Source organism: Pseudonocardia alaniniphila, from assembly GCF_022524485.1.
In the GTDB taxonomy this organism is placed as follows: domain Bacteria; phylum Actinomycetota; class Actinomycetes; order Mycobacteriales; family Pseudonocardiaceae; genus Pseudonocardia; species Pseudonocardia alaniniphila.
The window spans coordinates 1-57671 of the sequence record NZ_JAKXMK010000037.1 but is presented as its reverse complement, the minus strand read 5'-3'; the positions used below and the strand labels follow the sequence as shown (position 1 = coordinate 57671).

General features: G+C 69.2%; 48 protein-coding genes, 1 pseudogene and 1 riboswitch. Of the genes and pseudogenes, 25 read left to right on the top strand and 24 right to left on the bottom strand.

Going from position 1 to position 57671, the window contains the following annotated elements; genetic code table 11:
• Nucleotides 1–276 precede the first annotated feature (276 nt).
• A complete protein-coding gene (locus MMF94_RS34645) occupies nucleotides 277–1140 on the top strand; it encodes an alpha/beta fold hydrolase (protein ID WP_241041675.1) in 864 nt (287 codons plus the stop codon).
• 115 nt (nucleotides 1141–1255) lie between these two features.
• Here the strand turns inward: MMF94_RS34645 and MMF94_RS34640 are convergent, their stop codons facing one another.
• The 3 genes from MMF94_RS34640 to MMF94_RS34630 form a co-directional block, all read right to left on the bottom strand.
• Nucleotides 1256–3091: an N-acetylmuramoyl-L-alanine amidase gene (locus MMF94_RS34640; protein WP_241041674.1), complete on the bottom strand. Its 1836-nt coding sequence runs from the start codon at nucleotides 3089–3091 to the stop codon at nucleotides 1256–1258.
• A gap of 487 nt (nucleotides 3092–3578) precedes the next feature.
• Complete coding sequence (locus MMF94_RS34635; RefSeq protein ID WP_241041673.1) at nucleotides 3579–4130, bottom strand: flavin reductase family protein; 552 nt, start codon at nucleotides 4128–4130, stop codon at nucleotides 3579–3581.
• Nucleotides 4127–4951, bottom strand: coding sequence for a DUF1684 domain-containing protein (locus MMF94_RS34630; RefSeq protein WP_241041672.1), 825 nt, complete (start codon nucleotides 4949–4951; stop codon nucleotides 4127–4129). Before MMF94_RS34630 ends, MMF94_RS34635 begins: the two co-directional genes overlap by 4 nt.
• Before the next feature lie 285 nt (nucleotides 4952–5236).
• Nucleotides 5237–5330, bottom strand: a riboswitch (SAM riboswitch).
• Nucleotides 5331–5862: 532 nt separating this feature from the next.
• Here MMF94_RS34630 and MMF94_RS34625 point away from each other — a divergent pair.
• From MMF94_RS34625 to MMF94_RS34615, 3 genes are read left to right on the top strand one after another with little or no spacing between them, the layout of a single operon-like run.
• On the top strand, nucleotides 5863–7362 hold the full coding sequence (locus MMF94_RS34625) for a sodium:solute symporter family protein (protein WP_241041671.1): 1500 nt from the start codon (nucleotides 5863–5865) through the stop codon (nucleotides 7360–7362).
• Nucleotides 7363–7381: 19 nt separating this feature from the next.
• On the top strand, nucleotides 7382–7708 hold the full coding sequence (locus MMF94_RS34620) for a hypothetical protein (RefSeq protein ID WP_241041670.1): 327 nt from the start codon (nucleotides 7382–7384) through the stop codon (nucleotides 7706–7708).
• A 16-nt stretch (nucleotides 7709–7724) separates the two neighbouring features.
• On the top strand, nucleotides 7725–9044 hold the full coding sequence (locus MMF94_RS34615) for an NtaA/DmoA family FMN-dependent monooxygenase (protein WP_241041669.1): 1320 nt from the start codon (nucleotides 7725–7727) through the stop codon (nucleotides 9042–9044).
• A 52-nt stretch (nucleotides 9045–9096) separates the two neighbouring features.
• Here the strand turns inward: MMF94_RS34615 and MMF94_RS34610 are convergent, their stop codons facing one another.
• From MMF94_RS34610 to MMF94_RS34600, 3 genes are all read right to left on the bottom strand, one after another.
• Entirely contained in the window at nucleotides 9097–10083 is a 987-nt protein-coding gene (locus MMF94_RS34610; RefSeq protein WP_241041668.1) for an ABC transporter substrate-binding protein, read from the bottom strand.
• Between the two features lie 80 nt (nucleotides 10084–10163).
• Nucleotides 10164–10943, bottom strand: a complete 780-nt coding sequence (locus MMF94_RS34605; RefSeq protein WP_277398882.1) for an amino acid ABC transporter ATP-binding protein — start codon at nucleotides 10941–10943, stop codon at nucleotides 10164–10166.
• Nucleotides 10940–11155 carry a hypothetical protein gene (locus tag MMF94_RS34600; protein ID WP_338104393.1) on the bottom strand — a complete coding sequence of 72 codons (216 nt, stop codon included), beginning with the start codon at nucleotides 11153–11155 and terminating at the stop codon, nucleotides 10940–10942. Before MMF94_RS34600 ends, MMF94_RS34605 begins: the two co-directional genes overlap by 4 nt.
• A 269-nt stretch (nucleotides 11156–11424) precedes the next feature.
• On the opposite strand from MMF94_RS34600, the gene MMF94_RS34595 reads away from it, so the two are divergent.
• The 3 genes from MMF94_RS34595 to MMF94_RS34585 all read left to right on the top strand — a co-directional run bounded on the left by MMF94_RS34595 (nucleotide 11425) and on the right by MMF94_RS34585 (nucleotide 17497).
• Nucleotides 11425–13839, top strand: coding sequence for a helix-turn-helix transcriptional regulator (locus tag MMF94_RS34595; protein ID WP_241041667.1), 2415 nt, complete (start codon nucleotides 11425–11427; stop codon nucleotides 13837–13839).
• Between the two features lie 231 nt (nucleotides 13840–14070).
• The gene (gene asnB, locus MMF94_RS34590) at nucleotides 14071–15930 is read left to right on the top strand and encodes an asparagine synthase (glutamine-hydrolyzing) (protein WP_241041666.1); all 1860 of its coding nucleotides are present in this window, start codon (nucleotides 14071–14073) and stop codon (nucleotides 15928–15930) included.
• A gap of 256 nt (nucleotides 15931–16186) precedes the next feature.
• Complete coding sequence (locus MMF94_RS34585; protein ID WP_241041665.1) at nucleotides 16187–17497, top strand: MFS transporter; 1311 nt, start codon at nucleotides 16187–16189, stop codon at nucleotides 17495–17497.
• On the opposite strand, the gene MMF94_RS34580 is transcribed toward MMF94_RS34585, so the two are convergent.
• The 5 genes from MMF94_RS34580 to MMF94_RS34560 form a co-directional block, all read right to left on the bottom strand.
• Complete coding sequence (locus MMF94_RS34580) at nucleotides 17489–18313, bottom strand: ATP-binding cassette domain-containing protein (protein ID WP_241041664.1); 825 nt, start codon at nucleotides 18311–18313, stop codon at nucleotides 17489–17491. The genes MMF94_RS34585 and MMF94_RS34580 overlap by 9 nt on opposite strands.
• 150 nt (nucleotides 18314–18463) lie before the next feature.
• Nucleotides 18464–19279 carry an ABC transporter ATP-binding protein gene (locus MMF94_RS34575; RefSeq protein WP_241041663.1) on the bottom strand — a complete coding sequence of 272 codons (816 nt, stop codon included), beginning with the start codon at nucleotides 19277–19279 and terminating at the stop codon, nucleotides 18464–18466.
• A 64-nt stretch (nucleotides 19280–19343) separates the two neighbouring features.
• The gene (locus MMF94_RS34570) at nucleotides 19344–20261 is read right to left on the bottom strand and encodes an ABC transporter permease (protein WP_241041662.1); all 918 of its coding nucleotides are present in this window, start codon (nucleotides 20259–20261) and stop codon (nucleotides 19344–19346) included.
• The gene (locus tag MMF94_RS34565; protein ID WP_241041661.1) at nucleotides 20258–21355 is read right to left on the bottom strand and encodes an ABC transporter permease; all 1098 of its coding nucleotides are present in this window, start codon (nucleotides 21353–21355) and stop codon (nucleotides 20258–20260) included. Before MMF94_RS34565 ends, MMF94_RS34570 begins: the two co-directional genes overlap by 4 nt.
• Nucleotides 21336–22928, bottom strand: a complete 1593-nt coding sequence (locus MMF94_RS34560) for an ABC transporter substrate-binding protein (RefSeq protein ID WP_241041660.1) — start codon at nucleotides 22926–22928, stop codon at nucleotides 21336–21338. Before MMF94_RS34560 ends, MMF94_RS34565 begins: the two co-directional genes overlap by 20 nt.
• Before the next feature lie 173 nt (nucleotides 22929–23101).
• Between MMF94_RS34560 and MMF94_RS34555 the strand changes: the two genes are divergently transcribed.
• Nucleotides 23102–23686, top strand: a complete 585-nt coding sequence (locus MMF94_RS34555) for an Lrp/AsnC family transcriptional regulator (RefSeq protein ID WP_241041659.1) — start codon at nucleotides 23102–23104, stop codon at nucleotides 23684–23686.
• Here MMF94_RS34555 and MMF94_RS34550 read toward each other — a convergent pair.
• The gene (locus MMF94_RS34550; protein WP_241041658.1) at nucleotides 23683–24042 is read right to left on the bottom strand and encodes an avidin-fold protein; all 360 of its coding nucleotides are present in this window, start codon (nucleotides 24040–24042) and stop codon (nucleotides 23683–23685) included. The two genes, MMF94_RS34555 and MMF94_RS34550, sit on opposite strands and share 4 nt — an antisense overlap.
• A 30-nt stretch (nucleotides 24043–24072) precedes the next feature.
• Entirely contained in the window at nucleotides 24073–24744 is a 672-nt protein-coding gene (locus MMF94_RS34545; protein WP_277398881.1) for a helix-turn-helix domain-containing protein, read from the bottom strand.
• A gap of 140 nt (nucleotides 24745–24884) precedes the next feature.
• Between MMF94_RS34545 and MMF94_RS34540 the strand changes: the two genes are divergently transcribed.
• Genes MMF94_RS34540 through atzF form a run of 5 tightly spaced genes read left to right on the top strand, consistent with a single transcriptional unit; the run spans nucleotide 24885 to nucleotide 32986 of the window.
• Nucleotides 24885–26372, top strand: a complete 1488-nt coding sequence (locus MMF94_RS34540) for an amino acid permease (RefSeq protein ID WP_241041657.1) — start codon at nucleotides 24885–24887, stop codon at nucleotides 26370–26372.
• A complete protein-coding gene (locus MMF94_RS34535; RefSeq protein ID WP_241041656.1) occupies nucleotides 26369–27166 on the top strand; it encodes an urea amidolyase associated protein UAAP1 in 798 nt (265 codons plus the stop codon). The genes MMF94_RS34540 and MMF94_RS34535 overlap by 4 nt, the downstream gene beginning before the upstream one ends.
• Nucleotides 27163–27765, top strand: coding sequence for an urea amidolyase associated protein UAAP2 (locus MMF94_RS34530; RefSeq protein ID WP_241041655.1), 603 nt, complete (start codon nucleotides 27163–27165; stop codon nucleotides 27763–27765). Before MMF94_RS34535 ends, MMF94_RS34530 begins: the two co-directional genes overlap by 4 nt.
• Complete coding sequence (uca, locus tag MMF94_RS34525; RefSeq protein WP_241041654.1) at nucleotides 27762–31307, top strand: urea carboxylase; 3546 nt, start codon at nucleotides 27762–27764, stop codon at nucleotides 31305–31307. The genes MMF94_RS34530 and uca overlap by 4 nt, the downstream gene beginning before the upstream one ends.
• Nucleotides 31304–32986: an allophanate hydrolase gene (gene atzF, locus MMF94_RS34520; protein ID WP_241041653.1), complete on the top strand. Its 1683-nt coding sequence runs from the start codon at nucleotides 31304–31306 to the stop codon at nucleotides 32984–32986. The genes uca and atzF overlap by 4 nt, the downstream gene beginning before the upstream one ends.
• 179 nt (nucleotides 32987–33165) lie before the next feature.
• Here the strand turns inward: atzF and MMF94_RS34515 are convergent, their stop codons facing one another.
• The gene (locus MMF94_RS34515) at nucleotides 33166–34320 is read right to left on the bottom strand and encodes a glycosyltransferase family 2 protein (RefSeq protein ID WP_241041652.1); all 1155 of its coding nucleotides are present in this window, start codon (nucleotides 34318–34320) and stop codon (nucleotides 33166–33168) included.
• Between the two features lie 18 nt (nucleotides 34321–34338).
• Nucleotides 34339–34704: a hypothetical protein gene (locus MMF94_RS34510; RefSeq protein WP_241041651.1), complete on the bottom strand. Its 366-nt coding sequence runs from the start codon at nucleotides 34702–34704 to the stop codon at nucleotides 34339–34341.
• A gap of 410 nt (nucleotides 34705–35114) precedes the next feature.
• Here MMF94_RS34510 and MMF94_RS34505 point away from each other — a divergent pair, with 410 nt between their 5' ends.
• Nucleotides 35115–36341, top strand: a complete 1227-nt coding sequence (locus tag MMF94_RS34505; RefSeq protein WP_241041650.1) for a glycosyltransferase — start codon at nucleotides 35115–35117, stop codon at nucleotides 36339–36341.
• 73 nt (nucleotides 36342–36414) lie between these two features.
• Here MMF94_RS34505 and MMF94_RS34500 read toward each other — a convergent pair whose 3' ends face one another.
• The 5 genes from MMF94_RS34500 to MMF94_RS34480 all read right to left on the bottom strand — a co-directional run bounded on the left by MMF94_RS34500 (nucleotide 36415) and on the right by MMF94_RS34480 (nucleotide 41489).
• On the bottom strand, nucleotides 36415–36675 hold the full coding sequence (locus tag MMF94_RS34500) for a PqqD family protein (RefSeq protein ID WP_241041649.1): 261 nt from the start codon (nucleotides 36673–36675) through the stop codon (nucleotides 36415–36417).
• Nucleotides 36676–36878: 203 nt separating this feature from the next.
• Nucleotides 36879–37454 carry a hypothetical protein gene (locus tag MMF94_RS34495; RefSeq protein WP_241041648.1) on the bottom strand — a complete coding sequence of 192 codons (576 nt, stop codon included), beginning with the start codon at nucleotides 37452–37454 and terminating at the stop codon, nucleotides 36879–36881.
• Between the two features lie 14 nt (nucleotides 37455–37468).
• The gene (locus MMF94_RS34490) at nucleotides 37469–38812 is read right to left on the bottom strand and encodes an ABC transporter permease (RefSeq protein WP_241041647.1); all 1344 of its coding nucleotides are present in this window, start codon (nucleotides 38810–38812) and stop codon (nucleotides 37469–37471) included.
• Nucleotides 38809–39570, bottom strand: a complete 762-nt coding sequence (locus MMF94_RS34485; protein ID WP_241041646.1) for an ABC transporter ATP-binding protein — start codon at nucleotides 39568–39570, stop codon at nucleotides 38809–38811. The genes MMF94_RS34490 and MMF94_RS34485 overlap by 4 nt, the downstream gene beginning before the upstream one ends.
• A gap of 5 nt (nucleotides 39571–39575) precedes the next feature.
• Complete coding sequence (locus MMF94_RS34480; RefSeq protein ID WP_465269987.1) at nucleotides 39576–41489, bottom strand: hypothetical protein; 1914 nt, start codon at nucleotides 41487–41489, stop codon at nucleotides 39576–39578.
• 608 nt (nucleotides 41490–42097) lie between these two features.
• Here MMF94_RS34480 and MMF94_RS34475 point away from each other — a divergent pair.
• A complete protein-coding gene (locus MMF94_RS34475; protein WP_241041645.1) occupies nucleotides 42098–42976 on the top strand; it encodes an SMP-30/gluconolactonase/LRE family protein in 879 nt (292 codons plus the stop codon).
• An 80-nt stretch (nucleotides 42977–43056) separates the two neighbouring features.
• Nucleotides 43057–44046 (top strand): LLM class flavin-dependent oxidoreductase, encoded by a 990-nt coding sequence (locus tag MMF94_RS34470; RefSeq protein WP_241041644.1) that lies wholly within the window; start codon nucleotides 43057–43059, stop codon nucleotides 44044–44046.
• Between the two features lie 243 nt (nucleotides 44047–44289).
• Here MMF94_RS34470 and MMF94_RS34465 read toward each other — a convergent pair whose 3' ends face one another.
• The gene (locus MMF94_RS34465; protein ID WP_241041643.1) at nucleotides 44290–45183 is read right to left on the bottom strand and encodes a transporter substrate-binding domain-containing protein; all 894 of its coding nucleotides are present in this window, start codon (nucleotides 45181–45183) and stop codon (nucleotides 44290–44292) included.
• A gap of 259 nt (nucleotides 45184–45442) precedes the next feature.
• Nucleotides 45443–46129: a TetR/AcrR family transcriptional regulator gene (locus MMF94_RS34460; protein WP_241041642.1), complete on the bottom strand. Its 687-nt coding sequence runs from the start codon at nucleotides 46127–46129 to the stop codon at nucleotides 45443–45445.
• Between the two features lie 1150 nt (nucleotides 46130–47279).
• Between MMF94_RS34460 and MMF94_RS34455 the strand changes: the two genes are divergently transcribed.
• From MMF94_RS34455 to MMF94_RS34440, 4 genes are all read left to right on the top strand, one after another.
• Nucleotides 47280–48617, top strand: coding sequence for an FAD-binding oxidoreductase (locus MMF94_RS34455; protein WP_241041641.1), 1338 nt, complete (start codon nucleotides 47280–47282; stop codon nucleotides 48615–48617).
• 252 nt (nucleotides 48618–48869) lie between these two features.
• On the top strand, nucleotides 48870–49697 hold the full coding sequence (locus tag MMF94_RS34450) for an LLM class F420-dependent oxidoreductase (RefSeq protein WP_241041640.1): 828 nt from the start codon (nucleotides 48870–48872) through the stop codon (nucleotides 49695–49697).
• Between the two features lie 138 nt (nucleotides 49698–49835).
• A complete protein-coding gene (locus tag MMF94_RS34445; RefSeq protein ID WP_241041639.1) occupies nucleotides 49836–50633 on the top strand; it encodes a thymidylate synthase in 798 nt (265 codons plus the stop codon).
• Nucleotides 50630–51094 (top strand): dihydrofolate reductase, encoded by a 465-nt coding sequence (locus MMF94_RS34440; protein WP_241041638.1) that lies wholly within the window; start codon nucleotides 50630–50632, stop codon nucleotides 51092–51094. Before MMF94_RS34445 ends, MMF94_RS34440 begins: the two co-directional genes overlap by 4 nt.
• 322 nt (nucleotides 51095–51416) lie before the next feature.
• On the opposite strand, the gene MMF94_RS34435 is transcribed toward MMF94_RS34440, so the two are convergent.
• Both MMF94_RS34435 and MMF94_RS34430 read right to left on the bottom strand, forming a co-directional pair.
• Nucleotides 51417–52586 (bottom strand): cobalamin-independent methionine synthase II family protein, encoded by a 1170-nt coding sequence (locus tag MMF94_RS34435; RefSeq protein ID WP_241041637.1) that lies wholly within the window; start codon nucleotides 52584–52586, stop codon nucleotides 51417–51419.
• Between the two features lie 560 nt (nucleotides 52587–53146).
• A complete protein-coding gene (locus MMF94_RS34430) occupies nucleotides 53147–54304 on the bottom strand; it encodes an FAD-dependent oxidoreductase (RefSeq protein WP_241041636.1) in 1158 nt (385 codons plus the stop codon).
• Between the two features lie 110 nt (nucleotides 54305–54414).
• Between MMF94_RS34430 and MMF94_RS34425 the strand changes: the two genes are divergently transcribed.
• From MMF94_RS34425 to MMF94_RS34405, 5 genes and pseudogenes are all read left to right on the top strand, one after another.
• Entirely contained in the window at nucleotides 54415–55134 is a 720-nt protein-coding gene (locus MMF94_RS34425; protein ID WP_241041635.1) for a TetR/AcrR family transcriptional regulator, read from the top strand.
• Nucleotides 55135–55225: 91 nt separating this feature from the next.
• Nucleotides 55226–55633, top strand: a pseudogene (locus MMF94_RS43620) (helix-turn-helix domain-containing protein); the annotation flags it as partial.
• Between the two features lie 93 nt (nucleotides 55634–55726).
• Nucleotides 55727–56275, top strand: coding sequence for an IclR family transcriptional regulator (locus tag MMF94_RS34415; protein ID WP_241041733.1), 549 nt, complete (start codon nucleotides 55727–55729; stop codon nucleotides 56273–56275).
• A 420-nt stretch (nucleotides 56276–56695) separates the two neighbouring features.
• Nucleotides 56696–56866, top strand: coding sequence for a hypothetical protein (locus tag MMF94_RS34410; RefSeq protein WP_241041634.1), 171 nt, complete (start codon nucleotides 56696–56698; stop codon nucleotides 56864–56866).
• Nucleotides 56853–57323 (top strand): hypothetical protein, encoded by a 471-nt coding sequence (locus MMF94_RS34405; protein ID WP_241041633.1) that lies wholly within the window; start codon nucleotides 56853–56855, stop codon nucleotides 57321–57323. The genes MMF94_RS34410 and MMF94_RS34405 overlap by 14 nt, the downstream gene beginning before the upstream one ends.
• Nucleotides 57324–57671: the final 348 nt, after the last annotated feature.

Genomic DNA, 57671 nt, shown 5'->3' with positions numbered 1-57671 from the left:
TGAATGGCCGCCGAAGTTGATTACGACCAGCGACGAGCACATCCGCTCGAAGTCCGGTGGGCAGAAATTCCCTGCTGATGCTCCAGCGCTGCGAGTTGAAGACGTGTCAAGATCCAATCCCGAATGCCAGGTGTTACAGCATCCTGACGTGCGATGTCGCGAGATGAAGCAACAGGTAGCGTTTCATCCACATGGCGTCCGGATGCGCCGACATCCCAGGACGATCAACTATTCCTGCCGGGTGATTAAGCCTGTTTCCTCAGAGAGGTCCCACTCATGCACATTTCGTCGAGGTGGCGCTCTGCGCTCCTGACCGCCGGACTCTCGGCGGTGCTCACGCTGGGCCTCGCTGCTGTGGCGAGCGCCTCGGCCGAGGCCGCGACGCCCACACCGGCGGCCCCTGCCGCACCGGCCAAGGCCGCCCCCAAACCGACCATCGTGCTCGTGCACGGCGCTTGGGCCGACGCGTCCAGCTGGAGTGGAGAGGTCGACCGCCTCCAGCGCGACGGGTACGTCGTGCGCGCCATCGACAATCCCCTCCGGGGTCTGTCGAGCGATTCCCAGGAGGTCAAGGACTTCCTGTCGACCGTCAAAGGCCCGATCGTTCTGGTCGGCCACTCCTACGGCGGCGCGGTTATCACCAACGCCGCCGCGGGCAACCCCAACGTCAAGGCTCTGGTCTACGTCGACGCCGCCGCGCCCGACGTCGGCGAGACGAACGGACAGCTCAGCGGCAAGACCTCGGCCCTGAGCGCAAACCCGGCCACGCTGTTCGACAGCGGTCCCTACGCCGGAGCCCCTACCGGCGCCGTGCAGTACTACCTGAAGGAGAACATCTTTCTGCACAACTTCGCCCCCGACCTGCCCGCAAGTACAGCGCGGGAACTGTGGGCGACGCAGCGGCCCGCCGCCACGGCTGCGTTCGACACCCCCTCAGCCGCCGCGGCGTGGAAGACGATCCCGTCCTGGTACGTGATCGGGATGAGCGACCAGATCATCACGCCGCAGTCGGAGCTCTTCATGGCACACCGAGCGCACTCCCACATCCTGGAGGTGTCCGGCGGCTCACACCTCACGCTCATCTCGCATCCGGTCCAGGTCACCAACCAGATCCTCGCCGCCGCCAGATCCGTCCACTGACGGCGCGCCTCGACAACGGGCGAGCCCGTGGCGGCCGGTCGTGCGTGGCGGCGGTTGTTCGGCCGAGGCCCCGTCGACGACGGCTACGCGGGCTACGCAGCGGCCCGATATCCGGTCACCGCAATCGGTGAAGGGTGACGTCGGATGCCCGCACGAAGCCGAGCCGCTGGCCGAACTGGATCTCGTAGTACGTCGTGCCCCTGATCCAAGTCTGCTGTGCTGTGTTGTACATCGTGGAGTGGTAGTACTCGCCGGTGACCTTGTCGCCCACGACGTAGCTCTGTCCCGCGGGCAGCCTGTACTGCAGGGTCGTGTCGGCCGGAACGGGAATGCCGGTCGGGAAGATGGAGGCCTTCGGGAAGGCCCCGCCGTAAACGGGGATCGACGCCTGCCCACGCCGCGGTGTTGCGACCATGGCCCGCGCAGGGAGCGTCACCCGACGACGGCGCGGGTCGCGCAGCCAGGCCTTCCGGCCCAGGTACCAGATCGCCGTCCACCCGCCCCTGCGCCCAGCCACCACGTACTGTTGACCGGCGGAAACACGGGCGCCGGTGTCGTTGACGTCAGAGGTGCTCCGTCCGTCCGGGTGGAGTCCGGCGTCCTTCACCAGGGGCGCACTCTCGCTCGGCGCCGTGTGCAGCAGCATGGCACTCGAGCCGTGCGCTGTGCACGGCTCGTCCCTCGATACGCATCCCGTGAGAGCCGGCCCGTTGCGGCTGTAGGACGGGTCGATCGTCACCACGCCCGCTCCGGACCCTGCCGCCGCGTGGAACGGCACACCGAGCAGGCGGAAGTAGTGCGCCCAGTCCCAGTACGGGCCCGGGTCGGTGTGCATTCCCGCCACGGTGTCCGCGGTGAGTCCTGGAACATTGTCGTGGCCGATGATGTGCTGCCGATCCATCGGGATTCGGAAACGGTGCGCCAGATACCGCACGAGACGCGCCGACGAGCGATACATCGCCTCGGTGAACCAGGCATCGGGATCGGCGAGAAAGCCCTCGTGTTCGATGCCGATCGCCTTCGCGTTGATGTACCAGTTCCCGGCGTGCCAGCCGACGTCCTTTGTCGCCAGGTGCTGAGCAACGGCCCCGTCCGAGGATCGCACGGTGTAGTGCCAGCCCAGATAGGTCGGTTCCTTGACCAGCCCGATCGCGGCGTCCCATGTGCTTTCGGTGCTGTGGATGACGATGTAATCGATGGAGGAATCCTTGGGCCGCTCAGCGAGGTCGTGATTGCCGTAGTCCGTCGGCTCCGGCCCGTACTGCTCGTAGGGGGCTGGAATCCACGTGCACCTCAGCGATGACGGGCACTCGGTGTGTCCTGAGTGTCCTGTGGGCAGGCCCGGCGCACGAACCTGTGCGGTAGGCGATGCGACGGCCGGCAGCGCGGCAAGTGCGACGCGCTGCCCGCTGTCCGTCGTACGCACCTCACCGGAGCGGATCACGTCGAACACCTCGTCCGCGAAGTCCGCGGCGGCGGCCTGCGTGCCTGAGCCCGAGTAGCGGGCCACGGCGCCGTACCAGTCTGCGGGATCAGTGGTGAGTGGCTGCCCCAGTGTTTCCTGGTCGGACGCGAGCAGCGCCGCGCCGCCCGTGATGTTGGCAGCGGGGTCGAGACGGATTCGGTCCTCGGGCAGCCCGGTCAGCGACGCGGCCAGGGCGGCAGTGCGGGAGGGATCCGGCGTCCTGGCCGTGTCGTCCCGGCCATCGGCCACCGGGCGGGACTGCGCGAGCGCGGTGCGAAGGTCCGTCAGGTGCATGGGCCCGTATCCGCCGGAGACGCTGGGCCGTCCAGCGTGCGCGTCCCAGCGCGACTCGATGTAGGACACTGCGAGCAGCACGTCAGTGGGGACGTGGTACCGCTGCGCGGCGGCAGTGAACGCCTCCTGCAGCGCACCCGGCATCCCGACGGCGGGAGCCGCCGCACCCGCAGGTCCGACGAGGAGGAACACGGGCAGCAATGCTGACGCAGTTCCAACCGCTAGTGCCGCGCGGAAACTCGCAGCATGAGCCTGCATAGCCGAACTCCGAGGTCAGGGAATGACGATGCGCCCGCCTGACGAAGAACTTCTCTCCACGACGAATACCGAACTCGTCTTCCGAAATCAGCCGCGAGGGGGCGGAGAACGCCTCCTCGAACGCGTCCGACGCCGGCCCGACCAGCACTCACTCGACGAGTACGCACCCGCCTCGCATCTACGCCACGGCGATCGCGCGGCAACTGACTCGCGCGGCCGGCCCGGTCGACGCAGATAGTCGATCGATGTTTCCCCCGCCTGCTCGGAGGCGGATTGCTGAACGATGTCGTCGATATCCAGAGTCGAACAGAGTCGGCCCCACCGTGGGATGTTCGATCACCGACGCCACAACCGCAACATGGCGGCGGTCATATCGAGGATTCAGACCTACCTGCACAACCGGATCTACGACACCGCACGGTCACCGAGACTCCTCGCGCGGCCGGGGAAGGATGAGCTCGTAGGCGCCGCGGTGGTACAGCAGTGGAGTCCGGGAGTGGTCGGCGGCCAGTTCGAGCACACGGCCCAGGACGATCGTGTGGTCGCCGCCGTCGTGCTCACTGTGGAGCCTGCAGTGCACCCAGGCACACGCCCCCTCCAGGACCGGCGCGCCGTATCGGCTGGGCCGCCACCGCACACCGGCGAACTTGTCCACACCGGACCGGGCGAAACCCGCGCTGTGGCGTTCCTGGTCGGCGGCCAGGATGTTCACGCAGAACGTGCCGACCTCGCGGATCCGGGGCCACGTCGACGACGCGCGGGACGGCGCGAAACTCACCAGCGGCGGATCCAGTGACAGTGATGTGAAGGACTGGCAGGTGAAACCGATCGGGCCCGATGGGCCGCGTGCGGTCACCACGACCACGCCGGAGGCGAAATGCCCGAGTACGTCGCGCATCGCGGCCGCGTCGACAGCCGGCTCCATGGCCTCCGCGGTTTCCGTGGCGCGTGCCATCCCCACCGTGCTGCTCATCGGACGTCCGGCCGCGCGGGGTCGCGCTCCCCGGCTTCGACCGCAACCGTCAGGAGGTTCTCCGCGGGAGGCAGCGGGCAGGTCGCGTACGCGGTGAACGCGCACGGCAGGTTGACGGTCCGGTTGAAGTCGATGCGCACCCGGCCCTCCGCATCCGGTTCGAGGGTCGTCAGCACGCGGCCCCCGCCGTATGTGGACTCGCCCGACGTGGCGTCCCGGAAATGCAGCACCAGCCCTCCTGCTTTCCCCCGCAACGCGACCAGCTCGTGGTCACCGTCGTGCACGCTGAAATGCACCACCCCGACGGCGGTCGGGAAGTGCTGCAAGCCGTCGACGACGGCGCCCACGGTGATCCGTCGCGGCTGCGGATAGGCCGCGAACCTGCCGTCGACGACCCATCGTGCGTCGACCGGGAAGGTGGGAACGCCCGTGAACTCCGTGCGGGTGATCGCCTCGGGATCACGTACGCGCAACGCGTAGGAGTCGGTGCGGCGCACGACCTCCACCGTGCGCGGTCCGGCCTCGACGAGCACGCCGGGCACGCCGTCGACCGGCTCGAGCCGCACCGTCGACGTCACCGGCATGCCACCGACCACCAGCCCATCGGCCTCGGCCGCGGACACCTCCACACCGCCGTCGCCGGTGGCGCGCCAGGTGCCGGGCAGCCCCTCGAACGACCGGGGTTCGACGTCGAGCCAGTACAGGCCCGTGAGGCTGAGCCAGCCGTGCGAGGTCCACAGATCCGCCTCGCGCTCGGCATGCCAGCTCGCCCACTCGTCCCGCAGGTGCTGGTTGCTCGATCGGGAATCGGTGATGCTCATGCGCTCTCCTTGCAGGAACTTCGGCGTCGGGAGAATCCACTGTGGACAGGATCTCGGCCGTTCCGGCCGGGATCACCGCTGTGCAGAGCCCTCACGCGACACGTCGGACCGCTCGGTACGCGTCGGCGCGGGGGAACCAGGGTGGCCGAGGGGCCGGGATGGATCAGCGACAAAGAGCGGCTTGCGTGCGGCACAGATCGACGTGCCGACGCTTGGACCACGTGGAGGTCAACCACGAGGACGACCGGGTGGCCGTCCGCTGAGCGTGCGATCGACGCACGACATCTCCCATCGATCCTGGCGTTAGCACCCGGCGCCGTGAGGCACATGGTTGCTGCGGCTTCGACGAGCCAGATCTCTCGGCCGCTCTGGATGGACGACATCGAATGTAGGCGACCACCCGATGGATCTGTCAAGGATGTGACGAGCCGGACGTAGGGGACCAGGCGCCTGGCCCGACCGTCTCCCCGATGAGCCCGCGGGCGGCTGGCCGGGCAGCGTCTGGAAGGTCGCTACGCCGCGACACACACGTGATTATTCGGATGGTCCAGCCGAAGTAAAACGCCTGACGACCAAATGTCCGGTCGATTCGTCACGCCGTCACAACAATTCTCACCATCCAAGAAGTAGATGCGCGCGCGACCACAATAGCGACCGATGCCTTGCTCTGATCTTGTCGTTCACATACAAAGGTGGACGTGTATGGCTGCGTTCGGACCACGGCTGATCGACTGGATCTCGCCCTGCTCGCCGCGAGCCAGCTGTGTGTCGACGACCGGCACTGTCGCCAGGGCTGACCGGTATATCCGCCACACTCCCGGTTCGGGAATTTTGGCGACCGCCTTCTCTTTCCGGCATATCGGCGGTCATCCCCCGATGCCGCGTCCCAGCCATATCCCTGGAGGAATGCGATGGCTTCCACCGATGTACCGCCTGCGCTCGGCCTTGCACTCATGGCCGGGCTGGGCCTGTTCATGCTGGCCATCGCGTTCGCGGTGCGCCGGATGGCACGCAGCACGCACGACTTCGTCATCGCAGGTCGGCGGATCGGGCTCGGCTTCGGGGTCGGGTCGGTCATCGCCGTCTGGACCTGGTCGATGGCGGTGATGCTGTCATCGGCCCAGGCCTACACCTGGGGCACCTCCGGCCTGCTCTGGTTCATCGTGCCGAACGGGCTCGCGGTCGTCGCCATGGTTCCCTTCGCCTTGCGGCTACGTCGTCAAATGCCTCGCGGATACACGATCGTCGAGTTCGTCCGCGTCCGTTTCGCGAGCCGGACCGCGAGCACCGTCATCCTCGTCGCGATGCTTCTCGGACTGCTCGCAGAGATCTTCATCAATCTGTACGGCGTCGTTCTCGTGATGGGCGTGGTGTTCGGTCTCAACACGACGACCGTGCTGCTCGTGACGCTCGCGATCGTCATGGTCTACTCCTATTTCGGCGGTCTCTGGACATCGGCTGTCACGGCCACCGTCACCACCTTGCTCATCACCGTTCCCGCAGCGATCGTCGTGTTGTACGTGCTGGCGAAGGCCGGCGGCGCCGACCTCGTGTTCGCGAGGGTCGGAGAGGCCGGCCCGACCCGGCTGAGCGTGTTCGACCCGGCCGCGGCTGCCGGTTTCGGCATCTCGCTGGCACTCGGGCTGCTCGCCTCGACGATGGCCGACCAGACGTTCTGGCAGAAAGTCTGGGCGATGAAACCGGCGAACCTCAATCGGACGTTCCTGTGGGCGGGCCTGTGGTTCTATCCGATCCCGTTGACGCTGGGCCTGCTCGGGCTCGTCGGCACGTCGATGGGCGTCCCGCTCGAGGCGCTCGGCGACTACGGCGCGGGCGGCATCGGCCCGTACGTCGTGTCGCACCTGGGCCTGCCCCTGGTGCTCATCGCCTTGTACGTGCTGATCATCTGCAACGCCTGCTACTCCTCGATGGACGGAGCGTTCTCCGCCCTGTCCTCGCTCGTCGCCGTCGACATCGTCACGCGGATCCGCCCGGACATCCCCGACCGGCGGCTGATCCGGTGGACGAAGCTGTCGATCCTGGTGGCCGGGGTCGTCGGAGGCGTGATCGTCAGCTCGGGGGTCGACTACGTCGAGTTGGTCAACCTCGTCTTCTTCGTCAAGGCTGCGCTGATCTTCCCGCTGGCGCTGGCCATCTTCTGGTCGCGGATGACCGCCCCCGCCTTCGTCTCCAGCCTCGTGCTGAGCATCGCCGTCGGGCTGCCGCTGCGCGAGCTCGGCCACGAGCTCGGCGGGATCGTCGCGCTGGAGGCCGTCTCGCTCGTCGTGGCCGTGGGTGTGAGCCTGCTGCGCCGCGAGCGCTTCGACTACGCCGCCCTCGACCGCTCCGGCGGCGGGCTCGAGACCGAGCCTGGGGCCGTGCGCCCCGTTGCCGCCGACCAGACCGCCTGACCCACCGAACGGAGCGATCATGACCATCTTCGCCATCGGACTTGCGGCGGGCCTGCTCACCGCGATCGTGTACGTGGTCGTCGCCGGGCGCGCGTTCATGCGGATTCGCAGCGAGATCCTCGCGGGCATCGCCTCGTCCGGCACCGACGCCCCCGACTACGAGCGGCAGGGTCGCAACTTCGGCTGGAAGGCGGCCGGGGGCGTGGTCGTCTCCACGTTGTTGCTGGCGCTGGTCAGCACGGCCGGCTGGACCTGGTACCTGCTGCCGTTCCTGGCGATCGGCACGTCCGTCACCGTGATCGTCGCGTTCCTCCTCGACCGCCTGAGCTCGACCGACGGTTCCTGACAGAGCGGAGGACGTCATGACCAGGAAGAAGGCCCACCTGCTCGGCTTCGTGCAGCACGGTGTGATGAACCACGCCTCGACGATGTGGGCGCATCCCCAGGACAAGATCGGCTACTCGTTCGCGCGACCCGAGTACTGGCGCGACCTCGGCCGCATCATGGAGCGCGGGCTCTTCGACGCGATGTTCATCGCTGACGAGCTCGCTCCCTACACCACTTATCAGGGCTCCAGCGACGCCGTCGTGAGGTACGCGGCGCAGTTCCCGGTGCACGACCCGGCCGCTGTCGTGCCGATCGTCGGGGCGTTCACCAAGCACCTCGGCATCGGCATCACCCTGTCCACCTCCTTCATTCGGCCTTACCAGATGGTCCGCCAACTATCCACATTGGACCACCTGACCGGCGGCCGGGTCGGCTGGAACATCGTCACGTCCTACTCGAAGAGCGAGTTCCAGGCGATGGGCCTGGAGAACCTCACCCCGCGCGACAAGCGCTACGAGGTCGTCGAGGAGTACATGCAGCTGTGCTATCAGCTGTGGGACTCCTGGGACGACGACGCGATCAGCTACGACCGCTCGACCGGTGTGTTCGCCGACCCGTCGAAGGTGCGCGAGGTCGATTTCCAAGGCCGGTACTTTCGTTCCCGGGGCCGCTCGTTCGTCATGCCCTCCCCACAGCGGCGGCCCGTGCTGTGGCAGGCAGGCTCCTCCGAGCAGGGCCGCGACTTCGCCGCCAGACACGCCGAGTCGGTCTTCGGTGTCTTCCCCACGGTCACGACCATGCGCGCCTACGCCGACGACATCCGCGCCCGCGCCGACCGCGCAGGCCGCGACCCGTCGCAGCTCAAGCTGATCTTCGGGTTGCAGACAGTGGTCGACCGCAGCCGCGACCGCGCGGTCGAGAAATACGAGGAGTTCCGCTCACTGATCCGGATCGAGAGCGCGCTCGCGATCATGTCCGGGCACACCGGCGTGGACTTCTCCACACTCGACCTCGACGACGACGTCGCTGACGTCGACGCACAAGGCATCCGCGGGCTGTTCGACGCGATTCTGCAGAAGAACGACGGCAAGCCCGTCACGGTGCGGGAGGCCGCGGAGCTCTACGGCATGGCGATGGGTGCGCCGACCGCGGTCGGCACGCCCGCCGACGTCGCCGACGAGATGGAGCACTATCTCGACGAGGGCGGTTGCGACGGCTTCATGCTGCTCGCCACGAACGTGCCCGGCTGCTTCGTCGACATCGCCGAGCTCGTCGTCCCCGAACTGCAACGTCGCGGCCGGTACCGGCAGCGCTACCCCGGCACCACACTGCGCGAAAGCCTGCAGGAGTACTGACGACAGCCGCCGGTCGGCCGTCCGGAACGGGCCGCGGCTGCCGTCGACCTCGTCAGCCGGCAGGCCGGCGTGGCAGGCCCGGAGGGTTGATCTGGGACGTCGAGACCGCTTCGGCGTCGAGGTTCCAGCGATCGAGGACCTCCTTGTACCTCCCGTCCGTGATCACCTCGTTCAGGGCGGCGCTCAGCGCACCGACCAGTTGGTTGTTCTTCTTCGTCATCGCCGCGATGTCGGCCTGCACGTCGCCACCGCCGTTGATGGTGCCGACGATCGTCGTCTTACCGCCGGTGGCGACGTGGTAGGACGCGGTGGGGTTCGGCCCCAGGTAGAGGTCGAGCCGCCCGGACTCCAACGCGAGGTAGAAGTCGCCCTGGTTCTGGTAGTACTGGATGTTCACCGGCGGCAGGCCCGCCGCGCGGTTCTGCTCGTCCCAGCGCACCAGGATCTGCTCCTGGTTGGTGCCGGGCCCCACCCCGATGGTCAGCCCGGCGACGTCCGAAGGCTTCTCGATCTTCTGCACCTTGCCACCTGTTCGACCCTCGAGGGCGATCGTGTCGACCCGGTACGTCGCGAAGTCGTACTTGTCCTTGCGTTCCTCGGTCACGGTGATGTTCGAGAAGCCGGCGTCGTACTGCCCCGACTCGACCGCGAGGAACAGGTTCTCCCACGACGTGGGCTGCAGCTCGAGCCGGAGCCCCAACACGTCCGCCACGAGCTGCGCGATGTCGGGTTCGACGCCGATCACCGTGGTGTCGTCGTCGGCGCGGAACGACAGGGGCGGGTTCCCGCTGCCGGTGGTGCCGACCACGAGCGTTCCGCGGTCACGGATCGACTGCGGCACCTGCGCGGCGATCGCCTCCACCTTCTCCGCACGCACCCGGTTCTGCTCGGGGCTCGTGTTGACCTTGGCGCCCGACGCGGATGCCGGCGCCGGAGCGGCCCCCTGGTCCGGGTCGGGGCCCGCACAGGCCGCGGCGGCCAGCACCGGGAATGCGAGCAGAACGGCGGCCAGCCGTAGCCGTCTCAGGGACCTCGACACGGTGTTTCCTCCAGATACCCACGCGGCGGACGCCGGCGTGATGGCGCGACCCGGCCGGTGATCCGCGGCCGGAAGTCTGATCAGTGCAGGACCTTGCTCAGGAAGGCGCGGGTGCGCTCCTCGCGCGGGGCGTCGAGCACCTGCGACGGCGGCCCCTGCTCGACGATCCGGCCGCCGTCGAGGAAGACGACGGTGTCGGCGGCCTCCCTGGCGAAGCCGATCTCGTGGGTGACGACGATCATGGTGGTTCCGCTGCGCGCGAGGTCACGCATGACGTCGAGGACCTCGCCGACGAGCTCGGGGTCGAGCGCGGACGTCGGCTCGTCGAAGAGCACCAGCTTCGGGCCCAGCGCGAGAGCGCGGGCGATCGCGACCCGCTGCTGCTGTCCCCCCGACAACCGTCGCGGGTACTCCCCCGCCTTGTCCCGCAGCCCGACCCGGCCCAGCAGCTCCTCGGCCTCTTCTGCCACCTCGGCCCGGGGCCGGCCCTGCGCGGAGATCGGGGCCTCCACGACGTTCTCCAGCACGGTGAGGTGACCGAACAGGTTGAAGCCCTGGAAAACGAACCCGATGTGCGTGCGCTGGCGCAGGATGTGGCGCTCGGAGAGCTCGTGCAGCCGGTTGCCCACCCGCCGGTAGCCCATCAGCTCCCCGTCGACGCGCACGAACCCGCGATCGACCTTCTCCAGGTGGTTGATCGCCCGCAACAGGGTCGACTTGCCCGACCCGGACGGCCCGAGCAGGACCGTCACCTCGCCCGCGCGCACGGTCAGGTCGACGCCGCGCAGCACATCGAGCGTGCCGAAGCTCTTGTGCACGCCACGTAGGTCGACCATCGGAGGAGCAGCCGGGGCCGTCATGCCGCCACCCGCTTGCGCAGGAGGGCGATCCCGGTGCGCGCCGCCGCCCGGAACCGCTGGACGGGCGTAGGTGGCACGGTTCGCAGCGCCCCCCGGGCGTAGTACCGCTCGATGTAGAACTGACCGATCGACATCACCGTGGTGAGCACCAGGTACCAGATCGCCGCCACGAGCAGCAGCGGAATGACCCGCCCGTTACGCGTGTAGATCACCTGAGCTGCTCGGGATCGGCACTCAGCGAGACAGGAGGGCCATCTTCTTGATCACCGTCGGCAAGAGCGTATTCGGCAATTCGGATACCGCGTTACACGCACGGCAGCTGGCAATGCGCCCCATTGCTCCCGAGCGGCTGATAGGTCCATCAGGATCCGGAATGGTCGGATTGCGCCGGATCATCTCGATCTCGGAATCCGCGGTTTCGGGGCATGTCGTTCCATCTGGGAAGTCGCTGTGTCGAGCCAGTCGACCACACGCGGTCGGTGTGCTTCCGCCCCGGCTCGCCGCCCACGCCGTCCTGTGGGTGTTCACCGCGCGGCACACCGACACCTCGCCCATGAGCCGCCGCACCGTCGACCGGCTCTGCGGGGCGGGCGCCGAACAGCTGGTGCTCAGCGCACTCGACGACGCGGCGGTCGTCGAGGTCACACAGGACATGCTGGCCGCCACGCCAGGGGAGGACGTCCTGGACGTCGTCCGACGTGCCCACGGCCAGCCGTTTCTCCTGGTGGAGCTCCTGAGAGGGCTGCGGGACGAAGGCCTTATGAGCTGTGACAACGGCGTGCTCAGCCTGAAAAGCTCGGAGCTGCCCCAGCGGTTTCGCGACTCGATCACCGGGCAGCTCGATCGCCTGAGCGATCCCGCGCGGGACCTCGTGGAGATGGCATCGGTGCTGGGCCACGGCTTCTCCGTCGAACAGCTCGCCGAACTTCTGCAGACCCCCGTCCCCGAGCTCGTTGCGCCGCTCCGTGAGGCGTTGCAGGCAGAGCTGCTGGTCGAAGCCGGTTCGGAGCTCCGGTTCCGGCACGATCTCATCCGGGAGGCCGTCGGCGCGAGTCTCCCGACCACGCTCGGCCACGCGCTGCGACGCCGAGCCGTCAACGCGATGCTCGCGCACGGGGCGCCTCCGGCCGAGGTGGCGGCGTTGGTCTTCATGATCGCCCGCACCGGCGACCTCGCGTCCGCCGACCTGCTGGCCCGGGCGTCGGCAGAGCTCGCGCACGCCGCTCCGGCCGACGCCGCTCGACTGGCGGACCGAGCGCTGACGCTCACGCCTTACGGCAGACCGGAACGACCCGCGAGAATCGTCTCCGCGATGTCGCTCTTCGTGGCGGCCGGAGCGGTACAGGAGGCGCGACACCTCGCCGACACGGTGCTGAACGGTGTCGTCGAGCCGGTCGACGAAGCACGCGCACGCCTCGGCCTCGCGTGGCTGTCGATGCAGTACTCGGGCCCCGACGTCGTCGAGCAGACCCAGCGCGCGCTCACACAGCCGGATCTCCCGACCGCACTACGCATCGAGCTCTCGGCGCTGCAGTCACACGGGTACGCCATGAGCGGGGATCCGCGGGGAGGCAGCGCTCCGGCCGAGCGGGCATTGCACGAGTCCGCACGTTTCCGCGACCCCGACAGCCGAGTCGCTGCTCTGACCGCCGCTACGGGCGACGCTCTGGTGCACGGGCGGTGGGTGGACGCGTTGCGGCTCAGCGAGGAGGCCGTCGCGCTTCGGCCGTTCCAGCGCTCCGCGCGGGGCGTGTGGGTGCCGGACTGCTGGCGTTCGCTGCTCCTGATGTGTCTCGCGCGGATCGACGAGGCGATCGAGCTGTCGGATGCGGGGCTCCGCGAGTCACGGTGCGAAGGACCCGCCATCAACGTGCGGGTCTGGATGATGTGCCGCGCCCGATACCTCTGGGCAGCCGGCAGGCTCGACGAGGCCCAAGCCGAGGCCGAGGCGGTCCTCGAGATGACCGACGACCTGGGGCCCGGCGGGTACGTCACCGCGATAGCCCACTACCTGCTCGGACGCATCGGCCTGCGCACCGGTGATCGGCTCCTGCTCTCGAGGGCTGCGCGTGAGGCCCGCACGATGGCCTTGGAGAAATCGGGGCTCCTGCGCCAGCACGGGCGCTGGCTCTCCGCCCTGGTCACCGATGCCGGCTCGGCAGATTCGGCCGGCTGGCCGGCGGTCGAGCTCGCGGCGGAGGCCTTCGCACCGTTCGGGAGCGACCGGCCACAACTCGTGAGCGCGCGCCAGCACGACGACGTCGTGGCGTTCGCTCGGCTCGCCGTGGCCGCCGGCCGCCCGGAGGCGGCCGAGTCGGTGGTGGGCCGCATGACGCAGCACGCTGCGGACGACCCGGACTTCCCGTACCTTGCCGCAGCCGTGCGGCACTCCCGCGCTCTCCTCGAGGGTGACGTCCCGGGCATGCGCGACGCACTGGCGCTCTACGAGGGCACTCCCTACGTCCTGCCGCAGGCGGACGCGTACGCCGACGCCGCGCGCATGGTCGCGTCCACGCAGCCTGCCGACGCCGTCGAGTACCTGGAACGTGCCCTGTCCGCCTATTCCGCGGCCGGCGCGGAGCGTGACGCCGCCCGCACCCGTAAGTCGCTCGGCGACCTCGGAGTTCGTCGCCGTCGCACCAGTCCGCCACGGCAGGGCTGGTTGGGGCTGACGTCGTCCGAGCTCAAGGTCGTCCGGTTGGTCGCGGCGGGGGCGACCAACCGCGAGGCGGCCGACGAACTCTTCCTGTCGCCGCACACGGTGAGCTCACATCTGCGGCACGCGTTCACCAAGCTGCGAATCCGGTCGCGTGTCGAGCTCGCCCGGGTGGTCGCGGAGCAGGACGGAGCGAATCGGGCCGGCTCACCGGGCCGCTCGGACGCGAGCGTGCTCTGACGCCGCGCTGCGGAGGATCGGACGTCCGGCGCTGCCGTCAGACATCGCGGCCGGCCTTGGGCCTCACATGCCGATGGGGCGCGGACGCTTTCACGACGTCCATCCATGCGATGCGCTCATGAGGTGCGGCGAGACACCATTTTTCCTACGACTGAGACGCAGCGGAGTGAGGCGCACCGACCACACCTGCACGTCGATCAATTCGTACGTTTGCGATCGGGGTTGTCGAGCATGTGTGGAATATGTGGATGGGTGTCCTTCGATCGTGATCTGGGCGAACCGGACGCTCGTCGAGAGCTGGCCGGGATGACCGCGACGATGGCCTGCCGCGGCCCGGACGACGAGGGCATCTGGGTGGACGGTCCGGTCGGGTTGGGGCATCGACGACTGGCGGTCATCGACATCCAGGGCGGCCGTCAGCCGATGACACTGACCGAGGACGGGCGCACCACGCTGACGCTGGTCTACAGCGGCGAGGCCTACAACTACCGCGAACTGCGCGAACGCCTGGCAGCCACGGGCCGGCACTTCCAGACCAACAGCGACACCGAAGTAATACTGCAGGCCCATCGCACGTGGGGCCGGCGCGACCCGCGGGACGCAGTACGCGAGCTGAACGGCATGTTCGCCTACGCACTCTGGGACACCACCACGCAGGAGCTGCTCCTGGTCCGCGACCGGCTGGGGATCAAACCGCTCTACTACTACCCCACCGAACACGGCGTGCTGTTCGGCTCCGAACCCAAAGCGATCCTGGCCAACACCACCGCAGAGCGCGTGGTGGACCTCAACGGGCTCCGACGCACACTCGGGTTCGTCGCCGATCCACACAACGCCGTGTTCCGCGGAATGCGCGAAGTACCACCCGGCCATGTCGTACGCGTGAGCCCCAACGGCATCCAGCAACTGCGCTACTGGCAACTCGCCGACACCGGACACACCGACGACGTGCCCACCACCGTGCGACACGTACGCGAACTACTCGACGACACCATCCAGCGCCAACTGATCTCCGACGTTCCGCTGTGCACGCTCCTGTCGGGCGGGCTGGACTCCTCCGCCCTGACCGCACTGGCCGCCCGGTTCAGCACCGAACGCATCCGCTCCTTCGCGGTGGACTTCGTCGGCTACACCGACAACTTCACACCCGATGCGATGCGTGCGACGCCCGATGGCCCGTACGTGCAGGAGGTGGCGACGTTCGTCGGCACCGAGAACACCAACATCACCCTGTCCACCAGCGAGCTCATGGATCCGGGCGTACGCAAGGCCGTCCGCCACGCCTGTGACCTGCCTATATGCTTCGGAGAGGTCTACAGCTCGCTCTATCTGTTGTTCCGGGCGATCCGGGCGCGCTCGACGGTGGGCCTGTCCGGAGAGTCGGCCGACGAGGTCTTCGGCGGCTACCGCTGGTTCCACGACCCCGCGTCCGTGTACGCCGGCACCTTCCCCTGGCTGCGCGGCCCGCGCATCGAGATGACCGAACGGCTGCTCGACCCGGGGCTGGTCAGCAAGCTCGACCTCAGCGGCTACCTCGACGACCTGTACCGCACCGCGCTGGCCGAGGTGCCCGAACTGACCGGCTCAGCCGCGGCCGATCCACACGAGCGACGGATGCGGGAGATCTGCCACCTGTTCCTGACCCGCTTCCTGCCCAACCTGCTCGACCGCAAGGACCGGATGAGCATGGCCGTCGGACTCGAAGTACGAGTGCCCTTCTGTGACCACCGGCTCGTCGAGTACGTCTTCGGCACACCCTGGTCACACAAGACCTTCGACGGCCGCGAGAAGAGCCTGCTACGCGCCGCCACCGCCGACGTACTGCCCCAATCGGTCGTACAGCGAGTCAAGAGCCCCTACCCGAACACGCAGGACCCCCACTACGACCAGATGCTGCACGCCGAGTTCATCGCACTGCTGCACAACCACGACGCGGCACTGGCACCGCTGCTGGACACCGACGCGGCCGAAGCGGCTCTCGACACGCCCGAGGCCAACAACGGCGGAGTGCTCGGCGGCCGGTGGGCGCTGGAGCAGATCCTCACGCTCGAAGCCTTCCTGACCGACTACGGCGTGAGCATCTCCGGCTGAGCGCGAGAATCCTGCCGCCGGCCCGGGAGAAGCTCTATTCTGACGTGGATACCGCGCTTTCCCGGGCATGGCCGCCGTCACGCGCCATTGTCATCGCACCCGCCGCGTAATTGCTGGACTGCACGCGACAGGCCCCGGCAGGTTTCACCGGTCAATGTCTGAAACCCTGATGCACATCACACAACCGCACCACAATAGCCGGCAGCGCAGCACAGACTGCTGGGTTGTCCTTCACCAGTTCGAGAGAAAGAGAGCCATGACTGCGGCGGACGTGACGACGGACCGGGCGGTCGAGACGGCGGTGCGTACGGCCATGTGGCGGCTGCTGCCGTTGCTGGGCCTGTGTTATCTGCTGAACTACGTGGACCGCGTGAACGTCGGGTTCGCGGCACTGACGATGAACACCGATCTGGGGTTGTCCTCGGCGGCGTACGGGTTCGGGGCCGGGCTGTTCTTCGTGGGGTATTTCTTCTTCGAGGTGCCGAGCAACGTCATCCTGCACCGCGTCGGCGCCCGCATCTGGATCGCGCGGATCATGATCACGTGGGGGCTGATCGCGTCCGCCACGGCGTTCGTGCAGGGCGAGATCAGCTTCTACATCGTGCGCTTCCTGCTCGGCGTCGCCGAGGCCGGCTTCCTCCCGGGCGTCATCCTGTATCTGACCTACTGGTTCCCGCGGGCGCGGCGGGCGAAGGTCACGGCGCTGTTCTTCCTGGCCGTGCCGCTGTCGTCGGTGCTCGGCGCGCCGATCTCCACACTGCTCATCCAGAACGGCGACGGAGCGCTCGGCTTCGGCGCCGGATGGCGGTTCATGTTCTTCGTCGAGGGCATCCCGGCGCTGCTCGTGGGCGTGCTGGTCCTCCTGCTGCTGCCGGAACGGCCGAGCCGCGCGCGCTGGCTCACCGCAACACAGCAGCACGCCCTGGAACAGCGGATCGCGCAGGAGGACGGCGCCCGGGTGCCGCAGCAGACCGGGCTGCGCGCCGGCGTGGGCGACCCGCGGGTCATCGCGCTGTCGGTCATCTACTTCGGCGCCGCGTTCGGGCTGTACGTGCTCGCGTTCTTCCTCCCCCAGGTGGTGTCGGGGCTGCAGGCGCGGTTCGGCGTCCGGTTCTCCCTCGTCGAGATCGGGCTGATCACCGCCGTGCCGTACCTCGTCGCGTCGGTGGTCATGGTGCTGAACGCCCGCCACTCCGACCGCACCGGCGAACGGCGACTGCACATCGCGGTGCCGGCGTCGATCGGGGCGCTGAGCGTCGCGGTGGCGCTCTACCTCGGCTCGCCCTACCTCGTCATGGCCGCGATGACACTCTGCGCAGCGGGGGTCTTCGCGGTGACCCCTGTGATCTGGCAGCTCCCGAGCCAGTTCCTCACCGGTGTCGGCGCGGCGGCCGGGATCGCCCTGATCAACTCGTTCGGCAATCTCAGCGGCTTCGTCGCGCCGTATCTCACCGGATGGCTGCAGGACCTCACCGGCAGCTTCCGGGCGGGCATGTTCGTGGTGGCCGGGTTCATGCTGCTGGCTGTGGTGACCGTCCTGCTGCTACGACCCGAACGATCAGCGTAGGACCGCCTCCTGCGGGTACCTCGCATCGTCGACGGGCGGTGCGGGCATCCGTCCGGAGCCGTCGGGCACCGGAACCGCCGCCAGCAGCGCTTGGGTGTACGGGTGTTGCGGGTCGCTCCAGATCTCCTGGGCAGGGCCCGACTCGACGACCCGCCCCCGGTACATGACCACGAGCCGGTCGGCGATCAGCCGTACCACCGACAGGTCGTGGGAGATGAACAGCAGTCCGGCTCCGCTGTCCACCGCGAGGTCGCGCATCAGCGCCGCCACGACCGCCTGCGTCGACGCGTCGAGCGCCGAGATCGGCTCGTCGCCGATGAGCAGGTCCGGCCGCGCCGCCAGGGCACGGGCGATCGCGATGCGCTGGCGTTGGCCGCCGGAGAACTCGTGGGGGTAGCGCCGGGCGGCGTCGGGGTCCAGCCCGACCCGCCGCAGCCACTCCGCGGGCTCGGAGGGCGCGGCACCTCGGGCGACGGCTGCGCGCACCCCGTCGCCGATCTGCACCCCGATCGCGCGCCGGGGGTGCAGCGAGGCGTACGGGTCCTGGAACACCATCTGGACGCGGGTGAGCGCGGGCGGGCGGCGGCGCAGCCCGAGCGGTGCGACGGGCATGCCGTCGAAGGTCACGGTGCCCCCCGCCGGCTTCACCAGACCGCAGACGGCACGGGCGATGGTGGACTTGCCGCACCCCGACTCCCCCACCAGGCCCACGACCTGGCCGGCCTCCACCGCGAGATCGACGCCGTCGACGGCCCGCACCGGCGGGCGGCCGCGGTAGGTCACGCGCAGCCCCGTCACGTCGAGCAGCCTGCTCACGTCGCCTCCTCGCTGAGGCTCGTCGGCCACGCTCGCGGAGCTGCTGTGCCTAATGGTTCGCTCGCAAGCTCGCTCACATCACCCCCTCGCCGACGCTCGACGGCCACGCTCGCGGAGCTGCTGTGCCTAATGGTTCGCTCGCAAGCTCGCTCACATCGCCTCCAGCGCGCGCACGTCGTCGAGGCTCTGCACGCCGCCTGCGGCGCCGGGCAGGCTCGCCAGCAGCGACGCGGTGTAGGGGTGTGCGGGGGCGGTGAACACCTGATGGCGTTCGCCGTCCTCCACGACCTCGCCGTGCCGCATCACCGCGACCCGGTCGGCCACCGCGCTCATGACGCCCAGGTCGTGCGTCACGAGCAGCACGGCCAGGCCCATCTCCGACGCCAGGTCGCGCAGCAGGTGCAGCACCCCGGCCTGCACGGTGACGTCGAGCGCGGTGGTGGGCTCGTCGGCGATGAGGACCTTGGGCGAGCAGGCCAGTGCGATGGCGATCGCGATCCGCTGACGCTGCCCGCCGGAGAACTGGTGGGGGTAGCGGCGCAGCGCACCCGCCGGATCGGGGATGCGCACCCGGGAAAGCAGCTCGACAGCCCGTTCGCGCGCGGCTGCCCGGCCGAGCCGGAGGTGGTGGCGCAGGTGGTCGGTGGTCTGCGCGCCGATGCTGAGCATCGGATGCAGGCTCGTGGACGGGTCCTGGAACACCATGGCGATCTCGTTGCCACGCAGGGCGTTGCGCCGGCCCGGGGGAAGCCCGAGGAGTTCCTGGTCGCCGTAGGTGATGCGCCCCGTGGCCCGCGCCCCGGAGGGAAGCAGTCCCATGACCGCGAGCCCCGTCATCGTCTTGCCCGACCCGGACTCCCCGGCCAGCCCCTGGATCCGGCCCGCCTCCAGGCGCAGGTCCACGCCGCGCAAGATCTCGTTGCCGCCGATGGAGAGCGTGAGACGGGCGATGTCCAGCACCGTCATCGAGTCGCCGCCGTCATCGAGTCGCCGCCGTCATCGAGTCGCCGCCGTCATCGAGTCGCCGCCGTCATCGAGTCTCGGCCTTTCCGAGGACGCCCGCGGTGCGCGGGTCCAGGGCGTCGCGTAGCGCGTCGCCGAGGAAGTTGAACGCCATCACGACGGTGAGGATGGCCAGGCCGGGGAACACGCCGAGCCACCACGAGTCGAAGTTCTGGACCGCGGTGGAGACCATGGAACCCCACTCGGCGGTGGGCGGCTTCGCCCCGAGACCGAGGAACGACAGGCCCGAGAGCAGCAGTGTCGCGGTGCCGATGTCCAGGGTCGCGAGGATCAGCACCGGCCCCACCACCATCGGGACGATGTCGGTGCGCAGCGACCGCAGGGCGGAGAAGCCGAGCAGCCGGTCGGCCAGCACGTAGTCGGCGGTCCGGACACCCACCACGAGCCCCCGCGTCACGCGGGCGTACGCGGGCCATGACACGACCAGGGCGGCCAGCACCGCGTTGACCAGGCTCGCTCCGAGCGCCGCGGCCACCACCATGGCGAGGATGACGATGGGGAACGCCATCACCAGGTCGGTCAGCCGCATCACGGTCTCATCGACCCAGCGCCCGAAGAAGCCCGCGGCCAGTCCGAGGATGCCGCCGATGACCACCGACAGCCCGACGAGCAGCAGCGCGAGTGGGACGGTCACCTGGGCGCCTGCCAGCACGCGGGTGAACACGTCGCGGCCCAGCTCGTCGGTGCCGAACCAGTGCGCGCCGCTGGGCGCCTCCAGGCGAAGGAAGTCCTGGGCCAGGGGGCCGTAGGGCCACAGGGCGGGCCCGAGGACGGCGACGAGGATCCACAGCACCGCCACCGCCGCGCCGGTGATCCCCAGCGGGGTGCGCCAGGCCTGGGGTATCCGCTTGGTGAACCGCGCCAGCAGGCCGCTCGAGCGCAGCGGTTCCGTGCCGATCGCGGCCGCGTCCGACGACGAGCTCATGTGACCCGCACCCGGGGATCGATCACGCCGTAGAGCAGGTCGACGACCAGGTTGATCACGACGTAGATCACGCCGACGACCAGCCCCACACCCATCACTCCCGGCAGGTCGAGGTGTGACGCCGCCTGGTAGGCGTAGGAGCCCATACCCGGCCACGAGAAGATCTGTTCCACCAGCACCGTGCCCGACAGTAGAGCGCCGAACGCCAGGCCGACCACCGTCAGGATCGGCACCAGCGCCGCGCGCAGGACGTAGCGACCGAGCACCGCGCGTCCCGGCAGACCCTTCGCCCGGGCCGAGCGGACGTAGTCCTGGTCGAGCACCTCCAGCACGGCCGAGCGGGTGAACCGGGTGAGCAGCCCCACTGTGTAGAGCGTCAGCACCAGGGTGGGCAGCATCAGGTGCGCAACGGCGTCGCCGAACGTCACCCACTGCCCGGCGAGAAGCGAGTCCACTGTGTACAGGCCGGTCACGTCCGGCGGCGCGGTGGTGGCCGGGGAGAGCCGGCCCGATCCGGGAGCGATGTCGAGCTGGTAGGAGAAGACGTAGAACGCCACCATCGCCAGCCAGAACGTCGGCACGGAGATGCCCACCAACGACACCAGCCGCAGCGCGCTGTCGGTCAGGTGCCCGCGCCGTACCGCGGCCACCACCCCGAGTCCGACACCGATCAGGATCGACAGCACGATCGCGCCGATCGCGATCTCCAACGTGGCGGGCACCGCGGCCGACAGGTCCGCCACGACCGACCGGTGGGTCTGCTGCGACTCCCCGAGGTCGCCGCGCACCAGGTTCCCGAGGTAGGTCACGTACTGCTCCGGCAGCGGCCTGTCGAGCCCGTAGTGCGCGCGGTAGGCCGCCACGATCGTCGGGTCCTCCGCCGCCTGCTGCCCCAGGTTGGCCGCGACGGTGTCGCCGGGCACGAGGTTCGTCAGCACGAACGTCACCAGCGTGACGCCGACGACGAGCAGCGCCGACACCGCGATGCGGCGCAGCACGTACCGGACCAGCGGGTGCCCGGCCCGGTTCGTATTCGTGGCCGTGCTTGTGCCCGCGCCCGTGCCCTCGGCCGGGCTACTTGGCTCCGATGGCACCGAGATCGACCGTCCAGATCGGGTTGTACGCCGCACCCGTCACCGACGCCGCCGTGACGATGTTGGACGGCGGCTGCACGAGCGGGATGAACGGGCCGGAGGCGTTGAGGCTCTCCTGGAACTGCTGGTAGACAGCATCGCGCTGCGCGGTGTCGACCGTGGTCCCCGCTGTGGTGGCCACCGTGTCGATGTCCGGCGCCGCCGCGGCGAGCCAGTTCGCACGCTTGCCGATCAGGCCGCCGGGAGCGAAGGCGAGGTAGTTGGAAGGGTCCGGGAAGTCCGGGCCCCAGTACCAGAGCCCCATCTGCTCCTTGCCGTTGCGATAGTTGTCCAGCTCGGTGGCCACGGGGGCGGGCGCCAGGTCGACCGCGATGCCTGCGGCGGCGAGCTGGGACTGCAGCCTCTCGGCGAGTGTCTGGAAGCTCAGGCCGCCCAGCGTGAGGTCGCTCGGGTAGGCGAGCTTGGGCTTCTGGCCCGCCATCCCGCTCGCGGCGAGATCGGCCTTGGCCCCCTCCACGTCCTGCTTGAGGGCGTCGGCGGCGGGCAGCGTGCCCGCGATCATCGACGGGATGACGCCCGCGGGCTGCACGGAGCCCGTGCCGGCCACGCCCAGCAACCCGGCGTAGTCGATGGCCTTCTTCACCGCCGAGACGTACTGGGGGTTGCTGGTGGCGGGCGACACCTCGGCGCTCTGGTTGAGCAGCAGGAAGATCGTGTATGCGGACGCGCCGCTGGTGATGGTGACCTTGCTCGTGTCGAGGCCCTTCACCTGGTCGCCGGAGAGGTCGAGCGCGACCTGGGAGTCGCCCTTCTGGACGTTGAGCGCCTGGGTGGCCGCCTTGACGTTGCGGATCACGACGGTGCCGTAAGCGGGCTTGTCCGGGCCGTTGTACGCAGTGTTCCGGGTCAGCACGGCCTGACTGGCCACGTCGAGCGACTTGAGGACGTACGGGCCGGATCCCGCGGATGCGCCGTTGAGATACCCCTCGGCGGCGTCCTTGTCGTCGGTGGTGCCGCCGTGCGCCGTGACGACCTTCGAGTTGACGATCGACAGCGCCGGGTTGGGCAGGATGAACGGCAGGGCCGGGTTCGGCTTCGCGCTGGTGAGCACCACCGTGGTGGCGTCCTTCTTGGCCACGGTGACGCCGTCGAGCAGGAACGACGGGTTGCCCTTCAAGCCGATGAGGCGCTGCAGGGAGAACACCACGTCGTCGGCGGTGATCGGGGTGCCGTCGGAGAAGACGCGCCCCTGCGCCAGCGGCAGGGTCAGCGTCGTCGCGTCCGGCGAGAGCTCATAGGACGTCGCGAGTTCGCCGACCGGCTTGGTCAGGTCGTTGTTCGCGAAGGTCAGCAGCGTCTCGTACATGCCCTTGGTGAGCATCTGGCCGGTCAGTTCGTACTCGCGGCCCGGGTCGATCGTCTTGAGGTCGAAGCTCGCGTCGACGACGAGCGTGCCACCGCCCGCATCGCCGCTGGCGTCGGACGATCCGGACCCGCAGGCGGCAACGGTCACGGCCACGAGCGCGGCGACTGCAGCCAGCGCCATCGAGCGGCCGCGGCCGCGGACGGACATCGGACCGATCATGTGTACCTCCGCGCACACGCTTGTCGCGGCTCGACGGATTGCGCCCGCAGACAGCGTCAACTAGACGATTCGGCAGCATCATGCTGCACTGGTCACAGCTCGTCCAGTAACGATCGATCACGTCGGATGAACGTGATCAGATGCGGCCAGAGAGGGCAAGAATGTCCAGAGGCAAGGATGCCGCCACCCCGTCAACTGGACGATCCGCTGCCCCGCTGGACGAGGTCGACCAGCGGATCCTCGCCGGACTGCGGAGCGACGGCCGGATCTCGATGTCGGCGCTCGCCGATCAGGTAGGGGTCTCCCGCGCCACGGCCTACACACGCGTCGAGAACCTGGTCACCTCCGGCGTGATCAGCGGCTTCAGCGCCAGGGTCGACCCGCGCAAGGTCGGGTTCGGGATCTGCACCCTCGTCTTCGTCACGGTGAGCCCGCAGACGTGGGCCTCGTTCCGGCGCCGGGTGACGGAGATGAGCCAGGTCGAGTACTGCGCCGTCACCACCGGCCAGCACGATGCGATGCTGCTCATCCGCGCCCGGGACGTGGCCGAGGTGCACCATTTCGTCACCGACGTGCTGTCGGTGCTGCCCGAGATCCGCGCGGTGGAGTCGGTGCTCGTGATGGACGAGGTGGTCCGGCGGCCCTATCTGCTGCCACAAGACGTCCCGACCTCTCCGCCCCCGACACAGCAGGTAGGCATGACGCGGTTCATCCGGGCGGGCGAGGACCACGCGGGGCTCGACTAGGACCGGATTTGGGCGCAGACGCTGACCTGATCGCCATCGGCCGTGCGGAAGTCCTCCACCAGTCGCAGGCCCTCGTCGTGCGATTCGATCCGGCTCTCCGCCGCACCGCCCACCACCTCACCCGTGGCATCGACGACGTGCGTGAAGCTGATCGAGATGCGCCGCTCCACACGCGTGCCGACGAAGCGGCCGATACGCACCGTGTCGCCTTCGTACTCTCCCCACACCATGCCGTCGCGCTCGTGGTAGTCGAAGACCGTGGGCGAGGACGGATCGACCTCGCTCGCCGTCGACGACACCATGGCGAAGCGCAGCCCGTCCAGGTCGATGTGGGAGGCGGAGTGACTGATGGCCATATGAGGATCATGGACCATCTGTCGTGTTCCTCATCGCTGCGACAAGTCGGGGACCTCCGCTGCCAGCAGCCGGTCCGCCGCCTCCTCGACGGGCTCCATCGCGCCCGACCATCCCGCGATGCGAACGCCTGCGGCGGCGACCTGCCGGGGCGATTCGGGGACGGCGAGGCCGTCGGCGCGCAGGTTGACGATCGACTCGACGAGCCGGAAGGCCAGGTCACCCGCCGGAGACGGGCCTCCCGTGAGCGCCTCGGCCGCCGTGACGTAGCAGTGGCGCAGCCGCTCGCGGGCGGCCTGGAACGGTAGGAACCGGGGGCGGCGCAGCTCCGGTGCCAGGTACAGGACGCCGACGTTCCACGGCGCGGCGGCGAGCTGCCCGCCGTCGTGCAGCGCCAGTGCGAAGAGCCGGGCCGCGGCCTGTTCGGGTGTCGTGACCTCGTAACGCAGCAGCGCGTCGGCCACGGGCAGCACGGGGATCACGGTGCTCGACAGCAGCGCGTCGAGGATGTCGTCCTTCGTCGCGAAGTGGTGGTACAGCGACGCCTGCCGGATGCCGACGGCCTCGGCGATGGCGCGCGTGGACGTGTAGGCGAAGCCCTGCACCGTGAACAGCTCGGCCGCGGCGTCGAGGATCTGCTCGCGCCCGGTGCTGCCCGGCCGCAACGGCCCGGTGTGCCGGGGACGGCCGGGTCCGGAGGTCACGCGCCGATCCTGCCACGCGTCATCTCCCTGTCACATGACAGTTATCCGGCAACGACGACGTAACCCGTCGGTCATCGGAAGCGGCTGGATCACGTCGAAAACTGTCGTCCAACAGGTATTCGACTCCGACAGGGGTTCCGATGACGGCGACGCTCCCTCAGACCACCCTTACCGACGACGACGATCTCAGCGGGCTGGGCTACCGGCCCACCCTCCACCGCAAGCTCGGCCGGTACGCATCCTTCGCGGCGGGCTTCTCCTTCGTCTCCATCCTCACGACGATCTTCCAGCTGTTCGCCTTCGGCTACTCGTTCGGCGGTCCGGCGTTCTTCTGGACGTGGCCGCTCGTGCTGGGCGGGCAGCTGCTCGTGGCGCTGGTGTTCGCCGAGCTCGCGGCGCAGCTGCCGCTCTCGGGCGCGGTCTACCAGTGGTCGCGGCGCGTCGGCGGGGAGACCGTCGGCTGGTTCGCCGGCTGGTACATGGCGCTTGCGCAGGTCGTGACGGCCGCGGCGGCGGCGATCGCGCTGCAGGTGGTGCTCCCCCAGCTGTGGGACGGCTTCCAGCTGGTCGGCGGTGACCCCGCGCTGACGTCCGTGACCGGTGCGACCAACGCGGTGGTGCTCGGCGCGCTGCTGCTCACCGCCACCACGGTGATCAACTCGATCGGGGTCGGCATCATGTCGAGGATCAACTCGATCGGCGTGACCTGCGAGATCGTCGGCGTCATCGCGGTCGTACTGGCGCTGGCGACAGCTGCCCGTCGCGGACCCGAGGTCGTCACCGACACCTCGGTGCTCACCGCCTCCGATCTCGGCGCGACCGGGGCGTTCCTGGTGTCGGCGCTGATGGCGGCGTACGTGATGGTCGGGTTCAACTCGGCGGGAGAGCTGTCGGAGGAGACCCTCGACCCGCGCCGGACGGCCCCCCGCACGATCCTGTCGGCGCTGCTCGTCTCGGGTATCGGCGGCGCGTTGATGCTGCTCACGGCGTTGATGGCCGCGCCGAGCCTCACCGACGGCCGGCTGGCCACCGAGGGGCTCCCGTACGTCATGACGGCGGTGCTCGGCACGTTCTGGGGCAAGGTGCTGCTGATCGACGTCGCGATCGCGATCGTCGTCTGCACGCTCGCCATCCAGACCGCGGGCTCCCGGCTGGTGTTCTCGATGGCCCGCGACGGGCAGCTCCCCGCGGCGACGCACCTGGCGCACGTGGACCCGCGCCGCGGTACGCCGGTGTGGCCTTCAGTGGTGATCGGGGCGCTGGCGGTCGGGCTGCTCGCGATCAACATCGGCAACGCGGCGCTGTTCACGACGCTGAGCAGCGTCTGCATCGTGATGATCTACCTGGCGTACCTGCTGGTGTCGGTGCCGACGCTGATCGCCCGCCTGCGCGGCCGGTTCACGGCGAACGAACCCGGGCTGTTCTCGCTGGGCCGCTGGGGAGTGCCGATCAACATCGTCGCGGTGCTCTACGGCGCCGCGATGGTCGTCAACCTGTCGTGGCCGCGTTCGGAGGTCTACGACCCGACCGGGGAACACCCGTGGCTGACGTTCTCCGCACCCGCCGTCGTCATCGGTGTCCTGCTGCTGGGCCTGCTCGCGCGGCGGTCGCGGAAGGCGTCGGCATGACCACCGCGACGACGGCGGGCGCCCGGTCCCACGCCCGCGCCCAGCACGGACGGACGGTGCCGACCATGCGGCACGTGCCCCCGCCCAGCGGGCTGACCTGGTCGGAAACCGTAGCGTTCGGCCGCTACACGACGATGGCGCTGGCCCGCGGCACCCGGCTGCGCCTCACCGACACCGCAGGCGGCGCCTGCGTGTCGATGCTGCTGCACCGCACCGGCGCGCTGCACGAGCGGCTCAACGTGGCCGACACGGTGAAGGTGCCGTGGCAGGTCTACCTCGGCGCCGGGCACCCGCTGCTCAGCGACGCCGGCCGGCTCATGGCCACGATCGTCGCCGACAGCTCCGGCCACCACGACGCGCTCACCGGGACCACGACGCGCGCCGGCAACACCGAGCGCTACGGGGCGGGCGCCGCGCAGTCGGCATCGCCGGCAGGCCGCGAACTGCTGCTGCTCGGCGTGCTCAAGCACGGACTCGGACCACGGGACGTGCCGCCGTCGATCTCCTTCTTCCAGGGCGTGCGGGTCGAGCCGGGCGGCGCGCTCACGTTCACCGGTAGCGCCGGGCCGGGCACCGCCGTCGACCTGCTGCTGCAGATGGACCTGGTCGTCACGCTCGCCAACACCGCGCACCCCCTGGACCCGCGCGCCGAGTTCACCGGCAGCACGGTCGACGTCCACGCCTGGTACGCGCCCGACGACCTGGCCGCGCTGGCCACCGGCGAGCTCGGGCCCGAGCACCGGCGGGCACTGGAGAACACCGAACACGACGTGATGGCGAGGAATCCCCGATGACGGTCGTGCTCGAGGAGACGGTGGCCGCTCGCGCACCGTGGTCGGCCGTGGTGGCCGCAGGCGATGTGCTCACGATCGTCGACCTCCACGGCAACCAGGCCGTCGACTGCCTGCTCTACTCCGCAGCCGACACGGCCGTGCGCTACTCCGCTGCCGAGACGATCCGGCGGCAGCGTTCGATCGTGCTCACCACCGGCTCGGTGCTGCGCGCGGACACCGGCGCGGCGCTGATGACCGTGGTGGCCGACGAGGTGGGCGTGCACGACACGCTCGGCGGCGCCTGCTCGCAGGAGTCCAACACCCTGCGCTACGGCGAGCACACCCGCCAGCAGCACGCCTGCGTCGAGAACTTCCTGATCGAGGGCGCGCGGTGGGGGCTGGGCAAGCGCGACCTGGTCAGCAACATCAACTGGTTCATGAACGTGCCGGTCGATCCGGACGGCGCGCTGGGCATCGTCGACGGGCTGTCCGGGCCGGGGAAGCGGGTGTCACTGCGCGCGGAGATCGACACGCTCGTGCTGGTGTCGAACTGCCCGCAGGTGAACAACCCCTGCAACGGCTTCGACCCGACGCCGGTGTCGATGGTGGTGACCCGATGATCGTCCTGGTCGCCAACCGTGGGGAGATCGCCTGCCGGATCCTCCGCTCGGCCCGGGAGCTGGGCATGGGCACCGTGGCGGTGTTCTCCGATGCCGACCGTGGCGCCCCGCACGTCCGCCTGGCCGACATGGCGGTGCGGATCGGACCGGCGCCTGCCCGGGAGTCGTACCTGCGCGCGGACGCGATCCTCGACGCGGCCGCGTCGACCGGGGCAGGCGTGATCCACCCCGGGTACGGCTTCCTGTCCGAGGACGCCGCGTTCGCCACCGCTGTCGAGGCGGCCGGGCTGGTGTTCGCCGGCCCGACACCCGAGCAGCTACGTGTGTTCGGCACCAAGCACACCGCCCGGGCGGCGGCGCGGGCCGCGGGCGTTCCCATGATCGCCGGGTCGGACCTCCTGCCCGATCTGGCTGCCGCTCGCTCTGCCGCGTCCGACATCGGCTTCCCGGTGATGCTCAAGGCGACCGGCGGGGGTGGTGGCATCGGCATGACCGTCTGCCGCACACCCGCCGAGCTGGCCGCGGGCTACGAGCGAGTCGCTCGGCTGGCCGCGTCGAGCTTCGCCACCGCCGGCGTGTTCGCCGAGCGGTACGTGGAGCGCGCGCGCCACGTCGAGGTGCAGGTGTTCGGAGACGGCACCGGCCGGGTCGTCAGCCTGGGCGACCGCGACTGCTCGCTCCAGCGCCGCCACCAGAAGGTCGTGGAGGAGGCACCCGCGCCGGGGCTGCCCGACGAGATGCGCGCGGAGCTTCACCGCAGCTCCCGCGCGCTGTGCGCGGCGGTCGGCTACCGCAGCGCCGGCACGGTCGAGTTCGTCTACGACGCAGAGGGCGGCGCGGCCTCGTTCCTCGAGGTCAACGCGCGGCTGCAGGTGGAGCACCCGGTGACGGAGGCCGTCACCGGCGTCGACCTGGTCGCGTGGATGCTGCGGCTGGCGATGGGCGAACGGGACGTGCTGGCCGGCGTGCCCGACGCCGTCCCCGTTCGTGGATCTGCGGTGGAAGCCCGTGTCTACGCCGAGGACCCGGCGCGCGAGTACCAGCCCAGCGCCGGCACGCTGACGAACGTCCGGTACCCGGGAGGCGTACGCGTCGACGCGTGGGCGGAGACGGGCAGCGAGGTATCGACGGCCTACGACCCGATGCTGGCCAAGATCATCGCCACGGCACCGGACCGTGCCGGCGCGTTCACCCGGCTCGCCACGGCGCTCGCAGACACCCGCATCGACGGCATCGAGACCAACCTCGGCCTGCTGCGCGCGGCCGTCGTCGAGCCGGAGGTGCACGCCGCCCGCCACCACACCGACACCCTCGACGGGATCGGCGACGCCGAGCCGCGGATCACCGTGGAGCGGCCCGGAATGCTCACGACCGTGCAGGACTGGCCAGGCCGCATCGGGTTGTGGCAGGTGGGCGTGCCGCCGAGCGGACCGATGGACGACCTGTCGTTCCGGCTGGGCAACGTCGCACTCGGCAACCCGGAGGGTGCGCCAGGCCTGGAGGCCACGGTGAGCGGGCCCGCCCTGCGGTTCACGCACCCGACGTACGTGTGCGTGACCGGCGCCCCGGTGCGCGTGACGGTGAACGATGCCGACGTGCCGTGCTGGACGCCGGTGCTCGTCCCGGCCGGTGGGCAGCTCGACGTCGGCACCGCCGAAGGGCCCGGACTGCGCACCTACGTGCTGGTCGCAGGCGGGCTGGACGTGCCCGCGTACCTCGGCAGCGCGTCGACGTTCACCCTCGGCCGCTTCGGCGGTCACGCCGGACGGGCCCTGCGCACCGGCGACGTGCTGCGCACGGGGGCGGCCTCGACACCCGTCGGGCCGGTGGAGCACCGCCCGGCGATGAGCCGCGAATGGGAACTGGCGGTCACCGAGGGCCCGCACGGTGCTCCGGAGTTCTTCACCCGCGCCGACATCGACCAGCTGCACGCCACCGCGTACGAGGTGCACTTCAACTCGGCGCGCACCGGCGTGCGGCTGGTCGGGCCGCGACCGGCCTGGGCTCGACCGGACGGCGGCGAGGCCGGGCTGCACCCGTCCAACATCCACGACACGGCGTACTCGGTCGGGGCGCTGGACTTCACCGGGGACACCCCGATCCTGCTCGGCCCCGACGGACCCAGCCTCGGCGGTTTCGTCTGCCCGGTCACGGTGGTGGCCGCGGAGCGCTGGAAGCTCGGCCAGCTGCGACCGGGCGACACGCTCCGGTTCGTACCGGTCCGGGCCGTCGACGCACCGTCGCGAGCAGCGCTCCCGCCGCGCCGCCCGGCCCGCACGGGCGGCGACGGCGACGACGGCGTGCTGCGGCGCGGAGACGGTGTCACCTACCGCCGCTCCGGCGACGACAACGTGCTCGTCGAGTACGGCGAGATGGTGCTCGACCTCGGTCTGCGCGCCCGCGTCCACGCCCTGCACGAGCGGCTCACCGAGCTGGACCTGCCCGGCGTGGTCGACCTGACGCCCGGGATCCGGTCGCTGCAGGTCCACGTCGACCCCGACGTGCTGCCGGCGCCGAAGCTGCTGGATGCGCTGGTGGAGATCGAGGCCGACCTGCCGCCGACGTCGGCGCTGGTGGTCCCGAGCCGGACGGTGCGACTGCCGCTGTCCTGGGACGACCCGGCCACCCGGGAGGCGACTCACCGCTACATGGCAGGCGTGCGTGCCGACGCGCCGTGGTGCCCGTGGAACATCGAGTTCATCCGGCGGGTCAACGGCCTGGAATCGGTCGACGACGTCCACAGGACCGTGTTCGACGCCTCCTACCTGGTGCTCGGCCTCGGCGACGTCTACCTCGGCGCGCCCGTCGCAACGCCGCTCGATCCGCGACACCGGCTGGTCACCACCAAGTACAACCCGGCGCGGACGTGGACACCGGAGAACGCCGTCGGGATCGGCGGCGCCTACCTGTGCATCTACGGGATGGAGGGACCAGGCGGCTACCAATTCGTCGGCCGGACCACCCAGGTGTGGTCCCGGTTCCGCCCGTTCGACGCGGGGCACCCGTGGCTGCTGCGGTTCTTCGACCGGATCCAGTGGTACCCGGTGAGCGCAGCGGAGCTGCTGGACCTGCGGGCGGACATGGCCGCCGGGCGCGGGCACGTCGAGATCACCGACGGCGAGTTCTCGCTGGCCGAGCACGAGGCGTTCCTGGCCCGCGAGGCCGAGCCGATCGCCGCATTCCGGGCACGGCAAGCGGCGGCGTTCGCGACCGAGCGCGCGGCCTGGGCGGCTGCGGGCGAGTTCGACCGCACCGACGTAGCATCGGCACCGGTCGTGGACGCTGCGGCGATCACGGTCCCGCCCGGCGGAACGGTTGTCGAAGCCCCGTTCGTCGCGAACGTGTGGCGCGTCGATGTGCAACCCGGCCAGCACGTGGCGGCCGGGCAGGCGCTGCTCGCACTGGAGTCGATGAAGATGGAGACCGCTGTCGTCGCACCGCGCGCCGGGGTGGTCGACCAGGTGCTGGTCCGCGCCGGTTCTCAGGTGGACGCGGGTGAGGCACTGGTCGTGCTCACCGAAGCGCGGGCGGAGGCGGCATGAACCCCGGGGAACGAGTACGGGCCGCCTACCGCGCGATCGCGGCGGTCGACCGGCCGGAGATCTGGATCTCCCTGCGGCCCGAGGCGGACGCGCTCGCCGACGCCGCAGCCGTCGACCCCGGGTCGCCGCTCGCCGGCACGGTCGTCGCGGTGAAGGACAACGTCGCGGTGCGCGGCCTGCGCACCACCGCGGGCTGCCCCGCCTTCGGCGCGGTCGCGACGGCCGACGCAACCGCGGTTGCCCGGCTGCGGGCGGCAGGGGCGGTGGTCATCGGCACCACGAACCTCGACCAGTTCGCCACCGGGCTGGTCGGCACCCGCAGCCCGCACGGCCCGGTACGCGACGCCCGGCGCCCCGACCGGATCTCCGGCGGCTCCAGCTCCGGTTCCGCCGTCGCGGTCGCACTCGGGCTCGTCGACATCGCGATCGGTACCGACACGGCCGGATCCGGACGGGTCCCGGCCGCGTTGCAAGGGATCGTCGGGATCAAGCCCACACCCGGCGTCGTGCCCACCGAGGGTGTGGTGCCGGCGTGCCGGTCGTGGGACTGCGTGACCGTCCTCGCCAGGGATCTGCCCACAGCCGAAGCAGCGATGGGTGTCATGGCCGGCGGCGCGCGTAGCTGGCCCGCCGACACCCCGCTGGCCGCGCCGCCGGTCCCGCGCGTCGCGGTACCGCAAGGGCTCCCGGGCTTGCCAACCGCATGGGATGACGTGATCGGGTCGCTCGACGCCGCCGGGATCGACGCCGTGCCGATCGACATCGGCCCGTTCCTGGAGGCAGCGCGACTGCTCTACGAAGGCGGCCTCGTCGCCGAGCGGCACGCCGCCGTCGGTGGCTTCGTCGACGCACACCGCCCCGACGTCGACCCGGTTGTGGGCGCGATCATCGGGGCGGCCGGTGGCATACCGGCCTCGCGGTACGTCACCGACATCGCCAGGCTCGCAGAGCTGCGAGCCGTCGCGATGGCGGCCCTCGTCGGCCTCGACGGGCTGCTGCTGCCCACCGTGACCGAGCACCCGACGATCGAGGAGGTCGCCACCGACCCGGTGGGCGTCAACGCGCGGCTGGGCACCTATACGAACTTCTGCAACCTCTTCGACCTCAGCGCCGTGGCCGTGCCGGCGGGAACGATGGGCGACGCGCAGTTCGGGGTGACCGTGCTCGGCCGCCCGTTCTCCGACGCCGTCGTCGCCGACATCGCTCGGCGGATCATGATCCCGGCGACTCCCCCGCCGCTGCAGGCCGGCGGGCTGCCCGAGCCCGTCACGACCGCCGTGCCCTGGCCGATCACCGCCGGCGCGGCTGCCGTACCGCTCGTCGTCGTGGGCGCTCACCGCAGGGGGCAGCCGCTCGCGGCCGAACTGGAGCGCCGCGGCGCACGCTGGGACGGCATGGTCCGCACTGCGCCCACGTACCGGCTGCTCGCGCTCGACACCGTGCCGCCGAAACCGGGACTAGTCCGCGCCCCCGACGGCGCAGCGATCGTCGGGGAGCGTTGGATGATCTCCCCCGCCGGGCTCGGCACGCTGCTCGCCGAACTGCCGCCACCGATGCTTCTCGGGCCCGTGGAACTGGCCGACGGAACATGGAACGTGGGCTTCGGCTGCGCCGCGGACGTCACCGGTGAAGACATCACCTCCACGGGAGACTGGCTGGCGGCGCTGCGCCCGGGTTGATGTCCCGAACTGGGCTCGGCGGCGCCACCGAGCCGTGACGCTGCGCGTCCGACGCTTCGACCAGGCTCGTCGATGAGTCGCCGGACGACGAGCGCTGGGCGTGAGGGCCGGCTGTCTCCGTGCTGCCGTCATGCACGGAATGACCGGCGGCACTTCTCATGCCGCCGGCCGTCCGATCCCTAGCTCCCGTGTTGCGCGCCGACCGCCATGCTCCGAGACGCATCGCCGGCGCGACCTGCGCGAGCGTTTGCAATGGCGATCTTGGCAGGGTAGGCAGGGTTCTCGGGCGCCCACTGCGCCGCGGCCGCGTATTCCTGTGCGGCCTCGGCGTAGCGACCGAGGCGAAACAGACACAGGCCACGAGCATCATGCGAGAACTCGTGTATCAACTGCTCGTCGTAGGAGGGTCCGAGGTCCGGTAGCTCGGCCGGGTCGAACGCGAGAATGCGATCCAGCGGCACAAGAGCCTCGTCGTAAGCGCCACGACGGATCAGCGCGCGGCTGTGCAGCCACAGCAGCACGCAGTTATCGCCGTATAGTTCGAGCCCCTCGGCAAGCAGCGCTTCCCCGTGGTCGCCGTCGTGCTCACGCATCCGCACAAGATCGGCGTAAAGCAGAACTGCCAGAGGATCCCGCCATGGCTTGGCGCGGGCCACCAGCAGGCCGCCCTCCAGCACGCGTTCGGCCTCACCCGCGTCGCCCAGGCCTTCCAGAACACGGGAGAGGTGGTGCCAGACGAACAGGTTGTCGGGCTCCACCTCCAACTGGCGGCGCAGCAACGGCAGGTTGCGCAGGTGCTTGCGGGTCTGGTCACCCTCGTAACCGAAGTGGACGAGTTCCAGGTCGCAGGGCAGGATCCTCCGGCCGTCCGCGTCGGCGACCGCATGGATCGCCGGCACCACCTTCTCGTGGATCATCCCGTCGAACCGGATCCGTGGATCGTTGCGCCACAGCCGGTACTCCCGATACGGCGTAGCTCGAGGCGAAGGACGCAGCAACAGACGAAACGCCAAGGCGTCCGTCCGGCGCAGCAGGGCCTCTAGAGCTGCCCGCTCGACCGGTTGCAGCTGTTCGTCGGCGTCGATGTAGAGGATCCATTCGCCGCTCGCTGCGTCGAGCGCGGCATTACGCGCAGCGGCGAAGTCATCGCACCACTCGTAGTGGTGGACAACCGCGCCATGGGCTGCCGCGATCGCCGGCGTCTCATCGGTTGATCCGGTGTCGACGACGATCACCTCATCGGCGATCGACTGCAACGACCGCAAACAGTCACCAAGGAATTTCGCCTCATTGCGGACGATCATCGCCGCGCTGAGCAGGGGACGGGTTACCACAGTGATGTCCTGGCCCCGCTAGTCGCCGCACCGCTCGTGGGCGACCTTCTTGTGGTCGACCCACTTGTGGTCGCCCTTGTCGTGACCGGCCGGTCGCGTCTGGTTGGGGAACGACTGCTTGGTGATCTGGTTGGGGAACGCCTGGTTGGGAAACGTCTGGTTAGGGAACGTCTGGTTAGGAAACGTCTGGTTAGGGAAGGCCTGATTGGGAAATGTCTGATTGGGACAGGTTTGACTTGGTGCGGCGAGCGCAACAGAGTTCATGCTGAAGGCGCCGACCACCGGCACCATGAAGGCGGCGGCAGCCATCTTCTTGATGAAGGCGCGTCGGTTCTGTGAAACCGACTCCAGAAAGTCAGCGCGAAGCGGATCCTGACCTTGCATGGGGTCCTCCCTGCCATGTCATCCGAACCGGAGATCGCAGTGTTCCGCTCAGGTGGCGGGCTCGTCCATATCGGTCACACGGTGGTGGTGATCGACGAATCGTTCCCCACGCGCTGCCGCGATCACCGGAGTCTCATCGGTTGATCCGTGTCGACGACGATCATTGCCGCCCCAGAACGGGACGGCGGCGATCTTGATAAAGGCGGAAGCGACCAGAGGAGATCAGAACCACGTGGATTCTGATCTCATACAGGAAATCTCCCGGCCATCTCACCCAAACGAGATATGTGGCATCGTTGCGATCCTGTGGTGCGAGGATCATACTTCGCCACTTGTTGGATACGACGCGCCGACCACCTGTAGTGGTCCTGACTCCGATCACCCCCCAACTCACCGGGAATGGGTTGGCGATGCGTGTTGCCCGTGTCGTCGAGTCCGCCGCCGAGGATCGTGAGGTGGTGGTCGTCGTCGTTCCCGTGGCGGGCGAGCCGCTGGGCAATGCGACGATTCCCGGAGTGCAGCGGGTGGTCCGGATAGAGCCCGGGGCCGGGGCCAACCCGCGGCCCGCTCTGATCAGGATGCTCGCCCAACCGGAATGGCGCGATCGGCTGCAAGTGTCAGGCATTCTCCCTCGGGCAGCGCGCGCAGCACCCCCGATGCTTGCCGATGACATCTTCTCAGCGCTCGGCCGTCCGACCGGGTGGGCCGTGCACGTCGCGCGGGCCGGCCTGGCCCCGCTCGGGGTCGCGCTAGCCGAGTTGCTCGACGCCCCTTTCGCGACGTTGGACCTGGATGACGACGACGAGTCGCTGCTTCGACGCCTCGGTGAGCATGCGGAGGCACACGCCCACCGGAGGTTGCTGTCCGCCTTCGCTGGATGCTTCTCCGGGATATGGCTTGCGGCCCCGCAGGAGGCGGCAGCCGTAGCAGCCCGGCACGGGGTCCCGACGGCGGTCCTCCCCAACGCCATTCGCATCCCGGCGAGCCCGCAGCATGTGCCGTCGAGTCCGCCGGACCTGTTGTTCGTCGGAAACCTGTCGTACCAGCCGAACGTCGACGCGGCGACCGCCCTGGTGGAGCAGGTGCAGCCCAGAGTCCGAGAACGCACGGGACTACCGATCACCGTGTCGGTGGTCGGTCATCACGGCGGCGACCCACGAATCCTGTCGCTGAGCCGGCACCCCGGGGTGATGGTTCGAGGATTCGTGAATGACCTGACGGAGCTGTATGCGCGAGCGAGCGTCGTCGTCGCTCCCCTGACGGATGCCGCGGGCACCCGGATCAAGCTCCTCGAGGCCTTCGCGCACACGGTTCCGGTTGTCGCGACACCCGCAGCCGCCGCCGGTCTCGCTGTCCAGGACGGCACCCACCTGTCCGTGGGCCGGACCTTCGCAGAGCTCGCCTCGCACGTCGCCACGTTGCTGGCCGACCCGCAGGCGGGCGCCCGGATGGCCGGCGAGGCTCGGCGGTACGTCGAGGAGAACCACTCCCCGCCGGTCGTCGCCGCGCAGGTGCACAGCCTGCTGCGTATGGCGGCAGAAACGGCGGAAAGGGCCCACCCTGACGGGCCCGCGCGGACCACAGGACGCATTCCGGTCAGCCAGGCGGCCATCACCGAGACCGAATCAGCCGGCTGATACGTCGTGGCGCAAATCGTCAGTACTTCGGGCGCGCCTGGCTACTTCGATCCGAAATGGGGCGCGCTCGGACTCAGCTCACCAGTCCCTGGCGGGTGAGCGCCTCCAAGCAGCCCATCGTCGCTTCCAGCGGCGGGTCGGTCAGCCCGAACGCGGCCGCCACGAACCCGGCGATCGCGTCCGCATCATGTGTGCCGTCACAGAACTGGAGAACTACGGCGGCCGAGTGGTTGAGGTGATGGACCGTGTCCGTGGACTCGGAGAAGACGACCATCCCGTCGTCGAGCTCGTTGAGGTCAAGCCCTTCGACTATCTTGGGCTGGACTGAAAACATGATCACTCCTGACGGCTTCGCCCGTACACCCGGCTCGCTGGAGCGCCGAATATAGCCCATTTCCTTGGCGGCGCGTCGATGCAACCGATCCGTTACACCTAATGCATTACCTTGCCAACGAGTCATGCGGCAATGAACCGACTTTACCGGGGCTGCCCCGAGCTGCTGTTCATGGTGATCCGCCGGTTGTGCGGGGTGGCGAGTCAGCTGCTGGTCCGGTGACTGGTGATGGACGTCGCCGTGACGGTGCCGTCATCGGCGATCGTGCCGGCAACGGACACCGTCACGCCCGCGACGAGCCCACCGAGCCCGTCGGTCGTGATGGTTGCGGTCGGAGGCACCGTCACGGTGACCACCTTCCCCGCGACGTCGGTGAGGGTGAGTGTGGAGCCCGAGATCGACTTCACGGTGCCGATCGCGACCGGCGAGGCAGACCCTCGGGCGCCGCCCGTCGCGCCGGCCGCCGCTGTGCCGTCCGCCGTCGGCCCGCCCGTGGTCCCGGTTCCGCGGCCGCGACTGGCGGCCGATGCGGCCACCAGCCCCTTGTCGTGGGCCTTCTGTACCGCAACTCCCCCGGCGAACGTCAGCGCGGCCACGATCAGCGCGACCAGCACGGCCGTCAGCCGGTTCGTTCGCCTGGGCGTGTCCCAGTTCTCGGCGAACAGGTCGTCGTCGACGGGGTCGAGGTCGTCCGTGGGCTCGGGGCGCAGCGCGACCGTCTCTTCGTGGGGCCATCCGGCCGGCGGCATCGGTGTTCGGTCGTCAGCAGGTGAGGACACCATTCGTTCCTCCGTCACTCGTACTTCAGGGCGTCGATCGGGCGCAGCGACGCGGCGCGGTTCGCGGGATAGATGCCGAAGAACAGCCCGATCGCCACCGAGACGCCGAACGCGAGCACCACCGAGTACGGCGCGACGATCAGATGGAACGTGCCGAAGCTCAGCTGCCCGACACCGACTCCGATGAGCACGCCGATCAGGCCGCCGAACACCGAGAGAAGCACTGCCTCGAGCAGGAACTGCCCGACGATGTCGGCCTTCTGCGCGCCGATGGCCTTGCGGATGCCGATCTCGCGGGTCCGCTCGGTCACGGTCACCAGCATGATGTTCATGACGCCGATGCCGCCCACCAGCAGCGAGATCCCCGCGACCCCGCCGAGCAGGATCGTGAAGATCCCGGTGATCGAGCCCAGCGCCGCGAGGATCGAGCTCGGGTTGAAGACCGAGAAATCCTCGTTGGCCGCCGTCACGTGGTGGCGGGTGTTGAGGATGTCGGTGACCTCGTCCTGCGCAGCACCGACGACGTCGGCCGAAGCGGCTTTCACCGTGATGCTGCTGACCGTGCCGTAGCCGGTCAGGGTGTCCTGCACGGCGGTCAGCGGGGCGATCACGCGGTCGTCCTGGTCCTGCGGGCCGCTGCTGCCTTTTGCCGTCAGGATCCCGACGATCTCATAGGCGCTCCCGTTGAACTGGACGGTCTGCCCGACGATGGACAGGCCGTCGCCGCCCACGAGGTCGGTGGCCACGGTGGTGCCGAGCAGCGCGATGCGGCGCCTGGCCGTGTAGTCGGAGCCGGTGATCGCGACGCCGGCCTGCAGGGTGTCGTTGTTGTTGACCAGGTAGCTGGGCGTCGTGCCGGTGAAGGTGCCGACCGTGTGCGAGGCGCCCTCGAAGGTCGCCGCCACCGACGGGGCGGTCACCACCGGGGCGACCGAGACCACGTCCGGTGCGGGCGTCGGGTCCACAAGGGCCTCCGCATCCTGCAGGGTGAGCTGCGGCTGCTGAACGAGCGCGCCGTTGTCCACTGTGGACGACGCCGCCGCGCCGGGCCTGCCCGCGCCGCCCGCCGCTCCGCCGGCCCGGGCCGCGCCGCCCCCGCCGAACGCACCCAGGCCGCCGCCTCCGCGCGCCCCGCCGCCTCGCCCACCCGCGCTCGTCGACGTGGACGTGATCGTGAGCGTGTTGCTGCCCAGGGAGCTGACCGAACTCTGCACCGACGCGCTCGCGCCCGTCCCTGCCGCGATGAGGATGATCACGGCCGCGACGCCGATGAGGATGCCGGACATCGTCAGCAGCGACCGCAGGTTGTTCGCCATCACCCCGCGGACGGCGAAGCGGGCGCACTGCCGCAGGTTCACGAGGTGCCCCGGGCCGCAGACAGGCGGTCCGCCGACCAGCGCGGGGGTGGGCTCGATACAGGCGCGGAACGCTCGTCGGAGCGCAGCTTCCCATCGCGCATCCGCAGCACCCGCTTGGCGTGCTCGGCCACTTCCTCCTCGTGGGTGATCACCACGAGCGTGCGGCCGGCGACGTTGAGGTCGTCGAAGAGCGCGAGAACCTCGGTGGTGCTGTGGCTGTCGAGCGCTCCGGTCGGCTCGTCGGCGAGCAGGAGGACCGGGTCGGTACAGATGGCCCGCGCGATCGCCACACGCTGCTGCTGCCCGCCCGACAGCTGCGACGGTCGGTGGTTCGCGCGCGTCGCGAGCCCCACCTGGTCGAGCGCGGCCAGCGCCCGGCGGCGACGCTCACCGGGCCGCACCCTGGCGTACGCCAGGGGCAGTTCGACGTTGCTCACCGCTGCCGTCCGCGGGATCAGGTTGAACGACTGGAAGACGAAGCCGATCTTGCGGTTGCGGATGACGGCCTGCTGTCGCTCGTCCAGACGGCGGGTGTCGACGCCATCGAGCAGGTACCGCCCCCGGGTCGGGGTGTCGAGGCAGCCGATGATGTTCATCAGCGTCGACTTGCCGGAGCCCGACGCCCCCATCACCGCGACGTAGTCGCCGCGCTCCACCAGGAGGTCGACGCCGTCCACGGCGCGAACGACGGTGTCGTCGCTGCCGTAGATCTTGGAGACGCCCTGCAGCGCGATGACCGGGCGCGCCGGGCGGGTCACCCGCGTCACCCGCCGGCCCGCGGGAAGCCGGCGCCGGCGCCCGCCGCGGTGGGAGCGGTGGTGCTGGGCAGCACCAGCACGTCACCGGCCTGGACGCCGCTGGTGATCTCGGTCTGGGTGTCGCCGACGAGCCCGATCGTCACCGGGACGACCGTGTCGGTGCCGGTGCGCTGCACCGTCACGGTGTGGCGGTCACCGAGCGAGGTGATCGCCAGATTCGGTGCCTCCAGCACATCGGTGGCGGACCCGGCAGTGATGTTCAGGCTCGCGGTCGAGCCCACGCCGACGCCCGGCGGCGCGGTGTCGAGGGAGACCTGGATCGGGTAGAGCACGACGTTGTTCGTCACCGTGCTCTGCGGCGTGATCTGCGTGACCGATCCCGTGGCCGTGGTGTTGGTGGCCGGGAACGTGATCGTGGCCTTCTGGCCGAGCTTGATCTTGGCGGCATCGGCCTCGGCGATGTTGGCCGTGACCGCCAGCCGGCTGAGGTTGGCGATCGTGATGAACCCGCTGCCCGCCGACGTCGCCGCCGCGGAGGCCGCGCTGCCGGTGGAAGACCCGGTGCTGGTGCCGCTGGTGGTCGACGCGCTCGGCCCTCCGCTCGACGACTCACCCACCTTCCCGTTGACGGCCAGCACGACCCCGGCCTGGGGCGCGAGCAGGCTGGTCTGATCGACGCCGAGCTGGGCGTTGTCCACTGTCACCTGTGCCTCGTCGACGCTGGCGGCGTAGCCGGCGATCTGGTCGTCGGTCATCGGGTGCAGGTCCGCCTGCTGTGCGAGCTGGGCGTTGGTGACCAGGCCCTGGTCGGTGATCACCGTCTGCTTGGCGGTGGCGATCGCCTGGTTGTCCTTGAGGAGGGTGTCGTCCTGGGTCTGCTGGGCCGTGGTGACGGCCTGCTGATCGGCGTCGACGGTCGTGGCCTGGGCCTGCTGGGCCGCGGTGACGGCGACCCGGTCCTTCTGGAGGACGGAATCGCGGGTCCGTTCCGCGTTGTCGAGCGCCTGCTGCTGTGAGTTGCAGTCCGTGCGGGTGAGGGTTGTGAACGCGATCGGGGCGGCCATCGTCGGACGAGGTGTCGCCGTCGGCGGAGGTGCCGTCGTCGGACGAGCCGGAGCCGGCGGAGAAGGTTGCGGCGGAGGAGGCGCCACCGATGAAGAAGTCGCTCCCGTCGTCGTGCCCGCGCTCTGGCAGGTCTTCAGCGCTTGCTGAGCCTGCTCGACGGAGGCCTCCTCATTCGCCTCGTCGACACCGAGCGACGCCTGCGCGCTCTTCACGCTCGTGTCCGTCGAGGCCTGGTCGTCGGAGAGCTTCTGTTGCGCGTTGCTGATCGCCGTGGCGGCAGACGTGGTGTCGAGGCCGAGCTGGTTCTGCGCCGTCGTCACGTTCGCGTTGGCGCCGTCGAGCTCGGCCTGGGCCTGGGTGATCGCCGCCTTGTCCTGCTCGCTCTTCACCGCCGTCGGGCCCGAACGCGCCTGCGCCAGCGCCGCCTGCGCGCTGGCGAGCTGGGCCCGAGCCGTCTCGAGGCTGCCCTTCGCGCTGGTCGGGTCGACCGTCGCCAGCACCTCCCCGAGGGTCACGGTGTCGCCCGCCTTCACCGTGACGGCCGTGACGGTGCCCTGGGCCTGGAAGCCCACCGGCGTGCTCACCGAGGACTCGGTGTTGCCGCTCCCCGTCACGCTCGACGTCACCGCGCCCCGGACGACCGCGGCGGTACGCACGGCCACGGTCGGGGTGCTGGGGTTACCGATGAGGGCGAAGGCGAGCACGATCGCGAGGATCAGCAGCACGATCAGGATCAGGTTGAGCCACTTCGTACGCGGCGTCATGGCGTCGAAGCGGGAGCGCAGCCGGCTCCACCGCGAGGGCGGCGGGCCTGCGGGCTGGGCGGCGATGCGCTCCGTCACCATCTCGCTCACGCAGCGCCTCGACCGAACGTAGATCACAACTCAGCATGACGTCCTCCTCGAACAGGTCTCCCACGATCACCGCGGAGCGACGCGGAGCGTGGCGCCGAAAGATCGGAATCACCTGTGGACCTACTGGGAGAACCCACTGAGTTGATCTCGGGCGAGGGCCGCGGCGGCCCCCGGTGGCCGTAGCTCCAGCCACCCCGCGTGACCCAGGCCGGCCGGCACGATCACAGCCTGCTGCAGCTACTGCTTCCACTCGATGTGGGCGGAGTCCCGGTCGATCTCCTCACCCTTCGGTCAGCGGCCCTTCGAGGTGCTGCGGAGAACCGTCATCGTGGGAGCAGGTCGAGTGCGGCGCGACGGCAGCACCCCGCCAGGTGGGCTGGTTACTTCGAGCGGCCCGGCATCCGGCGGGAGTGCGAACCGGGGTTCGAGACGCCGGCCGGGCGCTATCTGCCGATTTCCCCCGTTGCGAGCCGCCGCCTACTCGAGGCGGGACTGGCAGCGGGCGTAGTTGTTCTGCAAACTACTCCGGCGCGGCACTTCCGATTTGCCAACGACGACAAAACGGATTCGAGGTCACGATGGGACAAGGTGCGCCGTCGACTCGTGAGATGACGGTCGTGCTGGACGGATACTCCTTCCTGGAGTGTCCGCGGTGGCATGACGGCCGGCTGTGGGTCTCCGACTTCTACACCAACCAGGTTGTGGCGACCGACGGTCGCGGTCACGTCGAGGTCGTGGCCGAGGTGCCGGGCCAACCTTCCGGGATCGGCTTCCTTCCCGACGGGCGCGCGCTCATCGTGTCGATGCGTGATCATCGGATCCTGGTGCGCGATGAGTCAGGGTCGCTCGCCGAGCACGCCGATCTGTCCGGCGCGGTCTCGGGGGTGCTCAACGACATGGTCGTCGACGATCGCGGACGTGCCTTCGTGGGCGACTTCGGCTTCGACCTCATGGGCGGGGCCCCGTTGCGCTACACCACGCTCACGCGAGTCGACACGGACGGGACTGTGGTCACCGTGGCCGACGACCTGGGATTTCCGAACGGCATGGTGATCCTCGGCGGGAATGTGCTGGTCGTGGCGGAGACGTTCGCCGGGCGGCTGACCGCGTTCGACATCGCCGAGGACGGCGGACTGAGCAATCGGCGCGTGTGGGCCCAGTTCGGTGAACCGCCGCAGACCGAGGACGTCGGAGAGGCCGTCGAGCAGCTCCAGGTCGGTCCTGATGGCATCTGTGCAGACGCGGAGGGTGCGATCTGGGTGGCTGACGCCCTCAACGCTCGTGTGATCCGGGTGCAGGAGGGCGGCGCGATCCTCGACGAGATCGCGACCGGGCTCGGGGTCTTCGCCTGCATGCTCGGCGGTGACGACGGCTGCACCCTCTTCCTGTGCGCTGCTCCTTCTTTTCCCGAGCACGAGCGCCGGCCAGTTCGTGAGGCACAGCTCATGGCTGTCCGTGTGGACGTTCCCCACGCAGAGTTGCCCTGATCGTCGACCACCGACCATCTTCGGGTGCTCCAGACCGACGGTCCGTAGCACCCTTCCGATCTGTGGAACGGAGGCTCCTCATGGAGGTGTCTTGCGCTTTTCCGACTGCACTGGACTCCCCTGACAACATTGCCCTGGCCGAGCAACTGGGATACGCGCGAGCGTGGGTCTACGACACGCCCCAGCAGAGCCCGGACGTGTGGATGACCCTGGCGCTGGCCGCCGAACGAACCGAGCGGATCGGTCTCGGTCCGGGTGTGCTGGTTCCCAGCTTGCGACACCCGATGGTCAACGCTGCGGCCACCGCCACCCTCGCCGCGCTCGCTCCGGGTCGTGTCTCGATCGCCTTCGGCACGGGGTTCACCGGCCGCCGCGCGATGGGATACCGCGCAATCACATGGGCGTACATGGAGTCGTACATCCGCGCGTACCGCGGGCTGTTGCAGGGCGAGGTCGTGGAGTGGGAGGGGGCGCAGATGCAGATGCTGCATCCCGATGGGCATGCGCCCGCACGCCCGGTCGACGTCCCCATCCTGGTCGGCGCGCTGGGTCCCAAGGGCCACAAGGTGGCCAAGGAACTCGGCGACGGGCTGTACGTGACTCTTCAGCTGCCCCCGTTCGTCAACGAGTACTCGTGGGTGCCCAACCTCGTGTGGGGGACGGTGCTCGACGAGGGAGAGGCCACCGACTCCGAACACGCCCGGCTCGCCGCCGGCCCGGGGTGGGCGTTGGCCTATCACGGGGCCTACGAGTTCGGGGGGCCCGCCGCCGTGCAAGGCCTGCCGGGCGGTGCGGAGTCGATGGACGTGGTGAACAGGACTCCCGACGATCGACGCCACCTCGCGGTTCACGCGGGTCACTGCGTCGAGATCGGTGAAGCCGATCAAGCGGCATGGGACGCCGGCGGTCACGCGATCCTTCGGGACGTGACGATCAGCGGCACTCGTGATCAGGTCCGGCATCGCCTCGACGAGTTCGCCTCGAAGGGCGTCACCGAGATCGTGTTCCAACCATGCGGGCCCGACCCCCGGGCCGAGCTCGAGAGGTTCCTCGACGCCGCGACCGGCTGATCGCGACCTTCGCTCCGAAGTTGCCGTGGTCGTCACGGCCGGCCCGTCGGAACACCCAGGCCCCGTGATCGGCGTGGATCACTGTCCCGGCCACGCTCAGCGCGTTCGTCGCCGGTGCGGCGATCTGACTCGAGTCGATCGACCGGCCGGGTCAGGCCACGCCGCGCTCGGCGAGCCGTTGCTCGACCTGCGCGGCGGACGTGGGAACGGCCGTGCCGATCCCGGAGCCGGCGAAGTGGGCGGTCAACCGGGTGGGGCGACGGTCGCGTCCGGCTGATTCGCGCGCCGGAGCGCATCAGCGATGAATCCGCTCGCTTTCAGATCCTCGATGAAAGCCCGGAGGAACTGCACGGTCTCCGGGCCGCGGGTCCTGGTCGTACCCAACGCCTGCCGGATCTCCATGAACCGACCCTCGATCAGACGAAACTCGGGATGGCTGCTGACGTACTCGATCATCGGCTGCTTGATGCCGGCGGCGACCTCCAGACCCAGGTCACGGAACACGTCGACCCCGTCGTCAACGGGCACCGTTCGCGCGTGCTGAAGGGTGCGGGACAGAAACAGGTCGTAGGCAGACCCCTCGTTGACACCGATACGCACCCCGTCACGATCGACGTCCGCCCTCGTCGAGATGACCGAGTCCCGGGGCACGACGAACACCCCCTCGATCACGACGTACGGCGCGGTGAAAGCGACCTCTGCCGCCCGCACAGGCTCGATGGCCAGGAAGCAGATGTCAGCCCGCCCCGCTGCCATCGCCTCGAACGACTTCCGCGCCGCATCGAAGCAGACGAGCTCTACCGGGAGCCCCAGCCTCGAGCCCAACTCACGCGTGATGTCGACCGTCACGCCGGTCGGCGCCGTCGGCGTCCCCTGGACCAACACCGGATTACCCAGATTGATCGCGGCCCGCAGGGTGCCTGTGGGCGCAAGATCCTCGGCGATGGCCGCAGGCACGATACTCATGGAGACGATCCTATGGACGATCCCCGAGGAGCGAGGAGCGAGGAGCGCAGGCGCGGTCTGAGACCTCCCCCACCGCTGCGCCGCGACAGCGGCCGGGAACGGCTGTTCTCGCGCTGCTCGCACGACCATGTGACTCCGATCGCCACCGACCTCGCGGGCGCGCACGGTCATGTTCCCCGGGCGACGTTCGCGACTGTCGCGCTCGTGAGGTCTCTGCGGAGAATCTCCGCCGAGTGGACGCTCTCGCCCGCTGGTTCGCGGTCTTCCCGCACCGGACAGACGGGCGCCGTGTTGCTCCGGATGCGGCTCTCGCAGACCCCTCGAACTGCGAGGGCCGCATCCGTCGTCGGAGTGCGGAAGGCGGGCACCTTCCGCGTCCTCGGCCGCCGCTCGCACGGCACGTACCCGGGCACCGCAGTGTCGGGGGCCCTCACGCCGGCGGGCATTCCGAAAAGAAGACGGGCCGAGTCGTCAGATAGATGCTGCGGATCCACACTCTCAATAGAGCCTCGGTTAGTTCCGATGCATCGTGTCGCGGGCCCGAGTTCGCACAGACGGCCAAGGTTGCGCGTTCGTTCATCAGATTGAGAGACATTGCCAGCTCCTCGGGGGATATATCCGACGGGGCCGCTCCCCGCTGCTGCTCGGCGCGAATACGCCGGGCGGCTCGATCAACCCAGTACTCGATCATTCCGTCCCACACCCGCCGGATCTCGGGACTCGCTTCTCGCATCTGGTTGGCGGCAAGAAAGACATTTCGATTACGCAGGATCGTCGCCAGTGGCACTCCGATCGAGTTGCGCCACACCACTACCGGATCGTCGGATTCCAGCTGGTCGATACGCGCCTTGTAGTCTTCGACAACTTCATCGAGCACCTGACCGAAGAGTGAGACGAGCGCGGCTTCTTTCGAGGCGAAGTAGAAGTAGAAGCCTTGCCGAGTGATTCCTGCGGCCTGGACCAGGTCACCTATCGAGATATCATAGATATTCTTATGGTCAAGGAGTGCCCTCAGGGTGGAGACTATTGCTTTCTCACGGTCGGCGCCCGACGGACGCGGGGCGCGCGATCGACGCCGTTGTGCACCTCGACCTATCATGTTCATCAGGGTCTCCATGGGCGCGCTCCGCGTTGCGAGAAAGAGCGCAAACTACGACTGGCGCTCACATATTGGCCACTGACTGTCGCCACGGCCCGAACTCTGAGGCAAACATGAAGAGATGCTCGACGAGCATCCGAAGATTAGCCTGATACGACGCTCAACCCTCCGGGCAGATCGCCGGCGTCGGCCCCGTCGCCATTGACAGTGTGTCAACCCGGTTTGCGGGATGTCAAGTATGGACGCGGCAGTTCTCGGCCATCGGCGAAAAGTGGGTCACACTCAGCCAGGATACTTTTGGAGCCGTTCCTGCTCCTGGCTTACGCATTGTACGCGGTGGGCGATTTGCTCGTAGCGCATAGACAAATGTCGAGCCAATGCCACCTCCCGCGCAAACCATCCCACGGATGATCTTCCACGCAAGACGTAGGACTACCCGAGCTCCGGCGCCCGATCGAGATACGTCACCACCAGCCGCTGCTCACACCGTCACTGAGACACCAGCCGGCGACGCCAAGATACGTTACACTCAAGTACTGTAATATACGTCCGAGACGCCCGACGACTCCAGAGAGGAACATCATGACTACACAGCGGCCCCCACTCGTTCTCGTTCCGGGCGCCTGACGGGTCCCGCCCACCTGGGATCTCCCACGCGGGGAGCTCGACACCCCCGGCCATGCCGGCCGCACGGTGCAGCTGCCCACCACCAGCTCCCGACCCGCGTGGCAGCCTGCGATTACCGACCAGCGCACGCAGGGGGCCGGACCGTCAGCCGGGCGTGGCGCCCGACATGATCCGGCCAGATTTCGCCGACGAAATCGCGCGAGGGACTTCAGGATTTCTTCGGCGGCCGTGGTCCGGCCTCGAGAGCGGACGCTCCTCTTCTGGTCGACCAGCAAGCCGACCACATGCGGTATCCCCGCTCCGATCTGTCTGATTGCCACTCATCAGAGAAGTGTGACCCGGCCCTCTTGGTCATTCTCCGGACGGCAGTTCGGTCGCTCGTCGGACCTGCGTAACCACGTGGAGTCGGAAGTCTTCCGGGCCTGCCCGGTTGTCTTCGCTCCGAGATATCCGCATCAGCAACAGGAGGTATGTCATGACTTTTGATGATTCATCCTTGCCGCCGGTCCTTCGGGAGGATGCCGCGACTCTCGTTGCCGCGGTGGCAGGTTCGGTTCTGCTGCCGGGCGACGCGGGATACGACGACGAACGCGCCGTCTTCAACCTGAATCACGAGTTGGTGCCCGCGGCGATCGTGGTGGCGCAGAGCGCGGCCGACGTCCAGGCCGCCGTCGCTTTCGCGGCGGGGCAGCATCGGCCCCTCCTGGTGAAGACGACCGGCCACCAGATGGTCGGCAAAGCGCACGGCGCCGTCGTGATCGCGACCCATCGGATGAATGACGTGGTCATCGACGCGGTCAGCCGCACGGCCCGGGTCGGAGCTGGCGTGATGTGGTCCGAGGTCATCCCGAAGGCGGCGAAGGCCGGGCTGGCTCCGCTGAACGGGTCGAATCCCACGGTAGGAGTCGCCGGCTACATCCTGGGCGGCGGTCTCAGCCCGACCCTCGGCCGTTCCCAGGGCTACGCCGCCGACCATGTGCGCTCGCTCGAGGTGGTGACCGCGGACGGCGAACTGCGCCACGTCGACGCTCAGTCCGAGCCCGAGCTGTTCTGGGCACTGCGCGGCGGCAAGGGCAACTTCGGTGTGGTCACGGCTCTGGAATTCGACTTGTTCCCGGTGTCCCGCCTCTACGGCGGTGGCATCTACTTCCCCGGTGAGCGGATGGCCGACGTGCTGCGCGCATGGACCACCTGGCACCCGGGCACACCGGAGACCATGGTCTCCTCGTTCGCCGTGATGCGCCAGCCACCGGTGCCCGAAGTGCCCGAACCGCTGCGCGGGGCGTTCGTCGTGTCATTGCGGTTCGCCTACACCGGCACGGCCGAGGACGGCGAGCGGTTGATAGCGCCACTGCGGGCGGTGGCTCCGGCAGTCCTGGACACCGTGCGAGACATGCCGTACACCGAGGTGGCGTCGATCCACAACGAACCGACCGACCCGGTGCCCTACTACGAACGGGGCGTCATGCTGCGGGAGTTCCCCGCGGAAGCGCAGGACAAGCTGGTGGAGCTCGTCGGCCCGAACTCCGACACCACCCTGGCGATCGCCGAACTGCGTGCCCTGGGCGGGGCGTGGGACCGGGAGCCGGCGGTGCCCAACGCCGTGGCGACCAGGGGCCTGCCGTACAGCCTGTTGGGCGTTGCGGCAGGTCCGCTGCCGGAGGAGCACCAGCTCAAGAAGGCGGTCGCCGCACTGCTCGACGGCATGGAGCCCTGGAGGGGCGACCGGCGGCTGGTGAACAACCTCGCGCCGGACGAGGCGAGCGACGCCGCCGCGATCTACGGCCCGGAGCGCTACGAGCGCCTGGCGGCCATCAAGAAGACCTACGACCCGGCCAACACGTTCCGGATCAACCACAACGTGGTGCCGGCCGCCTGATCAGTCTTCGGCCGGCCGGGCGGGGCCGGATGTGATCGATTCTCCGATCGTGTCCGGCACCACCGTTCTCGAGGAGAACCAGTCCTGCCCCTGGCAGCCGGATCGGCTGGTCAGCCGTCTCCACGCATTCCCGCCCAGCCGGGGTGAGACGGCAGAGCCGCGGACGCGGTAAATCGGGAGAGTCACGGCGAGGCAGCCAACGGCTTCCCGCGCGTCGAGACGGGTCATCGAGGCACCGGCAAGGAGGGCAGCATGAAGTACGGGGTCTTGAGCTTCGTCACCGATCAGGGGATCGGACCGGCGGTTCTGGGCCGGGCGCTGGAAGAACGCGGGTTCGAGTCGCTCTTCGTGCCGGAGCACACGCACGTCCCCGCCTCCCGCCGAACGCCGTTCCCTGGGGGCGGCGAGCTGGAGACCGTGCACTACCGGGTGCTGGACCCGTTCGTCGCGCTGACCGCCGCGGCAACGGTCACCTCCCGGCTCGTCGTGGGGACGGGGATCGCGCTCGTGACGGAGCGCGACCCGATCAGTACCGCCAAGGAGGTCGCATCTCTCGACCTTGTCTCCGGCGGTCGGGTCGCCTTCGGCGTCGGCGTGGGCTGGAACCGTGAGGAGATGGAGAACCACGGCACCGATCCCCGAACCCGCGGCCGCCTCATGGACGAACGCATCGAGGCCATGCGCCGGATCTGGACCGAGGAACAGGCTGAGTTCCACGGTGAGTTCGTGAACTTCGACCCGATCTTCTCCTGGCCCAAGCCCGTCCAACAGCCACATCCGCCGATCTACTTCGGCGGTGGTGAGGCCACATTTCCTCGCATCGCTCGCTTCGGCGCCGGATGGCTCCCCAACGTGGAATCGCCCGACGCTCTCGCGCCGCAGCTCGCGAAACTCCGTGACGCGGCTGGTGCCGACGTCCCCGTCCGGGTGGGGCACATCGGCCCCAAGGAGCCGGCGAGCATCGCGGGCTACGAGGCGCTGGGCGTGGAACAGGTGACGATCGGCCTTCCGACGGCACCCGAGCGGGAGACTCTGGAGTCCTTGGACCGGCTGGCCGAGATCGTCGCGAAGGTCGGGTAGGACACCGGCGGGACGTCGCCGCTGCACCGTCATCGCGCTGATCGGCGGGCCCGCCGCCGTTGCGTCGCAGAATAATCAACCCCGCCGGGGGTCCGGGAGGTGTCGAGTCCGGTGGACCGGCTCCCTAGGCTCGCGGGCATGCCGGACACCCAGTACGAAGACCTGCTCCGCCGCGTGCTGGACACGGGCGCCCGCAAGGAGGACCGCACCGGCACAGGTACGCGGTCGGTCTTCGGTCACCAGCTGCGCTACCGGCTGTCCGACGGCTTCCCGCTGATCACGACGAAGAAGGTCCACTTCCGCTCGATCGCTTACGAGCTGCTGTGGTTCCTACGCGGCGACGCGAACGTCAGGTGGCTGCAGGAGAACGGCGTCACGATCTGGGACGAGTGGGCGGCGCCGGACGGTGATCTCGGCCCGATCTACGGCGTGCAGTGGCGGTCGTGGCCGACTCCGGGCGGCGGGCACGTCGACCAGATCAGCGAGGTCCTACGAACGCTGCGCGAGAACCCCGACTCTCGGCGGATCATCGTGTCCGCGTGGAACGTCGCCGATATCCCGCGGATGGCGCTGCCCCCGTGCCACGCGTTCTTCCAGTTCTACGTCGCCGACGGCGAGCTCTCCTGCCAGCTGTACCAGCGCAGCGCGGACCTGTTCCTCGGCGTGCCGTTCAACGTCGCGAGCTACGCGCTTCTGACGCACATGGTCGCCGAGCAGGTGGGCCTCGGCCTCGGTGACTTCGTCTGGACCGGAGGCGACTGCCATATCTACGACAACCACGAGGAGCAGGTCCGCACGCAGCTCGCACGCCGGGCGCGACCGTTCCCCACGCTGAGCCTCAAGCCGGCGGACAGCCTGTTCGCCTACACCTACGAGCACATCGCACTCGACGGGTACGACCCTCACCCCGCCATCAAGGCTCCGGTGGCGGTGTGATCGGGCTCGTCTGGGCGCAGTCGGCGAACGGCGTGATCGGCCGCGACGGCGCGCTGCCGTGGCACCTGCCCGAGGACCTGAAGCACTTCCGCTCCCTGACCGCCGGCTCGACAGTGCTCATGGGCCGCCGTACATGGGAGTCGCTGCCGCCGCGGTTCCGGCCGCTGCCGGGCAGGCGCAATCTTGTGCTGTCGCGCACGCCGCAGAAGGGCGTGGAGACGTTCCCCGACCCGCCGCAGGCACTCGCTGCGGTGTCCGGGGACGCCTGGGTGATCGGCGGCGCGGCGGTGTATCGGGCGGCGCTGCCGTTCGCGGACCGGATCGTGGTCACCGAGATCCGAGAGTTCTTCGAAGGTGACACGCACGCACCGGACGTCGGCCGCTCGCCGGACTCCGTCGGATCATGGCAGGAGTCGTCGACCGGGCTGCACTATCGGTTCCTGACCTGGGACCGGGCTTGAGATCGGCGCCCTCGCTGCTGGACTGCGACATCGATCTCGCCTGACCGGTTTCGCCATGCATCAGATGCGGTGTTCGGTGAACGCGTCGACGCTGAGTTGCTGGGCCGTTCGCGACCGGTCGAGGCGGTGACGGTGAGGTGGATGACGTCGAGAGGGTCGTCCAGAATCGTCTGACCGATGCGGCGCCCGCGTGTGGTGAGCGCAGGCATGCGGGCTCGGCTGTGTGCGACGACGGAGCCGGCGGGCGAGTCGCCGCCGGCTGTGGTCACGGGCCGGATGATGTCGCGACCGATCGCTGGTGACGGCGGCGATGCGGTGCTCCTCAGACCTTCACTGCGGTGCCCCACAGGGCCGCGGTGGCGAGTTCGGTCCCCTGCACGAGGCTGCTGAGCTTGGCCCAGGCGAGCTGTGGTGACACGGCGAGGAAGGTGGCGAAGGACGCGAAGCCGCAGTCCGTGCCGGCGAGGATGCGTTCGCGGCCGACGACGGAGGCGTAGCGGGTGATGCGTTCTGCGACCAGCTCGGGGTGCTCGACGTAGTTGCTGGAGGTGTCGATCAGGCCCGGGATGATGACCTTGTCCTCGGGCAGCTGCACGTCGTGGAGGACCTTCCACTCGTGGGAGTGGCGGTGGTTGGCCGACTCGAACGCCAGCCCGTTGGGGCGCAGCCGCAGGACGGTGTCGATGATGTTGTGGAGCTCGATGTCGCGGTGGTGGGGCCCTTGGTAGTTGCCGTAGCAGAGATGGACGCGCACCCGATCGGGATCGATGTCGCGGACCGCGTGGTTGATCGCGTCGACGTGCACGGCGGCGCGCTGCTGGAAAGCGGCGACGTCGAGGTGGGTGTACTTGATGTGACGGCCCATCGCGAGATCGGGCGCGTCGATCTGCAGGATGAACCCGGCGTCGGTGATGGCCTGGTACTCCTCGCGCATCGCCTCGGCGAGGGCGAAAAGGTAGGCGTCGTCTGTGTCGTAGTGCGCGTTCGGCAGGTAGACAGAGATGACGCCGGGTGATGCCGCGTTCATGAACGGTTCGACTCCCGTCTCCTCCCCCAGCGCGGCGCGGAAGTTGTCCAGGTCGGTGCGAAGGTCCGCGTGCCCGATGTACGTCACCGCGCCGGTACAGGTGGGGACGGCAGTAGGAAGGCCGGCGAGTGAGGTCTCGGCCATTCCGGGGTAGTCGTCGAGGTCTGCGATGCTCAGGCCGCCGCCCTCGGGGACCTCGACGTCCTCGAAGCCCGAGAGCCGCTGGTTGACGTAGGTCACGTAGCCGCTCTTGCTCATCTCCCCGTCACTCACCACATCGAGGCCTGCGTCGGTCTGGGTGCGAACCACGTCCGCGACTGCGGCGCGGATCGTCGCGGGCAGGCGATGCATCGCGTCCGAGTCGAGGGTGCCGTCATCGCGGGCCAGGATTGTTTCGGCGAGGTCGGCAGGCCGGGGAAGGCTGCCGACGTGAGTGGCCAGGATGCGCTCTGTGCTGCGTCTCATCGGATGCCTCCACGGCGGGGATGGAGATGTCGAAGTTAGGGAACCGGCGAAACTTGTCACCGAACACGGCGTGAACACCGGAATGAAACTTCATTTCATCGTTTGTTGCTCCTCCCTTGAAGACGTCATTCAACCTATTTGACGTCCCTGGCCATGACGACCGGCTCGGTTTCACCGACCCCGCGCATTCGCCGCGAAACTGCGGGGAGAGGACATCTCGGCGCTGCCCCCGTTCGGGCTGGCGACCGGCCCGCTTGCACCGGGCGCCGTCGCCATCCACCTCGACGTGGCCGACTCCACTCGAGCCATCACACGAATCCAGTAAACCTCGCGCCTCGCTCGGCGTCAGCACAGAAGGTACCGTTGATCGCCTGCTGTCTCGGGCGGCCCTCACCGACCGCGCAGCACGCCTCCCGGACGAGCGCCGCATCGACAGATCGGGCAAATCCGCATCAGTGGGCAATTCTCCGATTTGCGGTCGACCTCGCGCGGGATCTGGTCGCACACGCGCGGTGGCTCTGACCGGCCGCTGACGCCAGGCCGCCGCGCGCCGTGCGCCATCAGTGCGAGGTGACGGGGACGCCCATCCTGCCGAAGAACTCGACCATTCCCCGGGGAGCGTCGTCGGCGAAACACAGGTCGAGCCCGCGGGCGGACTGCCGGGCGGCGGCCGCGGCGCGTGGGAACATCGCCGTCTCGTACTGGTGGAGCGCGCCCTCGACGTCGTCACCGTGCTCGATCAGTGCCAGCGCCATCTCACGGGCGTCGTGCATCGCGGCGTTCGCGCCCTCACCGGCGAACGGCGACATCAGGTGGGCGGCGTCGCCGACCAGGGTCACGCCCGGGATGCGCGGCCACGAGTGGCCGGTGGGCAGGGCGTAGATCCGGCGGGCCGTGATCTCGTCGTCGCAGTGGCGGATCAGGTCGGTCAGCGCCGGGGTCCAGTCGGCGAACTCCGCCAGCAAGGCGGTGCGGGTGGCGGCCGCGTCCGACCAGTCGACGCCGCGTGTCTCGAGCCAGTCCTCGGTCGTCCGCAGCATGGCTCCCAGGTGCAGGTCGCGGCCTCCGTGACCGCCGATGTTCTTGTTGTCCGACAGGGCGAACAGGCTCCCGGTGCCGACCAGGGCTGCCGAAGCAGGGACCTTGGCCGGGGCATCGGTGACGTGGAACTCGACGTAGCTGATCCCGGCGTACTCCGGGGAGGCGCTCGAGAGCAGAGGGCGGACTCGCGACCAGGCGCCGTCGGCCCCGATCAGCAGATCGGCGGTCCGGCGCGAGCCGTTGGCGAAGACGAGTTCGAACCCTCCGTCGTCCAGGCGGCGGGCCCGGCTGAGCTTGTGGTCCCAGACGACCCGTCCCGGGTGGAGCGAATCCAGCAGCAGGGCGCGCAGTTCCGTCCGGTCGATCTCGGGTCTGCCCGAATTGCCGTCGGGGGCCTGGTCGATGTAGACGGTGCCCGCCTTGTCCATCACCCGCATGGCCTCTGCCTGCGGCCGGGTCAGCCGGCGGAACTTCTCGTGCAGTCCCGCTTCGCGCAGGGCCAACTGGCCGGACTCGACGTGCAGGTCGAGCAGGCCGCCCTGCCGCCGAGCGTCGGCGGTGGCGTCGAGTTCGTAGACGGTGCTGGCGATGTCGTGCTGCTGCAGGATGCGGGCCAGCACCAGCCCGCTGAGGCCGCCGCCGACGACGGCTATGGACAGGGCGGACGAAGAGGTCATGTCGATACCTCGAAATACGTAGCCAGTAAGACGTGTACAGCGTATGCGACTAGACGTGTACACCGTAAGCGTCCCGTAGGATTCCCGCAATCCACGCGAGGAGCGCTGCCGTGACCGACGAACCGCCGCCCGTCATCTGGGCACGTCTCTCCAGCCAGGGGCGGGGGCCGGCGCGCACCCTCGACCACAGGGCCATCACCGCGGTCGCGATCGCCCTGGCCGACGAGGAGGGGGTCGACGCGGTCTCGATGCGCAAGGTCGCGGGACGGATGGGCCACAGCCCGATGGCGCTCTACCGGCACGTCGGCAACAAGGACGACCTGACCGAGCTGATGTACGACACGGTGCTGGGCGAGTTGGACCTGACCGGGATCCCGTCCGGGAACTGGCGAGCCGACGTCACCCGGCTCGCCCGGGAGACGCGCCGGCTGCACCACGCCCACCCCTGGATCGCCCGGTTCGGGCACCGGCCGACCCTCGGGCCCAACGCCCGGCGGTTCCTCGAAAGCGGTCTGGCGTGCGTGGACGGGCTCGGCCTCGACATCGACGCGATGATGGACCTGCTGTCCACCGCCCTGCAGTTCACCAGGGGCTTCGTCGTGCAGGAGCTGGGAGAGGTCGAAGCGCAACGGCGCACCGGCCTGGACTTCGCGGGCTACCAGCGCCAGACCGGGCCGTTCATCTCGCAGTTGCTGCAGGAGGGCAAGCTCCCGTACCTGCGGCGGCTGATCATCGAGGCCGAGGACCTCCCCGATCCGGACGTGGTGTTCGAGCGCCGTCTGGCGATGGTGCTCGACGGCCTGGCGGCCAGGATCGGCCGCCAGGGCTGACGACCGGGTTTCACCTCCCGACCAATAGCGGAGGGCGGCGGGAGATCAGCGCCGTTGCTGCTGCTCCGCCCCGTTTGCCTGTTCTCGCGCGATGCGACCCCTGCGGTATTCCATCGACGTCACCCTGAACGGGTGCCGGGTTGATCTGCTTCGGCGGCCTTCACCTCGGAGGCCCGAGTGGTATTCGCCGAAATCGGACGGATACCCGGATTCCGTCCGGAGCCATCGACCTCGTGCCCGGTGCGCGGATGACCACTATCTGCGGGTCGGAGTAGGGAGCACAGCGGTCCTGAAGTGCCAGACTGTTCACGAAGGGGAAGGGCACCTTTCACGTCGCGCACGATTTGGAGGTGGGATGCAGGTCGTCGTGAGAGCCCTCGACGTTCTCCGGGTGCTATCCGGTGAGCACCGAGGCCTGGCGATGGGCGAGATCTCCCAACGTGTATCGATGCCGCTGGCCAGTACACACCGAATCCTTCGCGTCCTGGAGGGCGAGCGGTTCGTCACGAGGTCCTCGTCGAACAGGCGGTACTTCCTCGGACCGGCGGCTCGAGAGCTTGGCCAGAGCGACCTTGCGCGGCAGTCACCGTTAGTGACCCCGCACGCGGCCGTCGCAGTGGCGAGCCGGCTCACCGGGGAGACGGTTTTCCTGTCGGCGCTGGTGGGCGGCCGAGTCACCTGCCTCGCACTCGCCGAGAGCGGGCACCCGCTCCGCTTGTTCGTCCGTGTGGGACAGGAAATGCCGCTCCATGCCGCCGCCGCGGCACGAGTCCTTCTTGCCGGCCGGCCGTCGGCGGAGGCACGGGCCCTGCTGGAGGCCCACGAGCCGCTCGTCGCGTTCACCGACGACACTCCGAGCACCGTGGAGCAGGTCATGGACCGTCTGAGCCTGATCTCCAAGCGCGGCTACGACATCTGCAACTCCGAGCTCGACGATAACGTGTGGGCTGTCTCTGCACCGGTTCGAACCTCGACCGATGAGGTGGTGGCGTCGGTCACCTTGGCCGCCCCGATGCACCGGATGGAGACCGCTGCCGATCGCGAGAGCGCGAAGTTGGCATTGCTCGAGGCCGCAGCGTCGATGTCGGCCGACCTCGGATGGGAGCCCGCTGCCGTCGACCAAGAACTCGCTGCACACTGAGCGAGGCGCCGAACACCATCGGAACCGCTATCTCTTGCCCCATCCGAGTGAACAGCTTCAACGCTCAGCTTGAACACGAATTTCCGCAACACACGGGGACAGATCGTTCCTGAGGTATCCACCGCACGGCGCACCGTGCTCTGTTCGGTTCCGCCCGGCGGAAGGCATGAGGATCTGCGGGTTACAGCGCCGACGCTGACGCTCTTGACAGCGGCCCGCGCCACCCTCACCATCGTCTTTTCTCGCAGTGCGGATGGAGGTCATCCATCTCATGGAAAAACTGCCGGTGAACTCTGCAATCTGCAGACCGGATCTATCGGTCACCGTCGGAAATCTGCGTCTGGCAATGATTACCACTCTCGGTGCGCCCAATCTGGACGGGCGCTCCTGACATGACCGGCGTCGCACATCGCGGTCGCGGTGCCGACCGGGCACCTCATCGGCGCCACGCAGGACATCGCGGCCCAGGTCCTCGCCGAGGTTGCCATCGCCAACGATCAGTCCGACGACGGACAGGACGTCGCATCGCTATTCCGCCGGGCCGATCTCATGCCGACATACCGGAAGAAGACCGCAGATGAGGTTCCGTGACCAGCGCATCCTCGACATCGCCGCCGCCAGCGGCGCCCACAGCACCACCGGCGTTCCGACCACCCTCGACTCCCCGGCCGTCCCGGAGGCTCTCGGTCACGCCCTGGCGGAGCAACTGCGCCAGTACCAGCCCACCGCTGTGGTGTTCTGGAGTTCCTGCGAGGCCTCCGTGCTCTGCCACGTCGTCGCTCGCGAACTCGGCGTGGACATTCTCCCGGCCTATGACGACCTGGGCCGACTCAGCCTCGGCCGCCACCCGGAGAACGGCGCGGCCATCGTCGCGGTCGACGTCGAGTGGGCCGACTACCCCGGCGTGCTCCCGCTGCTTCGCACCGTCGCCGGTGCCGGTGGGACCGTTGTGGCGGTCGGCACCGTGCTCTACACGCCACCCGCCGATGCGGCTGCTGGGGTCCCGCTGCACGTTCTCGAGCCCGCAGGCGCGGGAGGCGCGGCGTGACCGTCACGGTCCTGACCGATCCCCGCCGGGTCCACCGACCCGGCCGGCTGCGGACCATGGGGGTCGTAGACGTCATCTGACCGGTTGGCGTGGTGTTCGTCCCCAGTTTCAACGACGGCGGCAGCCACTCCCCCGACGAGCTCACCACCGCCGCGGGCACAAGCCGCCACCCCCATCCCTGAGACCACAAGGAACCCGGATATGCAGCCGATTGCTGAATCGACCGGAACGGCCCGCCGATCTATCCCGTCCGGGGGTAGGGGGCACCCGAAAGGTGTCCACTTCCCCTCATGGGCGAGTACGGCGGAGGTTGGGCGATGACGGACTCCCGTGTGGTCCGCGCGGCAC

Bases quoted from the DNA above. Each gene is read 5' to 3' on its own strand.
- MMF94_RS34645 (WP_241041675.1), top strand. From the start codon at position 277: ATGCACATTTCGTCGAGGTGGCGCTCTGCGCTCCTGACCGCCGGACTC.
- MMF94_RS34635 (WP_241041673.1), bottom strand. From the start codon at position 4,130: ATGAGCAGCACGGTGGGGATGGCACGCGCCACGGAAACCGCGGAGGCC.
- MMF94_RS34630 (WP_241041672.1), bottom strand. From the start codon at position 4,951: ATGAGCATCACCGATTCCCGATCGAGCAACCAGCACCTGCGGGACGAG.
- MMF94_RS34625 (WP_241041671.1), top strand. From the start codon at position 5,863: ATGGCTTCCACCGATGTACCGCCTGCGCTCGGCCTTGCACTCATGGCC.
- MMF94_RS34620 (WP_241041670.1), top strand. From the start codon at position 7,382: ATGACCATCTTCGCCATCGGACTTGCGGCGGGCCTGCTCACCGCGATC.
- MMF94_RS34615 (WP_241041669.1), top strand. From the start codon at position 7,725: ATGACCAGGAAGAAGGCCCACCTGCTCGGCTTCGTGCAGCACGGTGTG.
- MMF94_RS34605 (WP_277398882.1), bottom strand. From the start codon at position 10,943: ATGACGGCCCCGGCTGCTCCTCCGATGGTCGACCTACGTGGCGTGCAC.
- asnB (WP_241041666.1), top strand. From the start codon at position 14,071: ATGTGTGGAATATGTGGATGGGTGTCCTTCGATCGTGATCTGGGCGAA.
- MMF94_RS34585 (WP_241041665.1), top strand. From the start codon at position 16,187: ATGACTGCGGCGGACGTGACGACGGACCGGGCGGTCGAGACGGCGGTG.
- MMF94_RS34575 (WP_241041663.1), bottom strand. From the start codon at position 19,279: ATGACGGTGCTGGACATCGCCCGTCTCACGCTCTCCATCGGCGGCAAC.
- MMF94_RS34570 (WP_241041662.1), bottom strand. From the start codon at position 20,261: ATGAGCTCGTCGTCGGACGCGGCCGCGATCGGCACGGAACCGCTGCGC.
- MMF94_RS34560 (WP_241041660.1), bottom strand. From the start codon at position 22,928: ATGTCCGTCCGCGGCCGCGGCCGCTCGATGGCGCTGGCTGCAGTCGCC.
- MMF94_RS34555 (WP_241041659.1), top strand. From the start codon at position 23,102: ATGTCCAGAGGCAAGGATGCCGCCACCCCGTCAACTGGACGATCCGCT.
- MMF94_RS34550 (WP_241041658.1), bottom strand. From the start codon at position 24,042: ATGGCCATCAGTCACTCCGCCTCCCACATCGACCTGGACGGGCTGCGC.
- MMF94_RS34540 (WP_241041657.1), top strand. From the start codon at position 24,885: ATGACGGCGACGCTCCCTCAGACCACCCTTACCGACGACGACGATCTC.
- MMF94_RS34535 (WP_241041656.1), top strand. From the start codon at position 26,369: ATGACCACCGCGACGACGGCGGGCGCCCGGTCCCACGCCCGCGCCCAG.
- MMF94_RS34530 (WP_241041655.1), top strand. From the start codon at position 27,163: ATGACGGTCGTGCTCGAGGAGACGGTGGCCGCTCGCGCACCGTGGTCG.
- uca (WP_241041654.1), top strand. From the start codon at position 27,762: ATGATCGTCCTGGTCGCCAACCGTGGGGAGATCGCCTGCCGGATCCTC.
- atzF (WP_241041653.1), top strand. From the start codon at position 31,304: ATGAACCCCGGGGAACGAGTACGGGCCGCCTACCGCGCGATCGCGGCG.
- MMF94_RS34510 (WP_241041651.1), bottom strand. From the start codon at position 34,704: ATGCAAGGTCAGGATCCGCTTCGCGCTGACTTTCTGGAGTCGGTTTCA.
- MMF94_RS34505 (WP_241041650.1), top strand. From the start codon at position 35,115: ATGCGTGTTGCCCGTGTCGTCGAGTCCGCCGCCGAGGATCGTGAGGTG.
- MMF94_RS34500 (WP_241041649.1), bottom strand. From the start codon at position 36,675: ATGTTTTCAGTCCAGCCCAAGATAGTCGAAGGGCTTGACCTCAACGAG.
- MMF94_RS34475 (WP_241041645.1), top strand. From the start codon at position 42,098: ATGACGGTCGTGCTGGACGGATACTCCTTCCTGGAGTGTCCGCGGTGG.
- MMF94_RS34470 (WP_241041644.1), top strand. From the start codon at position 43,057: ATGGAGGTGTCTTGCGCTTTTCCGACTGCACTGGACTCCCCTGACAAC.
- MMF94_RS34465 (WP_241041643.1), bottom strand. From the start codon at position 45,183: ATGACCGTGCGCGCCCGCGAGGTCGGTGGCGATCGGAGTCACATGGTC.
- MMF94_RS34460 (WP_241041642.1), bottom strand. From the start codon at position 46,129: ATGGAGACCCTGATGAACATGATAGGTCGAGGTGCACAACGGCGTCGA.
- MMF94_RS34450 (WP_241041640.1), top strand. From the start codon at position 48,870: ATGAAGTACGGGGTCTTGAGCTTCGTCACCGATCAGGGGATCGGACCG.
- MMF94_RS34445 (WP_241041639.1), top strand. From the start codon at position 49,836: ATGCCGGACACCCAGTACGAAGACCTGCTCCGCCGCGTGCTGGACACG.
- MMF94_RS34435 (WP_241041637.1), bottom strand. From the start codon at position 52,586: ATGAGACGCAGCACAGAGCGCATCCTGGCCACTCACGTCGGCAGCCTT.
- MMF94_RS34430 (WP_241041636.1), bottom strand. From the start codon at position 54,304: ATGACCTCTTCGTCCGCCCTGTCCATAGCCGTCGTCGGCGGCGGCCTC.
- MMF94_RS34405 (WP_241041633.1), top strand. From the start codon at position 56,853: ATGAGGTTCCGTGACCAGCGCATCCTCGACATCGCCGCCGCCAGCGGC.